The organism is Chryseobacterium gossypii (assembly GCF_041361455.1).
GTDB lineage: Bacteria > Bacteroidota > Bacteroidia > Flavobacteriales > Weeksellaceae > Chryseobacterium > Chryseobacterium gossypii.
Genome location: NZ_JBGCUR010000017.1, coordinates 1 through 57,671 on the forward strand (window position 1 = coordinate 1; position 57,671 = coordinate 57,671).

Here is a 57,671-nt window from a genome sequence, read left to right on the forward strand (position 1 = left end):
TTAGACTCAATAAAGCAGGATCTTAATGTAGCTTCCGTTACCGTAACAACAGGATTGAAGTTCAAAGTAATCTCAGCGGTATCAGAACATCCCTGAGGGGTAGTAACCAGCACGTATATCGTACCTGTAGAAGAAACGTAGTTCGTTGGGTTTGTAATCTCGTTGGTTCCCGCATTCAGATCAGCCATTGTAGGATAGTATTTCTTAGTGGCAGAAGGATCTGCAAAAACATTTGCTGCGGTAAGGTCGTAGGTGGCAACCCCGTCATTGTTATTATTACATGCGCTTAATGAAGCGTCATCTGCTGTAATGTTCCCTTGCTTAAACTTGAACGTTCCGGTTTGCTTACATTTGCTGATCGGGTTGTTCGGGTCGGCAGGGTCTGAATAACTGATGCTATAATAGTAAACAGTAGTTGTATTTACTGTTTGTGGTGCAGTAATAGGGTTATTACCTGTAAGGGCATCATTGGAGCTGGTATGATAGCTGACAACGAAATTAGGATTTCCGTTGATAATTCCGGCAGATAAGGAACTGAAATCAAAAACAGCCGGATCAGAGCATACAATTACCTCGTTTGGTTCTCCCGGATTAGCATTTGGAACCCCCGGAGGTATAAAAGGGTTTGGCTGCATGGCTGATGTAAAAGGAGATGATAGCGTAGCTGTTCCTCCCCAGGTAAGAACGAAACCATTCGCATTGGCTGAGAAGTTGTCTACAATCAGGTAATAAGTTTCTCCTGCTATTACATCTAAATATTTTACGAATCCGTCTCCACCAGCACCTTCTGAAAGGTCTGTGGCGGTCATATTCAGACCGGTCAAGATTCCGTTGGCTGTAGAAGCATAAGAGCATCGCAGAGGTGACCCCAGGTTGCCGCATTGTTTGTTAGGCCCGAATATCGCCCAGTCATAGTCAGCTTGGGCATTCGGGGTAATTAAAAAAGTAAGCGTACCACTGGTTGAGGCCGTGAAAGTGTACCATACAGAGAAATGTTCAGAAGAAAGGCATCCGCCTCCTAAAGGATTCTCCTGGATATTTCCAAATCCGCTGGGTGTATAGGAAATATCAGAATTTCCACAAACAGCGAGAGCGGAAGTACAGTCCGATTGCGCGTAAGATATCTGATAGAAGATCATCAGAAAAATGAGTAAAGCTTTTTTCATAAAGGGAAAATTTATCTAGCAAATATAAAAAATTATTAAATTTAAATTAATGTTTTTGTAATATATTTATATAAAGTTTATCTTACTTTTCAATTTCTCAATACTGCATATTTCGTAATTTAGGATTCGTACTTCCTACTATCAATGCCACGAGAACGGTCATACTTCCTCCGAATACCACAGAGCGTACCACGCCCAGTAATTTGGCCATGAGCCCGCTTTCAAACTGTCCCATTTCATTACTGGACATGATGAAAATGGAATTTACGCTCAGCACCCGGCCTCTTATATGGTCAGGAGTTTTCAGCTGAACAATGGTTCCGCGGATAACGACAGAAATGCCGTCCAGCATTCCGCTGAGAACAAGAAACATGAAGGAAAGCCGGTATAAATTTGATAAACCGAAACCTATAATACAAAGCCCAAAGCCGGTTACTACGGCCAGCAGGATTTTTCCCTGGTTTTTTCTTAAAGGGATCAATGACAGGATGGTAATGATGCACATGGAACCGATGTCAGATGCTGCATTCAACAGCCCGAAACCTTCTGCCCCCACCTTTAATATATCCGAAGCGTAAACCGGTATCATGGCCACAGCACCTCCGAAAAGCACGGCAAACATATCCAGGCACAGGGCACCCAGGATTTCCTTGGTTTTAAAAATATAGGCAATACCTTCACGCATACTTTCTGCTACATTAACGGTTTCCTTTTTATTTTCAGAATGTTGCTTGTTGAGTTGCCAGAAAAACAGAGAAGCAGTGAAGATCAGGGAAATAATGACAACAAGAGTCCATTTTATCCCAAAATATCCTATAAGAAAACCTCCGATGGCATGCCCGCATACAGAAGAGACCAGAAAGGTAGCCTGATTCAGGGTCACGGCATTAGGCAGATTTTCCATTTTGACAATCTTAGGAATCATGGATGGTACGATGGGCCCGATAAAAGCTCTTGCGATCCCTGTAAAGAAAATGACACCATAAATAAAATAAGTGATCTGATGCCCGGTAAAATGCATTTCCACATTAAGGAATGCGGGAATCAACAGTAAACCGATCAGAAACACATAGGCATAATTACAAATCAGAAGAAGCCTCTTTTTCTCATTCATATCTATAATATGCCCGGCATATAGAGCACAGCTTACCGCGGGAATTACTTCCGAAAGCCCGATAAGCCCGATTGAAAGAGGATCTCTTGTTAGCTGATACACCCACCAGCCCAATAAGGTGGCGAGCATTCTGAAAGCCAGAACAATAAAAAACCTTCCTGTAAGAAGATTTCTGAACTCAACATTTTGTAATGTTTTTAACGGGGTAAACGAAATCATGCACAAAAATAGCCCTAAATATTTATTCAGGGCTATGGATAGTATATTTTTTTAAATGATAAATCAAATAAGGCTGGAAAGACAGAATCTATTAATCCGCTCTTGTGGAACTTAATACCAGGGCTGCAACGCCGGCTGCACCAATAACTACGGCCCCCGCAGTTACTCTCGCTCTGGATCTGTCTTTTACTGCCGCCACATTGGACTTCGGAATAATCACTTCTGTACTGTCTTTTTTACCGGCTATTCCTATGATATTGTCACCATCTATATTACGGAACAACATTTTCTGTTTTTTAGATCCGTCTTTCAGGGTTACCACATACATTCTTCCGGCTTCCAGATTAGAATAATCGTTTTTTGAAATATCCTCACTATATTTTGTAGTCGCACAGGATGAAATTACAAATAAAGACGTCAATAAAGATGATTTTAAAAGTACAGATGCTTTCATTATTATTTTTTAATTTTTCAAATTTATAATTTTTTTTGAATATATGTTTTTGGAATTGAAAAAATATCACTAAAGTTTATAAATTTCCAATAAATCCGCAGTTTTTCTGTCGTTGGCCAACCTGGGGGTCTTATTTTGACCGCCAAGTTTTCCCTGGGATTTGGCGTATTCATGAAACGCGTTTTTCTTCAGTCTGGTGATATGAAGCTTCTGTAAGATATTCCCTGAGATAAGATCGTCATAATAAGAATTTCGCTTTCTGAGCTGCATATCAAGCTCATTCCGGAACAACTCCATGTTTCCGGGCTCCTTTTCAAACTCGATCAGCCATTCATGATAAGGAAGACCTTCCGTGGGATTAACCTGAGGGGCAAGGTGAAACTCTGTAATCTGTGCAGGAAATTTTTCCAGGGCAGCTTTCATCGCTTCTTCCACTTCAAACGCGATCACATGCTCCCCGAATGCAGATGTGAAATGTTTGGTTCTTCCGGTTACCAGAATCCTGTGCGGATTCTTATCAATAAACCTCACGACATCACCGATCGAATAGCCCCACAGACCGGAGTTTGTCGTTAATATCATGGCATAATCCTTATTAAGCTCAATTTCTTTTAAGGTTAATCTTCTTGCATTGGCCTTTCCGTATTCTTCCAAAGGAATGAACTCATAAAAGATCCCATGATTGGTCAGCAGCAGCAGTCCCTCTTTTGTATAATCCTCCTGAAATGCAAAAAACCCTTCAGAGGCAGGAAAGGTTTGGATAATATCTACTTTTCCCCCCAGCAGATCCTCCATTTTATCCCGGTAAGGCTCATAATTTACTCCTCCGGTAACGATGAGCTGAAGATGGGGAAAAATCTGCTTGATCCTTTTTCCATGTTTTTCGGTCAGCTTTTCAAAGTACATGATCAGCCAGGGCGGAATCCCCGAAATCAGGGTCATATTTTCCTTTTCAGTTTCTTCAACAATCTTATCCACTTTAGCTTCCCAGTCTTCCATTATGTTTGTTTCCCAGCTGGGAAGCCGGTTTTTCTGAAGATAATCCGGGATGTGATGGGCCACAATGCCGGAGAGCCGGCCTGTCTTTATTCCAAAGACCTCTTCCAGCTCAGGACTTCCCTGTAGAAAGATCATTTTCCCGGTAACAAAATCAGCATTGTTTTTTTTCGCAATATAATGGAATAAAGCGCTTTTTGCTCCTGCAATCTGAAAAGGCATGCCTTCTTTTGAAATGGGAATGTATTTGGATCCCGATGTGGTGCCGGAAGTTTTGGCAAAATATTCAGGGGTTTCCGGCCAGAGGATATGGGCCTGACCTTTTCTTATTCTCTCAATATAGGGCTTCAGATCTTCATAATCCGCTATGGGAACCTTTTCCTGAAAATCTTTTACAGAACGGATGCTCTCAAATTCATGCGCTCTCCCGAAAAGGGTTTTTTTAGCGGTATCTACTAAACTTAAAAGTAAATCCTCCTGGTTTTGCGGTGCATTTTTTTTGAATTCTTCGGCTTTCCGGACATGCTTTTTTGCCCAGATCAGTGCAATGTTTTTCTTGAGAAAATTTAACATGACCCAAATTTATAAATAACTAACCAAATAAAAGCATTCGGGGCACGGATACCATTAAAAAACCGATGGATATCCATCGGTCCTTCGAAATTTGATTATGAAAATAACAACTATATGTTTACTTTATTTGTTTTCCTTATACCTCTTATCAGGGGTGCCGTCCTTTTTCAGTTTTTTATTCTCTTTATATCTTTTGTCTGGCGTACCGTCTTTCTTCAGTTTTGCAGCAGGCTTGGCCGTTTTGGTATGTGAAGCTTTTACTGTTTTTACCGTCTGATGGGTATGGGTATTGGTTGCAGGTGTAGTTTGCTGAGCGGTAGCAAGTCCTAGTCCTAGTACTAATGACATTGCAGATAATAATTTTTTCATAATGATATTCAGTTTATTTACCTGTTCAAAGTTATACAAAAACCAAGCTGAAAAATTTAGTTTTTATAAACTTAACTAAAGTTTATTACAGCTTAAAAAAAGATTAAAGTTTATGAAGATTAAAAATAAAACCTGCCTCCGAAGGGGAAACAGGTTCTGACATATATGAATAGTTGGGTTAACGTGTACAGTTAGCAGTCCAGGTTCTGCCGTCTTTTATATATAAGATCTTCAGCTCATCATTATCAATTCTGATATAAGACGTTGCTGTGGAACCTACCATTACAAGCGTATGGTCTCCCTGCTGTTCAAACTCAATTCCGTTAAGGTCCGGAATACTGTTTGAGAATGCGAAATTATACTTTGTACCGCTTGCAATCTTTGTTACAAATACACTGCCGTCGTTTGTGCTGATATCACTGTCGTCGTCATGGTAAGAAACACTACCTCTGTAAGTTCCCGCGAAAAAATCATTGTTTGTAGGATCATCATCATCACTGCACGAAGAAAAAGAGGTGAAGGCAAAAAATACCAATAAGAACAGTCCTAAAATTTTAATTGCTTTTTTCATAATATTATTTCTTTAAGAGTTGATAAGTAAAAATTTCCAAACAGCATGCCAGGGCATAATTTTATAATTGTTTTAACTTTAAATTAGAAATTTTAGTAAAAAATTATGACTTATTGATATTGGTCGTTATTTTTTAACCATTTAACACTTTAAGAAAAAGGAAAAATATCCATATCTTTGTGAGTATCAAAACGATTCCGGAAATACCCGGGATCGCTTTCGTCGTTTATCCGATTAAAATTTATGCAATTAAAAACCATTAAGGAAAAATTCCTTCCCGATCTGCTTCAAAAAGAATTTGGGAAAGAGATCTTTATTCAGCTGGAAAACCATCAACATGTTTCAGTAAAAGGAACCGCCGGTTCTTCAATTTCCGTCTTTGTAGCCGAACTCTTCCTATCCCGGAGAAAGAATATTTTATACCTGGTTGATGACAAGGAGGATGCCCTTTATGCCAACACGGAAATGGAAGACCTCGTTGGAAAGGAAAAGGTTCTGTATTTCCCTGCTACTCACCTCGAACCTTACCAGGTGGAAAAGACCCAGAATGCAAATCTTGTACTAAGAACTGAAGTTCTGAACAAATTGAATTCGGAAAAATCTCCCAAAGTAATCGTGGCCTATGCGGGGGCCCTGTCCGAAAAAGTATTGAAGAAGGAAGACTTTAAAGCCATTTCCCATCATATCAGGGTAGGAGACCAGCTTGACTTTGATTTTGTGGATGAGCTGCTCAACCATTATAATTTCCAGCAGACGGATTTTGTTTCCGAGCCGGGTGAATTTTCCGTGAGAGGAGGTATTGTGGATGTTTTTTCCTATTCCAATGAAAAGCCTTATCGGATCACTTTCTTCGGGAATGAAGTGGAAAGTATTAAAACATTTGATATCGAAACCCAGCTTTCTCTGGATAAGATAAAGGAGTTCCAGCTCGTATCCAATATGAACTTTTCGGTGAATGGAAGCAAGGTTTCCCTGATGCAGCTTTTACCGAAAGACAGCTTTGTGGTGACCAGGAATGTTGTAGTAGGGCTTCAGAAGATAAGAACATTTTATGAAAAGTCTCTGGAAAAATACGGATCCTTAAATAAAGATATTGCACACAGAACTCCACAAGAATTATTCATATCGGACGAAGAATTTTTATTTGATTATAAAAAATTCAAAACCATTGATTTCAGCAGTGTGTCTTTGGAAGGACTCAGGGAAACAGCCGAGGTGAAAATAGAGCAGACCTCGCAGCCTTCCTTTCATAAGAATTTTGAGCTGCTGATCGAAGATCTGGAACAGAAACAGAGTGAGGGCTTTGATACCTGGATATCTTTTTCTACAGAGAAACAAAAGGAAAGGCTGCAATCTATTTTTGAAGAGCTTGAACATGAAGTGCCTTTTAAGAGTTTTAAATCCGAATTGCATGAAGGTTTTATAGATTATAACCATAAAATTCTCGTTTATACGGATCATCAGATTTTTGACCGTTACCAAAGGTATAAGGCTAAAAATACCTTTGCCAAATCTGAGCAGCTTACCCTGAAAGATCTCATGTCCCTGAAAATAGGGGATTATATTGCCCATATAGATCATGGGATCGGAAAATTTATGGGGCTGGTGAAGGTAAATAATGACGGGAAGATACAGGAATGCTTTAAACTGACCTATAAGAACGGGGATCTGCTGTACGTGAGCATTCATTCCCTTCATAAAATTTCAAAGTACAATGGTCCGGAAGGAAAAGAGATTGTTTTAAGCAAGCTGGGTTCACCGGCCTGGAAATCCTTGAAGCAGAAAACCAAGGCCAAGGTAAAGCAAATAGCTTTTGACCTTATTAAATTGTATGCCCAAAGAAAGACTGCCCAGGGCTTTGCCTATTCTCCCGATTCCTATCTGCAAAATGAGCTGGAAGCGAGTTTTATATATGAAGATACTCCCGATCAGGAAAAGGCGACCTTTGATGTGAAAAAAGATATGGAGGCTGCCACTGTGATGGACAGGCTGGTCTGCGGCGATGTTGGCTTCGGTAAAACGGAAGTCGCTATCCGTGCTGCTTTTAAAGCGGCGACCGATGGAAAGCAGGTGGCTGTTTTGGTTCCGACCACTATTCTGGCATTCCAGCATTACAGAAGCTTCAAAGAAAGGCTGAAAGATTTTCCGGTGAATGTTGCATATCTGAATAGGTTCAGGACCGCCAAACAAAAATCGGAAACGCTGGAAGATTTAAAAAACGGGAAAGTTGATATCATTATAGGAACACATCAGCTGGTAGGCAGCAGCGTGAAATTCAAAGATTTGGGCTTACTGATCATTGATGAGGAGCATAAGTTCGGGGTTTCCGTGAAGGATAAACTGAAAACCCTGAAAAGTAATGTGGATACGCTGACCTTAACGGCAACCCCTATCCCAAGGACACTTCAGTTTTCTTTAATGGCGGCAAGGGATTTATCGGTCATCAAAACTCCTCCACCCAACAGGCAGCCGGTGGATACCCAGATTATAGGGTTTAATGAAGAAATCCTCCGTGATGCCATTTCGTATGAGATTCAGAGAGACGGGCAGGTATACTTTATCAATAACAGAATAGAAAACCTGAAAGATATTGCCGGACTTATCCAGAGGCTGGTTCCTGATGCAAGAGTGATCACCGGCCACGGCCAGATGGAAGGTAAACAGCTTGAAAAGAATGTGCTTGACTTCATGGAAGGCAAATATGATGTTCTGGTATCTACAACAATTGTTGAAAGTGGGGTAGATGTGCCTAATGCGAATACTATTTTTATCAATGATGCCCACAGATTCGGAATGGCCGATCTCCATCAGATGAGAGGAAGGGTAGGGCGAAGTAACCGGAAGGCTTTTTGCTATTTGATCACTCCGCCTTATGATATGATGACCTCTGATGCCCGGAAGCGCCTGGAGGCCATTGAACAGTTCTCCGATCTGGGCAGCGGTTTTCAGATCGCCATGAAAGATCTGGAAATACGGGGTGCCGGAGATCTGCTGGGAGCGGAACAAAGCGGCTTTATCAATGAAATGGGCTTCGAAACCTACCAGAAACTGATGCAGGAGGCTCTTGAAGAGCTGAAAGATGATGAGGACTTCGGGAACTTATTTGAAAATGAAGAAGAAAGACAAAAACTTTTCAAATCAGCCAAAGAAGTGAATATTGATACCGATCTGGAACTTATGCTGCCGGATTCGTATATCTCCAATACCGAGGAAAGACTGCTGCTTTACCAGAAGATTGCCGAGATTGATAATGAAAAAGATCTTCAGAAATTTGAGAACGAGTTGATAGACCGTTTCGGAAAACTGCCAAAAGAAGCAGTTAATTTACTGAAAAGTGTATCATTAAAATGGCTTGCAGCAGATATTGGATTTGAAAAAATTGTAATGAAAAACGGGATATTTTTAGGGTATTTCCCAGGCAACCCGCAAGACAAATTTTATCAGACAGAAAAGTTCAGGAATATTATCAGCTATCTGACACAGAATCCTGCGGAAGCCCAGCTGAAAGAGAAAGTAGGCAAAGACGGAAATCACCTGATGATGAGAAAAGATAAGGTAAAGAATGTAGATGAGGTCAATATTTTGCTGAAATCAATGCTCCAGAACCATCAGGCCGTTCGCCGGGAGTAGAAATAATTCTACTTTTCCGTGTATTTATTTCTATAGCTTAACAAACTTATTTCTATAAGTTTATAAAGGGGAGATTCTAATTTTTATTTAAAAATTTTTCTATCTTTGCTGCCCCTTATTATGAAAAAAACTGTGTATTACTGCGCGGCTGGATTGGCATGTTCAATTCAGATCTACGCTCAGGTGGGTGTTGGGACGAGTACCCCCAATGCTGTTCTCGATGTGAACGGGAAAACCACCTTAAGAAAAGAACTTAGAGTAGGCGGTACTTCAACTCAGGCAGGCAATGCCGGGTTAAATGGCCAGGTTTTGGTTTCTCAGGGAGAAAATTTACCCCCTGTATGGAAATCGTTGAATGTTTCCTTTATGGAGGAAGGGCAGTACAAATTGATCAATTCGTATTTGTCATCGGATCAAACAGGTATTACAACTCTTTCTAACGGAGTTCCGGGTGACGGCATTTACAAGAACAATGTCGGAGATGATATCTCGGATACCGGTACCGGGAATTGGGTTAAAATTCCCGGCCTTGAAAATACCTTCACTATCAAGAACGGCAAAAACAGGCTCACCTATCAATTCCAGACGGGTGTTGAAATGAAAGCCCCGTCAGCCACAGCATCACAGAATGTAAGCTTCACATGTGGTGTTTTCAGGAATGGAAAGCTCGTGGCGGTGCGGCCTGATAAAGTTTCTTCTAACAACAATTCCGAAAAAGCAGGAATTCAGGACTATATTTTCACCTTGAATTATACGGAACAGGACGTTTCTGTAGGGGTACAAAAAATTGAAGTTGCATGCAGGAAAATTAATGCATCAAATTTAAATACCCAGTTTACTATCGGTCGTAATGTATCGGATACCAATACGGTGTCTAATGCATTCACTTTAGAATCTATGTTTAAAATAGATGTCATTGAACAGGTAATCTACACTACTAATTAAGAAATAATTCATGAAAAATATATTATCTGCCCTGTTTTTGTCAACAGGACTATCATTATCTGCACAGATAGGAATAAACACCGAGTCCCCCCAGTCTATTCTGGATGTGAACGGGGATATGAATCTCCGGGGAAAACTGGCTGTTTTAAATACTGCGAACAATAAGCTTTCCGAAGGGACGAATGACCAGATCCTGGTTTCCCAGGGAGAAGGCTATCCGCCGGCCTGGAAAACCCTTAGGATTCCTGAATATGAGCCGAATAAATTTTATCTGATTTTTAACAATTCTTTCTCTGATGAGACAGGAGTGAAGTTTACCGGTTCAGAAGAATCCAATATTACTTCCAGAGCATCAGCGTTTACCAGGAACAGCAGCTATAGCGGATTTATAAGATTTAAAAAGATCCCCGGGCTGTCTCAAACCTTAAATGTGTACAGTACGGAAAGCAAAGCCTATTTCCAGTTTGAAACGGTGGTTCATGCCAATCTTACAGCTGCAGGATCTACAGATTCTTCAATTGATTATGCCTGCGGGATTTTTGTGGATGATAAGCTGGTGAATCTGAGACAGGGAAATTTGAAAGCGAGCAGTGCCAACTATCCCTTTCTGACCCATAATCAGATAGGCCTTGTAGAAAACCTTTCCAAAGGACAACATACGGTGAGTGTAGCCTGCTCAAGATTAAAATCCTATAATGTAGGAAGCGGGGTTACCTTAGGGATAGGGATCAATGTTCAGACTAATATCGATTCTTTTATCAGCCGTTCTTCCCTTAAAGTAGATGTGTATGAAGTTCCGCAAGTGTTTAATCCTATAATTAACTAATCATGAATAAAATATTTTTAATGAGCTCTTTATTGCTTACCGCTTTATGTAGCGCTCAGGTTGGAATAAACACCGATACACCGGTTAATATGCTGGATGTTAACGGGGATTTGAATGTAAGAAAGGAATTAAGAACAGGAGGAACAGATCTTGTAAAAGGGTCGGCAGGCGAGGCTGGAACAATTTTCCATAATGACTCCGATCTGATGACCAACGACTGGAAAAATATAAAGGTTGCTGACGGATTGAGCAGTATGTCGTTGTTTTCAATGAACACCGTTGAGGATAAGGGCGGTGCCACTTTTAGCGGCTCAAACGGATCTACCTCTCCATATGCCGTTGACATGACATTAAATTCTTCATGGACGGTCCTTCCGGGAGCTGTCGATACATTCTCAATAACGAATGCAACGAATAAGGTTACTTTTACATTTCAGACCACTGCCCAGAAAACGGCAAACGGAAATTCCTCAATAAGCTTTGCCTGCGGTATTTTTGTAGACAACAGGCTTAAAGCAGTGCGGACGGATGTATTGTTAGGTGGTGACGGGACAAACAAAATCTTTAATCTTAATGCGACCTTAACCAATCTTACACCTAAAAATAATTACAGCGTTAAAGCCGCTTGTACAAAAAGAAATCTGAACTCAGGGACCCTGGGAATAGGCAAAGCCGTAAATACAACCTATCTGAATGCGGATATGTCCCAATCTGTTCTGAGTACCTCCGTACTGCAGCCGTATTGATTTTGATCATTAAATAATAACAAATAAAAAAACCTAAAAATAATTATTTTTAGGTTTTTTGTTTAATATTTAATAATTTATTGAAAAAATTTATTTATAAATGAAAATAAATTATATTTGGCGACATTAAAAAATCATCATCATGGGAAAAAGCCATTTATTGAAAATTCTGACGGTATTGCTTCTTGCATTTGTTGTGTCTTGTGATAATACTACTGAAGATCCTCCTAACCAAAATAAGAATAACAATAATGGGTCAGGGATTACAGGGCCAAGAATATTAAGTAAGGTTACCAATGGAAATGTAACCACGGAAGAATATATTACCAGTGCAGGAGTTCTTTCCCAGGCCATTTTAAGAGATTACGGAACCTCCAATACCACTACGGCAACGGTAACCTATACCAATGATAAAATAACAAAAATCAGATATCAGGACAACCTGACGCCGCACGTCCTGGATAACGAATATACCATCACTTATACCAACGGTAAAATGTCTGCCATTGCCATGCAGCAAAATGCCATTTCAACAACCAATTACAGTGATTTCACTGTCATTTATGATGCAGTAGGTGGCCTATACAGAATTGAGGAACGGAAGAAAATGGGCGGCAGCTCAAGCTATACCCATTATACCGAATACAGATTTACCTTTTCCGCAAGTAATGTGGTTAAAGTGGACCATACAACCATGCTGATGAGCGGGAACACGCCGGATCCCACCACAGCCAGCACCATTACCTATGCTTATGATAACTATGATGATAAGATCAACCCTTATACAACCCTGCCGAAAGAGTATTTTATCGTCACAGGAACATTGTTCCCGATTAATTTTAATATGATTTCCACCAACAACGCCGGAAAGATTACCATTCATAACCCGATGTCGCCGCCTGTTTCCATTCCTAAAGGATATCTGTATGATTCCCAGAACTATCCGGTATCAGATCAGGGGCAGACGATTAATTATATTTATAAACCTTTGTAAAGGAAATGCGGTTGTTAGTTTTATTATAATATGAATAAATATATGATTTTTATTCAAAAAAAAATTATATTTGTGGAAAAATAAATAATCCCCCAATCCCAATAAGGAATGAAACGACTTTTCTATTTTATTTTATTGTTAGCTGGTTTTTCTACGATACATTCTTGTAAAGATTTAGTAGATGAAGATGGAAATCCGCTGGTAGACCTGAATGATAATAGTGGTTTAAACGGGCCACGGGCTTTGTATAGAGAAATCACAGATGCAGATACGATAGCAGAATATCACTATAACGGATTGCTCTTGTCGAGAGTAATAACAAAAGCGGCCTCTACTACAGATGTACAGTACAGCGGTGATAAAGTAAGCAAAATCACCTTCAATGGTTTCCTGGATTCGGATAATGACGGCACTTTGGATGAAGACAGTACTTCCTATGTTCAGTTATTTACCTATGACAATACCGGAAGATTGGAAAAGATTTCTGAAAACCGCTCCGTTTTCAACAGAACTCCTGTGGTACCGCCGCTACCTCCTGGGCCATGGACCCTTTTAAGAAAATCGAAAACACTTTATAATCTGGCCTATAGTACCACTACCAACAAGCTGGATAAGATTACGATGCAGACAGGTGAAGATGATCCGGGTACCCCTTTTGAATATAAAAATTATTCTGAATCTACCTATGAATACCTGGGTGATAACGTTTCCAAAGTTTTAAGAAACTACGGCCCTATGGCCGGAGGCGTATTCGGGGCTCCTACCAGTAAATACAGCTATGAGTTCCTGAACTATGATACCCAGATCAATCCTTATTCCCTGTTGCCTACAGCCTATAAGATCTCTGTTCTGCTGTCTACGGAGATCAATGATTACAGAAGCTCAATATTGTCTCCTAATAATCCTAAGCGATATACTGTGACGGATCTTATGCAGCCGATCCCGGCACCGGTAATATTCAGTACGGATTACAATTATGATCCTCAAACCTATATGGTGAAAGGCTTTGGAGTAAACTATATTTATAAGCCTTTATAAGAGAAGATCCCATAAAAGATATCAACTCAATTCTTCGGAATTGAGTTTTTTTGTTTTTATCCCTTAAATTTGCAAAAAAGTTTCTCGGATGAAATATTTGATAGTAGGCCTTGGGAATAAAGGTTCGGAATATGAAAACACAAGGCATAATATAGGCTTTAAAGTGGCGGACAAAATTGCAGAAACTCTTGAAGTGCCTTTTAACACAACGAATTTTGGATGGATGGCAGATGGGAAATACAAAGGAAGAAGAGTACTGATTCTGAAACCTGACACTTATATGAATCTTTCGGGAAATGCGGTAAAATACTGGATGCAGAAAGAAAACATCCCATTGGAAAACGTATTGATCGTTACAGATGACTTGGCTTTGCCTTTCGGAACTTTGAGAATGAAAATGAAAGGATCTGATGCCGGCCATAACGGGCTCAAAAATATCAATGAAGTTTTACAGACCCAGAATTATGCAAGACTGCGTTTTGGAATTTCAGCCGACTTTCCCGAAGGCAGACAGGTAGATTATGTATTAGGGACCTGGAATGAAGAAGAATCTGATAAGCTCCCCGAGAGAATCGAGCAGTTTTCCAGGGCATGTCTGTCATTTGTTTTTGCAGGGATCAACAATACTATGTCTGCTTTTAACGGCAAATAATGATAAAATAAGACCATCGGAAACCGATGGTCTTTTTGATGTACTTTTAAAAATTAATTTCCAATCAATCTATCTAACTTACTAACATATTTTTACATAGCTCTTCTGTGCGTGATCAGAATATGGGAATCCTCATCCCGTTCGTAATCCTTATATGAGGTTTTGAATCCTAATAGCTCTACATTGATATCCTCCTCTTTTGCACGGATATTGGCAAAATCCTGTATCATTTCCAGGACGTCTGTAGCGATATAGGAGGTAGATCTTGCATCAATGACAACGGAAGAATTGGGCTTGATATTTTTCAAAGTCTTTTTTATGGCAGCCTTATTCAGGAACGAAACTTCCTCGGCAAGCTTGATATTGATGCCATCTGCGTCATGCAGCTTTTCCCTGCTCAGATAATAGGCCCGTTTCATATTTCCCTGGAGGATATAAAAAACGGAAATTGCCAGACCGATACCCACTCCTTTTAGCAGGTCGGTTGCAACTATAGCCACTACTGTAGCGATGAAAGGTATAAACTGGAATTTTCCCAGATGCCAGAAATGTTTAAATGTAGCGGGCTTGGCAAGCTTATACCCTACCAGGATCAATACGGCAGCCAGTGTAGCAAGCGGAATTAAGTTTAAGACCATCGGAATGGATAATACGCAAACCAGCAATAGAAAGCCGTGTATCATGGCTGAAAGCTTGGATGTTGCCCCTGCATTGGCATTAGCGGAGCTCCTTACCACAACGGAGGTCATCGGAAGACCACCGATGAATGAGCTGACCAGATTCCCGATTCCCTGTGCCTTAAGCTCCAGGTTCGTATCCGTAATCCTTCTTTGCTTATCCAATCTGTCAGATGCCTCGATACAGAGTAAGGTTTCGATGGAAGCTACAATGGCAATTGTGGCTCCTACAACCCAGACCTTAGGATTGGTAAATCCTGTGATGTCCGGCAGCGTGATTAAATTTTTAAAATCACTGACAGACTGCGGGACAGGTAATGAGACCAGATGCTGGGAACCAATAGCCAACGAGCTTCCTGTCATTTTGAAGATCTCATTTAAAACGATTCCTACCACTACGGCAACCAGAGCCCCGGGAAGCATCTTCATCCTTTTTAAGGCCGGGATTTTGTCCCATGCTAAAAGCAAGCCTATGGAAACTATGGTAATAATCACTGCTCCCGGATGGATGGCTCCGAATAGTTCGCTAAAGTAGTTGAAATTCAATCCATTGTCGAAAATAGATTCATGTCCTTCATAATCTTTATCAAATCCCATGGCATGAGGGATCTGTTTTAGAATGATAATAATACCTATTGCTGCAAGCATTCCTTCGATTACGTTATTTGGAAAATAATTGGAAATGCTTCCTGCTCTTATAAAACCCAGGATCAGCTGGATGATCCCGGCAATAATTCCGGCGCAGAGAAAAACCTCAAAAGCTCCCAGATCTGTAATGGCTGTTAAAACAATTGCCGTTAAACCTGCTGCCGGGCCGGATACCGAAATATTTGAATTACTGATGGATCCGACGACCAAACCACCTACTATACCCGCAATAATTCCGGATAACGGCGGTGCTCCCGATGCTAAGGCAATTCCTAAACATAAAGGAAGTGCTACTAAAAAGACAACGAGTCCTGAAGGGAAATTTTCTTTAATTCCTCCTAATAATGATGTTTTTTTCATAATGTTTTGAAAAATACTACGATATAACTGATTGCTTACTTGGAATAATCAATTATAAAAGATTGGAAATTTAATTTTAATGCACATCTGTCCATCCCTATCCGGTATGGATAAGGTTCAGCTGGATTAAAATTAAAATTCCGGAGGCGGAGAAAATATGGTGAGTAAAGGTGACAGATGAAAGGAATCATCGATCAGGTCGAAAGACTTGTCTTCTAATGAAGGTTCAGAAAACTTCAGATAGTCGAAAACATCCAAAGTTTTTGGAAGAGCCTTTTCGTAAACAATAAAAGATGAGGGATGAGAATGAGGTTCTTCTTCGTTTATTACTACATTGGTAACCTGTAATTTCCAGCCAAAAACCGCAGCAATACCTGGTAAAGCTGTAAAGTTCAGGAAAATCAGTAATGTAATAATACTCCAGAATTTCATTTTCTTCAGTTTTCAGAAAGTTTTTTATTTCTTTCTACTCATTACCCAGTCAGATTCCGTAAGGTTATAGATTTTCTGGATGTCTTTCAAAACTTTTTCGAAATCAATCTCCAAATCAATAATTTTTCCGGTTCTGAGGTCAAATACCCAGCCATGTACAATAGGATACTCTTCAAGAATGTATCTTTCCTGTACACATGCCATTTTGATCACGTTAATGCATTGCTCCTGAACGTTAAGTTCCACAAGCCTGTCATAACGTTTACCTTCATCTTCGATAGCGTCCAGTTCAGCTTGGTGCAAACGGTACACGTCACGGATGTTTCTCAGCCATGGATTCAATAATCCTAGATCCTGAGGCGTCATTGCCGCTTTCACGCCACCGCAGTTGTAGTGCCCACAAACAATAATGTGCTTTACCTTCAGATGTTCTACAGCATACTGGATTACCGCTGTTGAACTCATATCCAGGGTATTTACCACATTGGCGATGTTTCTGTGAACAAAAACTTCTCCCGGTTTGGCTCCCATCAATTCTTCTGCCGTAGCTCTGCTGTCTGAACATCCGATATACAGATAATCCGGATTCTGAGTTTTGGCCAATTCATGGAAAAAATCAGGGTTTTCTGAAACTTTTGACTCTACCCATTTTCTGTTGTTTTCGAAAATAACTTCGTACGATTGTGACATAAAATAAAATTTAATGGTTTGCAATTATTTATTCCGTTTAAATTATTTTCAAATTCAATAGATCAAATCAATAATCATGCAAAAATATAATTTTTGTAGAAAAAGCAATTACTTTTAACAAAGTTTAATATTAAAATATGCTTAAAATCATACTAATTCAATACCCTGAATTTAAAATCAGGATATAAAATTACAAACTATTATTGATAAATTGTTTTTTTGATGATTAATTTATTGAGATGAAAGCATCACAAGGATAATCAGACCTTATTGTTGATATATCCCTCGGTAGCTTTGACATTAGGATAGACCTTTGCAGGGTTTCCCACTACCACGGAATTTTCAGGGACATCAAAATTCACATACGAATTCGGTCCTATCAATACATTATTGCCAATGGTGATCGCCCCTACGATCACGGCATTTGTTCCGATCCATACTTCATCGCCGATCACAGGGCAGCCGGCATTTTTGCCGCGGTTTTGCTGTCCTATCGTAACTCCCTGGGCAATATTGCAGTTTTTGCCGATCCTGGCTTTGGGGTTGATCACAAGGCTGCCCCAGTGTCCCAGGTAAAAGCCTTCTCCGATTTCTGTCTCAGGATAGATCTGAAAACCGTATTTTATCTGATGGCGCCTCAAGACCAGTCTCCAGAATATTCCCGGTAAAGATTTTTTCTTAAATTTCTGGGTCTGCCTTAAAATATAGATAAAATGAAGATTCGGGTTGATACATTTCGCCCAGATCTCAAAAGTTGAAAGCCACTTTCCGCTTTCCCGGTAAAAATCTTTCTGAATAATGGAATATTTCTCTGCCATAAAAACAAATTTAAAGAAATTACAGTTTCAGGGAGATTAATTTAATTATAATTCGTCCAGGATATGGATGATTTTTCGCACAGAATTATCAAGGTTGAAAGGCATTTCGTAATTTTCAAGCCGGTCGGAGTAGCGTTTGAATGTTTCAGGCCGGGAAAGTGCCTGTTTCATTCCGGAATAGATACCTTCTTCCGAATTTTCCACAATCAGGCCCAGCTCTCCATGGTTAAGCATTTCATCCACACCCGAGACCTCGGTGGCGATGATCTTCTTTTTCAGGGTGATCGCTTCAAACAGTACTGTGGGAAAACCCTCATATCTGGAACTTAAGATATAAAAGTCAGCATTTCTGAAATAAGGATAAGGATTATCCGTAAATCCCAGCATTGTAGCGGTGGAGTCAACACCCAGCTCCGTCTTTAATTTTTTGATATTCTCAAAATCATATCCGTCTCCAACGATGAGGATCTTATGGGGGAAGCCCTCTTCCAGAAGCTGTTTGTGGACTTTCAGAAGCCTGTCAAAGCCCTTCTGTGGAAAAACTGTTCCAACGGAAATGAATGTGGGAACGGATCTGTCAAAAGTATAATTTACCACCGGTAGTTCCGCTTTAGTAAGAAACTCTTCCGTGTCCAGAGGGTTGTATATCTTTATGATTTTATGCTTTTCAGATTCGTTTCTGGCCAGGTGGTGGAAAAGCTTTTCTATTTTTTCAGAGATCACCATGATTTTATCAAAGCCAAAAAACTTACGAATTTCTGAATCTGTATAGCCTTTTACCTGTGACAGGTCATTATGGATCCATACGATTTTTTTTGAACTTTTCAGGGGAGAGCCTAAGATCTCATCCCGCATCCCGTGGATGGCAGCAAATTCTATATCGTATTTTTTATGCTTTAATTTTCTCTTATAGAGAAGGTTGGGGAATTTCTTCAGAACTTTCTGATAAATAACTCTTGCCGCTTTTCTCGGGATATCCTGCGGCCGGTTGGTGGTAATCATTTCGCCCTTGTTGAGGTACAATACATTGATCCAACCTGGAACTTCTGATAGATATTTCCCGGAATACAGGTTCAGGAGCAAATCAATTTCATACCGGTCTTCCGGCAGGTTTTTCAGCAAGGTGACCAAGACTTTTTCAGCGCCACCATGACGCAAAGAGCCGATGCGGATAAGGATCTTCTTTTTGGGCACTATCTTGCAGTTTTGAATTTTTCGGGGAGATTCAGCTTCAGCCACCGGTTGAGCTGCTTTCTGTCTTTTTCCAGATCAATAGGATAGTTCACCGTTGTCTTTTTCAGTACATCAGCATAATCTTCGATCTCACAGATATATTTTGCAGGATTTCCGGCATATACCGTATGTTCCGGCATAGATTCGGATAAAACAGAATTGGCACCCAGCACGCAATTATCACCGATTTCCACATCCTGTAATATTACGGAATTGCTGCCGATAGCACAGTTCTTACCTACTTTTATACGCCCGAAATTTCTTACCTCTTCGTAGCCTTCTAATTTTCTTATATTAATGGTTGCCCCCGAATGGGTTACAAAGGTCACTCCGGAGGCGATTCTGGTCCCGTCTCCTATTTCAACTAAAAAAGGTTCGGAGCCGAAGGAAACATGATTTCTTACCACTACATCTTTACCCAATTTCAATCCATTGCTTATGCAGACCCTGAGGTAAACGGAATGTTGAAAATCCTGAATGGTGGTTGAAATTTTATTTAAAATTTTATAAATCATCATAGTGAAGCAAAGTTAGAAATTTATTTTATAAATTTGCTCGTTCTAATATACAACGATAAACACAATGAAGGTCGAACAATTTTGCGAGCTGCTTAAGCAAGAGTTAAATGAAGGAGCTGCTGTAACTCCTGAAACCAATTTTAAGGAACTGGAAAGCTATGGCTCTTTATCTGCCGCTTTGGTGATGCAGCTGGTGGAAAATCAATTTGACGTTAAGCTGAATCCCCGAAGCTTTAGGAATGTGAATACGGTAAATGACCTTGTAGAAGCTATCGGTAAGGATAAGTTTGATTAATTTTTCAGTTCTTTACATAAAATAGTCTTCTGCACACAAGGATAGATTTTGTTTTCAGGAGTATCAATGTCGAAGGTCTTGTATTCCCTGAAACCGAATTTATCGTAATACCTGATGAGGTGCGGACTGCTTTCCAGAACATCCAGATAAAGCTGATCTTCATCCTTTACTTCTGCTGCCAGATGTTTTATTAATTGTTCCGCGATACCTTTACCCCGGAACCGGTCATCCACAAAAAGATATTCAAGGAAATACTTGTTCTCCGAAAAATTCCTGATATCGGGAAGGGCTTTTACGTTTTTAATGAAAGAGCTCAAATGTTCCCTTGTGAGATGAATGGGAAATAATTCACCTTTATTCTGGTAGTAGGCGGAATCGGTATAAATAAGTGCACAGCAGCCTGCAACTTTGCCGTCAAGCTCTGCTACAGTATAGCTGTTCAATGAGAATTCCGTATCAAAATTTTCTTTATCTGAGAAAAACTGCTCCAGATACCTGTAAGTGGTCTGCGGGTCAGTTTCAAACATATTGCTGAAGGTATCGGATGCTCCGGTATTTTCAATAGCCAGGATTCCTTTGATAATAAAAGGGATATCTGCTTCTGTAGCTTTTCTGATGATCATAAAAATGTTTTTTTTAATTCGTTTCTGTCAATTTTTCCGGAGGTGTTCGTCGGGAATTTTTCCAGTTTTATGATTTTTGAGGGGATACAGTATTCAGGTAAATGATTTTTTAGATGTGCGCTAATCATTTCCTCCTGAGCCTTCAGATCATTGATGAAAAGAACCAGGCTGTCGCTACCGTTCTTATCTTTATGGATTACGGCTATGCTTATGGCATTTTCCAGTTTCTGGTTGGCGAAGAATTCAATCTCAGCCAGTTCTACCCTGAAACCGTTTATCTTTGCCTGAAAATCTATTCTGTTTACATAGAAGTAGTCTCCGTCTTCATCTTTTAAGCACCAGTCACCTGTTCTGTAATATGTTTTTCCGTTTTTTTGAATGAAAGCTTCATGGGTTTTTTCTTCATTCTTCCAATAAGACCGGGCTAAGAGCTTCCCGGATAGTAAGAGCTCTCCTTCCCGGGCATTTTCATCCGCAAAACCCATATCGCTGTTTTCCATCGGTTTGCCGATGCTTATAATGCCCCTTTTTTCCTTGATCGGGCTGCCCACCTTATAAAAGGTGCAGAAAATGGTATTTTCGGTAGGCCCGTAAACATTATAAATGGATGCATTAGGAACAAAATCTTTCCAACCTTCAACCTGCTTTACCAATAAGGCTTCCCCGCAGAACAGGTTTAACCTTAAACTTTCGTTTTTGATGGCCGGGTCGAGATAAGGAATGATAAGGTTCAGAATGCTGGGAACCATAAGGGCTACTGTAATCTTGTCCGCCTCAAGGAGATCAAGAATTTGCAGGAATTTGGTTTCTTTTCTATGAAGACCAACAACTGTGGCTCCGTTTAGCCAGGGGATCAGGTAGCTCATTACAGACAAGTCGAAGGTAAGCTCAAACATCTGTAAAACCTGATCTTGCGGGGTCAGCTTTCCAAAAGTGGAATGAAACGATTCCGAGAAATAATAAAGATTTGAAAATTGTATGGGCACCCCTTTGGGATTTCCTGTGCTTCCGGAAGTAAAAAGAATATAGGCATTGTTTTCCAGGGATGACTCCCTGGGCGGAGTACTTTCTGCTGTCAACTCTTTTTGAGTGTCAATAATATCCACCCCGAAATTTTCCCGGGGAGCTACGGAGCTCAGAATGGTATCTATATCAGCCTGCCTGATTACATTTAAATTTTTAGTTAAAGGAAAATCCGGATGGATGGGAACATAGGTTTTTCCTTCAAACCAGACCGCAAGAATGGAAGCATACATATAAGCATCATCCGATAAATAAATTCCTATATTTTGGGAAGCTACATTGTGCAGCTGTTGCCTGATCTGAGAAGACAGGCCAAGGATATCTCCGTAGGAATAGTTCTGATCTTCAATGCTGAGACATGTGTTCGTTCCGTGTTGCGAAAACGACTGGTATAAATTTTCAATAAAATGATTCATTTGTGATGATTTGCGCAATACTTTAAAAAAATATGTTATTGATAGCAGGTCTATTTTTTTAAGACCGTTCCGATAATTTCTTCTACAGCATCAAAAATCTTCTTGTTATCAAAACGATCTTCAATATTTTTTAGATTTTCCTGAATATTTTCAACCAGACTTTTATCAGTTAAAAATTCTTTAATCCCATTGTATAAACCTTCCTGAGAATATTCTGTGAGAAATCCGGTGCTTTTATGGTCTATCATCTCGGGAACCCCTCCAACGCGGGTCGCCACAATCGGTTTCTGAAGGATCAGGGTTTCTGCAATGATCAGGGGCCAGCCTTCACTTTCCGAGGGCATGATGTAAAAATCGGCGTTTTTAACATATGGATAAGGATTTATCTGGGTACCCAGAAGCTTGAAGGATTCCTGAACTCCTAATTCTTCTATGCGTTTTGACAGCAATGTATAATCTTCTCCATCGCCGATGACGATAATATTGTGAGCCAGCCCGTCATCTATAAGCTTTTTGTGAGCCTCTAGGAGCGTCCTGTACCCTTTTCTGAAATGCAGTCTTCCCACAGAAACAAACGTAGGTCCATGGCCAAAATCAGGCACGAAGGCCTCTGATTTTCTCTTTATTTCCTCGATGGGAATGGCATTTAAGACCACTTGCCCTGGTGGAAATTTGATGTCGGGATATTTCTCGTCAAGGACATCTTTGGATTGCTGTGAGCCGTAAATGATATAGTCAAACTGCTGCATGCTTTTAAAAATATCTTCACGGTAAGGATCAAACCCGGGTAAGGTAAGGTCCGAATGGAGCCATGCAATTTTTTTTGAATTTTTATTGGTAGAATTAAGCACCGTCTTATAAACGGCATAGGTAGTGGCTATTTCCACATCATAATGATCATTCAGCAGCCTGTCCGCAATTGTTGGATCTTTTTCAGCTTTTTTGAGCTTTAATTTTCTTTTGGCCAGCTGGATCTTCTGAAGCAGGGGATTCCGGGACAGGTCTTCTTTCCCTTCTGTAAGGTAAACCTTTCGCACATGTCCGGGAAATTCATTACGGAGCTCCCCCTGATTGATATTTAGACAAACCGTCATCTCAAACTTATTCCGGTCAAGATGATTAAGCATGCTTAGTAATACCTTTTCCACACCGCCCATTTCCATAGAGCGATGCCTGAAGAGAACCTTTATTTTTTTTTTATCTGACATCATGAAGGGATTTAGCAAGAGTCATCATTAACCGTTTTGTAAAAAACCGAGTATTTTAGCCTTCAGCCTGTAAGGTAGCCTGGTCTGATAATCGATGAGATTAAAAATTTCATCGGGATTCTGAAGATCTTCGGGAACCTTTTTGCCTTTTATACGGTGGATATTCCTCCTTTTTAAGGCATTGAAAATTACTCTGGCGAATGATGCCTTTGCCTTGCCTTTGGAAGCGAACTGGGAAATTCCCTGTGAATGCTGTCGGTATTTGTACATTCTCACAGGTAAGTATTTGGCGTTTCCGTGTTCGAGCAATTTCAGATAAAGATCCTGATCTACCGCGCTTGACAGAGTGGGATCAATGCCTTCTGTCTTTAAATACGCACTTTTTTTAAAGGTGAAAAAGGCGTTTAGCTGAATGGGGGAGTTGAAAAAATTCTTCTCATTGTAGATTTGCTTGATTTTCCCGAAATCACTCATAAAGTTCATGTTCTCATCGTAAAATGTGAGCTTGGAATATGTGGCGATGTGCCTGCTTTTCTGAAGATATGCCACGGAGTCCTTTAAGGCATTGGGATATATCGCATCATCGGGATCCAGGAAAGCACAGTAAGTTCCCGTGGCATGTTCCATACATTTTCTTTTTGTATAGCCGCAGCCCTGGTTTTTCTGATTGACAAAAAGCCTGAACCGGGAATCTCCCTTGATCAGATCCTGAATAATCTCTACTGAATCATCTGTGGAACCGTCATCTACAATAACTACTTCCCAGTCCTGATATTCCTGGGCGATGATCGAATCATAACAATCTCTGAAATATCGTCCGTTATTATAGTTGGCAATCAGAATGGTGAACTTCATGCAATTTGTGTGTTAATAAATTTAGACAAAGATAATTATTCTGAAAAGATTACAGAAAAATCTTTATTTTTGTCTCATTAAAATTGACACAGTGAGTGAAATATCAAGAGTTCTCAAAACATTTGTAGCTTATCTTAAAAGACCTGATCTTTACCCTGAACTGGGCAGAAAAATAATAAAAAACACGGTTAACAGAAAAAATGCCTTCAAAGGAAAAGAAAAGACGAACTTCTGGGCGGCTTCCAGAGCAATTTCCCAAAAAGAGGCTGTAAACCGGCTCTTCGGTGTTGATATTGATCCTTTTAAAAGAATATATTCTGAAGTTCTTGAAACGGCGGCACAGAAAGAAAGAGAATGTCCTGTAAAAATGGGAGGTCCCGGTGCATTGGAATTAATTTTCTATGCCTGCGAATTTACCAATGCCAGCAATGTTGTGGAAACGGGAGTGGCCTATGGATGGTCTTCCCTGGCAGCCCTTTTGTCTTTAGAAAAAAGGCAGGGGACTTTGTACAGTTCGGATATGCCTTATCTGGCTCAGGATGGAGACCAGTACGTAGGATGCGTCATTCCTGAGAATCTGAAAAAGTTCTGGAAACTGTTCCGCTTTGCAGACAGAGAATCCTTACCTAAAATTTTTGCAGACAATGCGGTTTTTGATGTAGTGCATTATGATTCTGATAAAAGCTATAACGGGAGATTCTGGGCGTATGAAGAGCTTTACAAACATTTGAGGGCAGGAGGCGTTTTCATTAGTGATGATATCGGTGATAATTCTGCGTATCAGGATTTCTGTGAAAAAAACAATATTGAAACCATTGTCGTAGAATTTGAAGGGAAATATGTAGGCGTTTTTGTAAAATAAAAACAATTAGGCGTATTTTTGGCGCGTGAAAATAAGTCAGATTACATTTACGCGCTTCCTTGCGGCCATCGCAATCGTTATATCCCATTTCAACAAAGATTTATTTTTATACAGGATACCATATATTTCCAATATTTTTCTGAAAGCTAATGTGGGAGTGAGCTACTTCTTTATGCTTTCAGGCTTTATAATGATTATAGCTTATCATAAGAAAGAGAGAATAAATTATTCAGAATTTTACAGAAACCGGTTTGCCAGAATCTATCCCTTGTATATAGTGGGGCTGTTGCTGTATCTTATCACAAGGTATGCAGACTTCAGCCTATATAAGCTTATTTTGTATTTGCTGGGCATCCAAAGCTGGATTCCGGGTAAAGCATTGGTTTTAAACTTTCCCGGATGGTCTATTTCTGTGGAATTTCTTTTTTACCTGCTCTTTCCATTGTTGTATAATTATCTTTATTCAAAGCAGAACAGAAGCATTTGGGTGGCTACGGTCCTGATCTGGATCATTACACAGGTGTTTTCAAACCTGTATGTACATTCTTCATTGTATGAAGGACCCCATACGGAAAGCCACGAATTGGGATTCTACTTTCCTCTTATGCACATTAATGAATTTCTGGTGGGAAATCTGGCGGGACTGTTCTTTGTAAAAAAGATAAGAAAAAAGAATTATGATATTCCGGTTGTGGTCTTTTTTCTCGCTGTGTTGCTGTCGCTGATATTCATCCCGCTGAACTTCCATAACGGCTTGATGGCTGTTTTCTTTATTCCGCTGATCTATCTGGTCTCCTGTAACAATGGTTTTCTGACAAAGCTGTTTTCACTGAAGCCTATGGAGTATCTGGGAGAAGTAAGTTATGCCATATATATCACCCATATTCCGGTACTGTATATTTTAAGGAAAATATTGAAGTCAGGAAAATATAATCTCAACAGTGATGAGATCTTTTATCTCTACATTCCTTTTCTGATATTGGTCTCAATACTTTTCTACCAGCTCATAGAAAAGCCTTTGAGGCATTATCTTAAATCGAGGTAAATTTCCAAAGGTAGCGGGCTGGTCCGTGTTAAAAGATATCCTGTCTGAAATTGATATTATATAGCCCCGAAAGGATACTTGGGGAATCTGTAACCAGATACTTTGCGATCATCCCCCATTTTCTGATTTTTGGAGCATTGGCAATTTCAAAACTGCGATGCATCCTGCTGATATGGATTTTGATATCCTGTGGGATATTTTTTTCATTTTGTGCCCAGAGATTTACTTCCCTCCAAAACAAGACCCTTGTGGAAGCCGGTTTTATTTTTCCCGTATCTACCTTGGTGATCCTGTTGTCCTCATGTACTCCTCTTGCAGCTATCGGCTGGTCCAGGATTCCGGGATAAAGGTTCAGATAATAGGACAGGCGGAAAAGAAATTCGGTATCCTGATGAAGCCTAAGATGTATCTTAAAAAAAGATTTCATTTTCTTCAAAGCCTCTGTACGGATGGTTAATGTGTCGAGGCTGAAGAGTCCGAAGCTTCCTCTCATGCTGATGAGTCCGGGAAAAACATCTTCGGGAGCATACTTCTTATAAACCGTGGTTAAACGGTCACCGAAAACTTTATAAAACTGCTGTTTGGCTTTCTCTGAATAGTAATGTACGCCAAGTGCACCATAGACACCCTCTACATTAGCATCCTTGAATAGCTCTTTTTCTGCATCGAAGCGGTTAGGAAGATAGTAATCGTCAGCATCCAGAAATGCAATAAAATCTCCTGTAGCTTTTTCCAGCCCCAGATTTCTTGTAGCTCCCGCTCCGTGATTACCTTTATCCGGATGCTGGAATAGCTTTACCCTGTCATATTGTGCGGCCAGTTCCTGGCAAACCTGCAAAGCATTATCCGGTGAACGGTCTTCCACTAAAATAATTTCATAAACTTCATCGAACTGTAAAGCGGATTTTACAGCCTGTGTTACATATTTTTCAGCATTGTAAACAGGAATAATTACTGAAATTTTCATTATATTGTATTTTGATTAGTTTCAATGGAACGATTACGAAGATCTGAAGTTGATATTATAAAGCCCCGACCGGATGCTCGGGTAATCTTGGAACAGATACCTTATAATCATTTTCCATTTCCTGAAGGTAGAAGCGTTGGCAATCTCAAAGCTGCGATGCATTCTCTTAATGTGAAGCTTGATATCTTCCGGGATCTCTTTCTCTTCCTGGGCCCAGTTATGGATCTCTTTCCAAAGCAAGACCCTTGTGGATGCAGCCTTTATTTTCCTGCCCACCTTGGTGATCCTGTTATCTTCATGTACACCTCTCATAGCAACAGCTTTATCTAAAATACCGGCATAAAGGTCCAGATAATAGGATAAACGGAAAAGGAATTCCGTGTCTTCATGGAATTTTAACTGCGGATTGAATAAAGATCCCATTTTTTGGTTTAAAGATGTTTTCCGTATGGTTAAGGCATCGATACTGAAAAGCCCGAAACTTCCCTTCATATTGATTTGGCCGGGGAATACATCTTCAGGAGGGTGTTTCCTGTAAACTGTTGTCAGACGGTCGCCGAAAACGTTGTAAAACTGCTCTCTGGCTTTTTCTGAATAGTAGTCTACCCCGAGCGCTCCATAAACGCCATCCACCGCAGGGTTTTTGAAAAGCTCTTTTTCTGCATCAAAACGATTAGTGAGATAATAATCGTCCGCATCTAAAAATGCAATAAAATCTCCGGTAGATTCTTTTATCCCTAAATTTCTGCTTGCCCCTGCCCCGTGATTATTTTTGTCGGGATACTGAAACAATTTTACTCTTCCGTACTTGTCAGCCAGTTCCTGGCAAACCTGCAAAGCATTATCCGGTGACTTGTCTTCCACCAAGATAACTTCGTATACTTCCTCAAATTGCAAAGCTGATTCTACGGCCTTTGTTACATATTTTTCAGCATTATAAACAGGAATTACTACGGAAATTTTCATTTTTTATTGTTAAGATATGTGAAACGGTATTGCGTTTTCAATATCCTTGAATTTTTCACTGCTGCTAAAAAAAGATTACTATATTTCTTCCATCCAGTTTTTAAAGATAAATCAAAAGATTTATAATTCAAAAAAATTTTGTTTTTATACTCATCAGACAAATGATTGGACCGCGCCCATTCATACAGGGACCGCCAATAGAGAAACTGTCTCTGATTATATTGATGGGAATACCTTACGATTTTAGTAATCCTGTTATCATCATGTATGCCTCTCATAGCCACCGGATCTTTTATATTCCCCGATTTCAGGTAACAATGGTAGGCCAGTTTAAGATTAAAATCCGAATCCTGATGGACGCGCAGGATCTCATTAAACCTCAGGTTATTCCTGTCGATAGAAGCTTTGCGTATGGTGAGTCCGTTCAGATGAAAGAAAGTCCCGAAAGTTTTGGGCATCAGCCCCAGCAAGCCCCTGAATACATCAATTCCCTCGGCGGGATAATTAACGGTGGTAAGTGTACTGTTATTAAACTTGGACTGAAATTCCTTTTTGCCTTTTTCTGTCAGATATTCGATGCCGGTAGCATTAAAAACGCCCTCCACTTTCGGATCCCGGAAAAGCTCCTTTTCCGCATCAAAGCGGTTGGGAAGGTAATAATCATCTGCATCCAGGAAGGTTATAAAGGGATACGTTGCTTTATCCAGCCCCAGATTCCGGGATGCTGCGGCGCCATGGTTCTCTTCATCCGGGTGGCGGAATAACTTTATTCTGGAATAGCTGTCTGCCAATTTGCGGCAGACCTGCAGTGAGTTGTCTTTTGATTGATCTTCAATCAATATGATTTCTTTAACTTCTTCAAACTGCAGGGCTGATTCTACTGACTTTTCTAAAAATCCAGCAGCATTATATACGGGGATGATTACAGAAATTTCAAGCATTATAGTACAGATTGGTTATTATGGGCCCAAAGGGCCAGCTGTAAAAGATTCCAGTGTTTATGGTCCTTATTTAAAAACTTTTGTACCGCGTCAAAATCAATATAGCTGAAGACCTTCTGGTTTCGGTCTTTAAGCAGGTCATTGGAAAGGCTGATGAGGTTTTCTTCTTCGAACCAGTTTTGTACGCCCAGTCCGAAGCCTTGTTTATGCCTGTTTCTTATGATTTCGGTCCAGTAGGATCCCATTGTTTCCCGGAGGATGATCTTATCATTTTCGTTATTCAGTTTCAGGTTTTCCGGAAGCTGAATACAGAATTCGGCAAAATCCAGATCTAAGAACGGTGTTCTCACTTCTAATGAGTTGGCCATAGCCATTCGGTCGGATTTAACCATCATATTGGCCGGGACGTAATTTTCAAGGTCCACTCTCATGATATCATTCAAAGAATCCGGATCGGGTTTGAATGTGTATTCCTGGAGATATTCCGTTGGAACGCCAAGCAGTCTGCGTTCTTCCTTATCAAATGCATTTCTGACGAAATTGAGATGAAAATCCAAAATGTCAGGATGCTTTAGGTTCTTCCGAGTAAGAAAAGATGTTTTTCTGAAATTCTGATACAGCTTTAATCCGAAGCGGGCAATAATATTCTTATAGCTGAAATGATTTCTTAACTTGTTTTCAACATTATAGAAATCGTAGCCACCGAATAATTCATCTCCTACATCTCCTGATAATACCACGGTAAGGTTTTTCCTGGCATTTTGGCAAATTTCGTAATGGGGAAGATAGGAGGTATCCGCAAATGGTTCGTCCAGGAACCGGGAAACCTTTAAAAGAGAGGTGGCCAGATCTTTTTTCTTTTCATGAACTTCAATATGGTTGGTATTATACTTCAAAGCAATCTCTTTGGCATATTTAAGTTCATTGTCTTTATGATCATACCCGAAACTAATGGTGGTCTGATGAGGCAGGAATTCGCTTACCAGAGCTACAACAGAAGAAGAGTCCAGTCCGCCGCTCAAAAAGCTGCCCACTTCCACATCAGCGATAAGCTGTTTTTTGATGGCATTTTTTAAAAGATAGATAAATTCTTCTTTCGCTTCAGCCAGGCTGATGGTCCTGTCTTTGGAAGGCAGGCTGTAATACCTGGAAACCCCGACTTCTCCGTCTTTCCATACCAGCTGATGGGCAGGAGGAAGTGTGAATATATTGCTGTAAATACTCTGATAGCTGCTTACATACCCATATTGCAAATAATGGGAAAGAGCTTCCTGACTGATTTCGGGCTGTATCAGTCCTGAAGCCAGGATGGCTTTAATTTCTGAGGCGAAAATGAACTCATTATTACTCCCGAAAGCATAATAGAAAGGTTTTTCACCAAACCGGTCTCTTGCGCAAAAAAGCTGTTGCTTCTCTTCATCCCAGATTGCAAATGCAAACATCCCCGGAAGGTCATGGATCAGTTTTTCCTGCTTTCTCTGGTACATGGCGAGGATCACTTCAGTATCAGATTCACCATGATAAGGGTATTCAGGATATTGTTTTTTTATTTCCTGGTAGCCGTAGATCTCTCCGTTCAGTACGATACATTCTTTCCCGGTGCTGGAAAACATAGGCTGTTTTCCGTTCTCAGAAAGGTCGATAATGGATAATCTCCGGTGGCCGAGGGCCGCGTTTTCATAAAACTCCAGATGGGCGGAATCGGGGCCACGATGCGCAATGGCATCAGTCATTTTCCTGATGTGTTCCTGATAATTTCTTGCATTTTTGGTAATTATTCCGGCAATTCCACACATATTAACTGTAATTTGGTATGAATGAGAGAGGTTTATTTTTATTTGTGCTTATTATAGGCATGAGCATTTGTGTTTGTAAGGCAAATTTACAATTCAAAATTTAAACATTCAGAAAGGTGGGAGCAGCTTGTTTTACTTTATTCCGGAGCTCAGTCAGAAGCTTTTCCTCGCCGGAAATTTTTTTCAGTTTTCTGGAAAGCTCCTTATACTTGCTGAAGTTCCCCGAAATTATATTTTTTATTATGCTTTGTTTCAATGCTTTTTTTTCCAATTGCAGGGCATTGGGTAAGGCAGGATTCATGATATTGGTCTCTACCCGCAGATCTTCATATTTTTTGTAGTCTACCTTGTCATATGATTGTATACCGTCATGCACTACCTTACTGCCCGGTACGAGCAGGGTTTTCTTGTTATGAAAATGAATTCGGTTGGCATATTCCACATCTTCCCCATAATGAAAAAAATAAGGGTTGAATCCTCCTACGGTTTCTATGGTTTTTCTGGGAAGGAGCCAGTGCGCAGCATTGATAAATTTCACTTCATAATAAGGATTCAGCGTTTGAAAGTACAGGTCTGAGATCATCCTTGTCTTTTCTGCATTGATGGCAATGTATTTATCTAAGAATATATCCAATTTCTTTTCACTGCCGTCAATATGCATCGGGCTTATGATCCCGATTTCGTCCTTGTTATGGTGGTTATTGTAAATGTCAATCAACTTTCCGATACTTTCGGGATAAAGCCAAGCATCCTGGTTCATCAGATAAAAAAAATCCGCCCCGGATTTGTGAGCTTTCTCAATACCGATGTTATTGGCTTTCCCGAACCCCAGGTTTTTTTCAGACTGTATAAAGTCTACTTCGGGAAAATATTTTTTTATATATTCCTGGGTGCCGTCTGTAGAACCATTATCAATTACAATACACTGTAGGGGAACAGAGGAATTTCTCAGGCTGGTAAAGCATCTTTCCGCCCATTTCATAGCGTTGTAAGTGGCAATAATTACGTATATTTTAGGCATTTGTGTTGTTATATATATTTTTCAGCTAAAGTTTTCAGATAATCATCAGGCGTTATTCCGGAGAAAAAGCGGTCTGTATTCTCATCAAAAGGGATTTTGTAAAAGTCTCCTTCATCAACTTCTTCATAAAGGGCGGTCTTCTGCAATTTATTTTGAATGGCTTCTATAATTTCCTTTAAATCATAATAATAAGGATAGGCGAAATTAATGGTTTCATTTTTTGTAGCCGCGCAATGGGAGGCGAGAAATCTGGAAATATCATCAATATCCAGAAGCAGCCTTCTGGCATGGCGATGCAGCACAAACTTGTTGTTGCCGGCAATCCGGTTTTTAAGGAAATTGAATAGTGTATTAGGATTGCCTCCTTTCCCCACGATGTTTCCTATCCTTAAAATAAGGTAGTTATCCGAATTGTTTTTGATATAATTTTCGATCTCCAGTTTATGAATCACATAGCGGCTGTTCTGTTTTGACTGGTCATTTACACTCAGCGTAGAAAAATATACCAGTTGACACCCGCTGTTGTTCCGGAGCGCATCCTTTAAAAGGATGAGTTCTCTTTCAAATTCGGAATCTCTTGTTTCGAGGGAATTGGAAACTCCTGACGCAAAAAATAATAGATCTTTTGAGTCAATTTCTTTCAGTGAGTTAGCAATAAGCCCGTTTCCTATAATCATAAATCTTTAATATTTGACGAAATTACCACTAAATATAATAAATATTATAAGTAGCAATGATCATTATACATTTGTGTTTAATTTTTTGTTTATACCTGAAGCATATCTTATGTAATTAAAATATCTCTTCAGAATCAGGATATTTTGTTTAAAAGAGAGATACTTAAAGGGGTAAAACTTAAGAGTGAAAAGAATATTCTTTCTGTTGACCGGATAATATTCGAAATATTTATACAAAAATCCCAAAAAGATATTTTTTTCTGTTTCGTTATCGATCTCCTTTTGAAAGTCGGAACCCAGTTTTTGTCTGATTCCGATGTTCGTATCCAGCCATGTTTTATCAAGGTTTCCTTTTGAGAAGTGCTCTATGAGAATATCATCAACAACATAATTCTGCAGTTTTTTTGAAATTCTCAGGCTTAGGTCCAGGTCATAGCCATGGAAGCCTTTCAGCTCTTCATCGAATTTGTATGGAATAAAATTATTCTTTCTGATAGCCATAAAAACTCCGTCTACGGCATAAACGGGATTCATCCTGCTTTTTGTCCGTCTGATGAGATACGAGCTTTCATTTTCTTTATTCCCCTGTAAAATATTGACGGAATTGTATTTTTCTGAAACTGTCCAGCTGGATGGGGCAACAGGCACATAAGAGGAGCCGGCCAACCCGATAATTCCTGCATCCGGCCGGTCTAAATGAGCCATAAGCTTTTCTCCCCAATCCTGAGTATGAAACAGTATGTCCTCATGGGAAAAAAGGAGGTAATCATACTGAGCCTTTTCTGCTCCCTGATTGTATGCTTCACAAATTCCCATCAGCCCGGGGTTATTGATCCTGATGATTTCATACGGAACACCAATGGTTTCTGCAATGTTCTTTTCAAGAGCAGCAAAATAACGGGGCAGGTATGAGGAAATTATTATGGAAATCATTTTCTAAACTAAATCATCAATTAATTTAAAGATCCGGGCGGCCAGTTTTTTATCAGAATATTCTGCTTCCAGCTTTTGATGGATATTTTCTCCGTATTTTTCCCTGAGATCTGCATTTTCCATCAGCCTGATGGTTTCAGACGCCATGCTGTCCAGATCCAGATAAGGAATGAGTACGCCATGGCCATTTTCCAGAAACTCCACCGCACCACCACTTTTTTCAAAGGCGACGATAGGCTTTTTAAGTTTGGCCGCAGTGAGCATTACCAATGGGAAAGGATCTTCCCGGGACATCAGGAGAAATATGTCAAACAAATTGATATAATCATTAGGAGTCTTATTATGGTCGATAAAAATAATATCATTTTCCACACCCAGCTTTTCCGCATCCAGCTTCGCACACCTTACAGCCGGGCTCTTTGATGTACCGCCCAGGTTGATAAACTTGAAGTGGATATTTGTTTTCTGCCTGATCTTCTGCACGAGCATAGGCACCATATCAGTACCCTTCCGCAGTTCCTGTGAGCTGGCAATACCAATAATGAGTTCATCCTTTTCAATATTCAGTGTCTCTCTCAGGCTGGCCTTATCTTTCTGTATTTTAAGCTCCGTATCTACAAAAGAATGCACAACCTGTATTTTATCCGGATCGGCATGGTATTTAGCGATGAGGTTCTCGGCTACGGCTTTGGATCCGGCAATGATCCGGGTAATATTGGAGATATTCTCCAGAACAAATTCTTTAGGATAGGTGCTTTCTATTCCAAAACTTAGCTCATGAATGGCCACAATGGTCGGGATATTCTTTTTATAGAAAGGGAGGGTCCAGATCAGGGATTCCATGGTATTTCCGTAGACCAGATCATAGGAATTCAAAAGCAGGCTGCCTGTGATTTTATCTATTTTATTCTGCAGGGTAGGGGTTTCTTTCTTTCTGAAAATAAGAGACTGTACTCTTTTCAGGTTTCTCTTTACGAAAGAAAAAGATTGCAGATGATAATGGGCAACAATGATATTATTTGAAATTTTTGCAAAATCTTCATACAGCTCTCCTCCGCGTATCAGTAAAACATCTATGGAATAATTGCTCCGTTCCTGCTTCAGTCTTTTTAATAGATCCAGGACAAGAATGGGAGCACCGGACAAAGATGCTTCATGAGAAATAAATAATATTTTTTTCTGATCCATTTTAGAGGGATTGAGAGATTAAATTTTGATTGTTTTTCATTATGGTGTTTTCAGGAACAGATTTATGGATTACACAGCCCGCTCCGATAATAGAGTTATCACCGATGGTAACTCCTTTTAAAATAACGACATTGCTGCCTATCCAGCAATTTTTGCCGATTTTTATCGGTTTTGTAGTGTATTTTTCTTTTTCTACATGATAGGTAGCTCCTTTTACGATCAGGTGATTATGGTCATATAACCTTACTCCTTCTCCGAATATGGTATCATCTCCGATCTCAATTTCATCCAGGCAATTAACGGAGCAATAATTGTTGAAGAAAACCCCCTTGCCTATACGGAGCTTCGCACCGGGAAATACAAGGATATTGCAATAGGCTCTCATAAGAACGTTTTCACCGATCGCGATATTTCCGTACCGGCTGTTATCTCCTTTGAAAGCAGTGGCATCTTTTGGGGTAAAAGAAGAATGTATATTGATATTAGGATCAGACATGAAAATCTTCCATTTTTCTTGCTTTTTTTTCTTCTCATTATTTTCCACCAAAGCAATTATTTTTGTAGCAATATTGTTTTTAAGTTTTGCAAGCATAGAAAATTATTTGGTTTTTTACAGTTTGAATTTCTTCATGGTCTTGAGCTTTAATATCTTAAAAAGATAACCGAAGCTCATTATGCTTTCCAGGTATTTATGGTCTTTCAGCTTCAGATCCAGCACTTTTTTTTCTTCCAGTGGCTTTATGAGCGCATTTTTAAAGTCATCATACTGTTTTTTTAAATGGCCGTGCACCACCCGGTTATTTTTGAAATGTAATAGCAAAAACTTCAGACAGAACATCGTGTTTACAATCTGGTCTACTTTGTTCTGTGTACTCCACATCCCGCTACCCACTCTATATACAGCCATCTCCTCAGGAAAATATTTTATCAGCCCAAAAGATGCATTCAGCATGTGCAGGGGATAATCGCCTATCGGGGAATATTTCAGCCATTCCGGTAAAGTATCCATATGTTTCCTGAACACAACGGAAACAGTAATGATAAAGTTTTCTTTTGAAAGATCCTCTATGGTGTAGGTTTCTTCACTGTCAGGATTAGGATACGTAAACTTTTCTGTTCTTGTGGTTAATTCCTTTATTTTATGAAAGATCAGGCTGTAATCGGGATTGTTTTCCAGAAAATCCACCTGTTTTTGTAGTTTCAACGGATCCGTCCAGTAATCATCCCCCTCACAAATGGCAATATACCTGCCTTTTGCCTGAGAAATCGCCCAGGTAAAATTAGGAATGGCACCCAGGTTCTCCTCATGTCTGATGTATTTTATCCAGTGTCCGTTCGGGTGATTTTCCATGATATTTTTCACTACGTTTTCCGTATTGTCCGGGGAGCAGTCATCGGAAATGATCAGTTCTATATCAGAATTGAAAATCTGGGATAAAACCCCATTGATGCTTTCTTCTATATATTTTTCATGACCATAGGTGATCATTACAACACTTACCAGGGGATTCATCATTTACGTATTTTTATAATTTTCGAAGGCACTCCCACTGCAGTACAGTTGTCCGGAATATCTTTCGTTACAATGGTACCCGCTCCTATGATTACATGATTGCCGATAGTCACGTCCGGCAGAATAACAGCACCTGAACCCAATTGGCAGAAGTCACCAATCTTCGCTCTTCCCAGGATTTTCACATCAGGCGATATTTCTGTAAAATCCCCGATCATCACATCATGAGTAATTATGGAATTGTAATAGACTATTGGAGCACGCCCGATTTTCACATCATTAGAGATCTTAACCCCATCTAAAATATTGGCTCCGTCTCCAATCTCTATACCATAAGACCCGATATCGGCCTTTGAGCTGATGGTAGAGGTCAGTTTCCCGCCTATATTCATGAACTTATCGGCTAATTTTTTTCTTAGTGCCGGGTTCCCGATTCCAAGTGTGAATCTTTCATCAACTGTTTTAAAATAATGCTCTGCTTCTGTAAGGCTTTTCAGGATGGGGAATTTTTCAAATAGCAAGCCGCTTATATCTTTATTTACGTCATCATAGAAAGAAAGATTTGCCAGCTCATTATTCCGGTGGCAAATTTCCAATACCTCTTTTGCAAAACCTTTGGCTCCTATGATCAGCATGACTAGTTATTTTGAATTCTTAGCATCAACCGGGCAATCAGTTCCACTTCCTCAAAAGTAAGGTCATAATAAAAAGGGAGACATAAGGCCCTTTTGGCGATATCTTCTGTGACCGGAAGCTCAAGTTTGGGAAGGTAGGGTAATGCAGAAGCCAGACTTGGATAAAAATACCTTCTTGTAAAGATCTCTTGTTTATCCATTTCAGCTTTCAGCTTCAGAAGAAGTTCTTCGCTTTCCAAAACAATGGGGTAGTAGGCAAAGTTCTCCGTAGCTTTTTTATGCCATAAGGGTTTTACCGCTTTCAGGTTTTTCAGCTTTTTATCATAAAGGGCGGCAAGGGCTTTCCTTTTTTCATGTATTTGGCTGATGTATTTTAAATTTACCAATCCCATTGCGGCATGAAATTCAGAGTTTTTACCATTAATGCCCAGTTCAGAAAAAGAATCGAATCCGGAGATTCCAAAATTTCTGATATAAGCCATTTTTTTCAGCAGCTCAGGCTTTTTTGTAACAATAAGCCCTCCTTCAACGGTATGGTAAAGCTTTGTGGCATGAAGGGAGCAGGTAGAAATATCTCCGTATTCGAAGATAGATTTTCCATTGACCTCCACCCCAAAGGCATGGGCCGCATCATATATGACCTTCAGATGATGTTTTTTTGCGATCGCTTCTATGGCTTCCACATCACAGGGGTTTCCATATACATGTGTTGCCAGGATGGCGCTGGTCTTATCTGTGATAGCGCTTTCAATTTTGGCAGGGTCTATGCAAAGGCTCTGTGGATCTATGTCTACGAAAACGGGCGTACAGCCCTCCCATACAATAGTGCTGGTGGTTGCAATGAAGGAAAAGGGAGTGGTAATGATCTCACCGGAGATCTCCAAAGCTTTGATAGCCATCTGTATGGCTACAGTACCATTCGTGACAAAAAGTAAATGTTCGAGCTTCAGATGATCTTTAAGCTCCATTTCCAGCTGGCTGGCCAGAGGCCCCATATTGGTGAGCCAGTTTCTTTTCCAGATACCGTCTAAGTATTTTTCATAATCCTCCCTGGGAGGAAGAAAAGGTTGCGTTACAGGAATCATAATCTGTTATTGTATTGACCAGTTAAACTGAGGACGGATGAACCCTGGTTCTCGTCCCATATATACGCCGATTTCCCTGTTTCCGTCGACAACGGAGAACGAGGCAATGTCATTTTCCACCAGTACGGCCTGCTTTTTATCTTCTACCAGGAAAAAGCTCAGATAATAATTTCCCGATTGAAAAAAGCTTTTTGGGAAAATACATTTTAAAGAGTTAAATCCTTTATTAAACTTAATTTCCTGGCTTGAACTGCTGAATGAAAATAAAGCCTCCCCGTAATCATTTTTCAAATGATAGGTGATATGATACCGTTCCGGCTGATCTGTGTCTAAAATAAAATTTGTGGTTAATTCTATTTCTTCATTTTCATCCAGTGGTTCATCAATAGTCTTATTGCTGTTTCTGAATGTAATTTCTTCCAGTTTAAAGAAATCATTTTTTACGTTTTCATAAATAAAATGATTGGTATTGGAAGTTTTATTATTGCCCAGGTACCTTAATACCGTATCATCGATATTTCCCTGGTAAGCCACTTTCCCGGTTTCCAGCAATATGCCCTTGGTACATAGAGTTTTGATCGCCGCCATATTGTGGCTTACGAAAAGGATCGTTCTGCCTTCCCCTTTCGTAACATCCCCCATTTTTCCAAGGCATTTTTTTTGGAAGTCAGCATCACCCACAGCCAAAACTTCATCCACAATCAGTATTTCCGATTCCAGGTGGGCGGCAACTGCAAAGGCAAGACGAACATACATCCCGGATGAATATCTTTTTACAGGGGTATCTATATACCTTTCCACTCCTGAAAAATCCACTATTTCATCGAACTTACGTTTTATTTCCTTACGGGTCATCCCTAAGATAGCTCCATTAAGAAAAACGTTTTCACGTCCGGTCATTTCAGGATGGAATCCTGTTCCTACTTCCAGCAGGGAAGCGATTCTTCCACGGGTGTATATTTTTCCTGTTGTCGGTTTGGTAACTTTGCTCAGAAGTTTAAGAAGAGTGGATTTCCCGGCACCGTTTCTTCCGATTATTCCTACGGCATCACCCTGCCCGATTTCGAAATTGATATCCCGGAGTGACCATACATATTCAGAGTTCCCTTTAGTGGCTCTGTCGTTGGTATCACCAATCTTTAAATAAGGGTCTTCTTTTCCCCTTATAGTATGCCAGAACCTGTTCAGGTCATGGGAAAGTGTTCCGGTTCCCACCTGCCCCAGACGATATTGTTTTGATATGTTTTCTGCTTTTAAAGCTAGCATGTTTTCTGATTTTACATTATTTTACTATACCGTATCCATAAAGGTCTTCTCAACTTTATTGAAGACAACGATTCCTATTGCCAGGAGAATCAGGATAATTACGGAGCTTATCCCCAGCATCAGGGGAGAAAACTCTCCAACTCCCAGCCATGCGTATTTAAAGCATTCAAAAATACCGGTCAGGGGATTGTAGAATGCAACTTTTTTTAACGGGCCCGGAAGGGAGGAGATCGGGTATACCACGGGAGTAGCGTACATATACAGGCTTACTCCAAAACCCAGTAACATATTGAGGTCCTTATATTTTGTAGTAAGCGATGAAAATATCATTCCCATTCCCAATGCAAACAGGGCCATAAGAAGAATGAGAAACGGCGTTGCCAATATCCACCAGTTGGGATGAGCTTCTCCTTTCGAATAATAATATGCCCACCCGATGAGAAACAGCAGCAGCTGAACGGCAAAACGCATCAGATTAGAAATTACAATGGAGATGGGAGTCACCAGCCTGGGGAAATAAACTTTTCCGAAAATGTTGGCGTTTCCCGCAAAGGTGTAAGAAGTGCCGAGCAATGAGCTTGAAAAATAATTCCAGAGCGTTACCCCGGCCAGATAAAACAATAGAGGGGGTGCCCCATCTGTGGGTAGTCTGGCAATTCTTCCGAAAATAACCAGGTATACGATAGTAGTCAGAATAGGATTTATGAAAAACCAGACAGGTCCTAAAATCGTTTGTTTAAAACTTGATACAAAATCTCTTTTTACAAACATGTAAATAAGATCCTTGTATCTCCAGACTTCTTTTAATCTTAAATCGAATAAAGAATGACTGGCCTCAATGGTTTCTGTCCACTTTTGTTGTGGTTCATTCATCTGTGTAAGTTTATGCAAAATTATAATAATTAATTAACTCGAATACTTTTAGCCTATGAATAATTTACCTTATAAAGCTGAAAATAATAACGAATATATTGATATTTGTAATTATGAACAAAAACTATTGACCATTGAGCCAATAGTTTTAATAATTAATTAAAGCTTGTATTATTATTTGTTCACTAATTGTTTCAAATACTCTCCATATCCGCTTTTCCCGTATTTAGTTGCGGTTTCGAGTAATTTTTCTTCGTCGATGAACTTATTTCTGAAGGCGATCTCTTCTATGCATCCGATTTTAAAACCTTGTCGTTTTTCAATTACTCTTACAAATTCCGAAGCGTCGTTAAGGGAATCGAAGGTTCCCGTATCCAGCCATGCAGTTCCTCTGTCAAGGACGCCTACCTCAAGTTTCCCCTTTTTCAGGTAAACGTTGTTCACATCAGTGATCTCCAGCTCACCTCTTGCAGAGGGCATGATATTTTTGGCGATTTCCACTACTTCGTTATCGTAGAAATACAGTCCGGGTACCGCATAATTTGATTTTGGTTTTGCCGGCTTTTCCTCGATGGAAACAGCTTTGAAATCCTGGTCAAATTCTACAACACCATACCTCTCGGGATCTGAGACATGATAGGCAAAAACTACGCCTCCGTCAGGATTTGTTTTGTCTTTCAATAAGGTGCCCATCTCTGAGCCATAAAAAATATTATCACCTAAAACCAATGCCGCAGGGTCATTGCCGATAAACCGGTCTCCCAGAATAAAAGCCTGGGCTAAACCATCCGGGCTTGGCTGCACTACGTATTCTATATTACAACCGATCTGTGAGCCATTTCCCAGCAGTTTTATAAAGCCTGGCTGATCATGAGGGGTAGTGATAATCAGAATGTCTTTGATTCCTGCCAGTAAAAGGGTAGAAAGAGGGTAATAAATCATGGGTTTGTCATAAACCGGCATCAGCTGCTTACTTACAGCAATTGTCAGTGGATAAAGCCTTGTTCCTGAGCCGCCGGCCAGAATGATACCTTTCATCTATTTGTTTATTTGTGGTTTGTTAATTGTATTGTTTTTCGTAATATTTCTGGTAGTCTCCACTGGTGACATGCTCCAGCCATTCCTTATTCTCAAGATACCAGTCAATTGTTTTTCCCAGTCCTTCCTCAAAAGTGACGGAGGGCTTCCAGCCGAGATCCTTGTTAAGCTTAGTGGCATCGATGGCGTACCGTTTATCATGCCCGGGTCTGTCTTTTACGAAAGTAATCAGCTTTTCAGAATACCCTTCAGGTCTTCCCAGTTTGGCATCCATCTGCCTGATCAGTTCTTTTACCAGATCAATATTCTGCCATTCATTAAAACCTCCGATATTATAAGTTTCTCCTGTTTTTGCTTCCTTAAAGATCTGGTGAATAGCCCTTGCGTGATCAATCACAAATAGCCAGTCTCTTGTATATTTACCATCCCCATAGATTGGTAAAGGTTTTTCATTGATAATGTTTGAGATACAAAGAGGGATAAGCTTTTCCGGAAAATGATTGGGGCCGTAGTTGTTGGAACAATTGGAAACAATAAAAGGCAGCCCATATGTATTCCCGTAAGCTCTCACGAGGTGGTCGGAAGCTGCTTTAGACGCTGAATAAGGGGATTGAGGATCATAAGGCGTGGTTTCCAGAAAAAATCCCGTTTCGCCCAGACTTCCGTATACTTCATCCGTGGACACATGATAGAACAGGTTCTGTCTTTTTCCGTCCGGAAATCTACCGTGGGTGTGATCCGGGTTCAGTGTCCAGAACTCTTTACAAAGATTAAGAAGATTAGCCGTACCGTTCACGTTGGTATTGATAAAGGCCATAGGGTCTGTAATGCTTCTGTCCACATGGCTTTCAGCGGCCAGATGAACAATGGCGTCCGGACGATATTTTTCAAATATATTTCTTAATTCTTCAGGTTTGGTAATATCTGCTTTTTCGAAAACATAATTGGGTTCATTTTCAATATCCTTTAAGTTTTCTAGATTTCCGGCGTAGGTAAGGGCATCAAGGTTAATGATGGTTGTGTCCGGATTGTTTTTTACAAACTCTCTTACAACATGGGATCCTATAAAGCCGGCTCCACCGGTAATAATTATGTTTTTCATCTATTTATTTTGAATGGTTCTTCTTCCGATACTTTTATAATAAAATCCGTTTTTTTCGGGAATTTCCAATGGGAACATGTTTCTTCCGTCAAAGATCACTTTATTGTTCATTTTTTTCGCCATCAGTTCAAAATTCGGGTTTTTAAACTCCGGCCATTCTGTGGCAATAAATAAGGCATCTGCATTTTCTAATGCTTCATACATGCTTTTTGCGTACTTAATCTTATCACTAAGAAGTTTCTGAACATTACTTTCAGCAACGGCGTCATATGCGACAATTGTTGCGCCTTTTTTCAACAACAGATCAATATTGTCCAATGATGAAGCTTCGCGGATATCGTCAGTGTTGGCTTTAAAGGCCAGACCCCACATCGCGATGGTTTTTCCGCTTAAATCTCCCCCGAAATATTTTTCGATTTCAGATACCAGAATAACTTTTTGAGCGGTATTTACATTTTCAGTTGCCTGTAGGATCTGAAAGTTGAAGTCTTCCTGTTTTCCTGATTTTATCAGAGCTTTCACATCTTTTGGGAAACAGCTTCCTCCATATCCGATCCCCGGAAATAAAAATCTGTGTCCGATTCTGTCGTCACTTCCCATTCCTAATCTTACTTTGTCAACATCGGCCCCTACCCTTTCGCAATAGTTGGCGATTTCGTTCATGAACGTGATTTTTACTGCTAGAAAAGAGTTAGCTGCATATTTTGTGAGTTCAGAAGATTTCTCATCCATGAAAATAATGGGAATCCCGGTATTGGTAAATGGCTGATAGATGGTTGCCATAATATTTTTTGCTTTTTCGGAGCTAGCCCCTACCACCACTCTTGAAGGATTCATGGAATCTTCCACGGCAAAGCCTTCTCTGAGAAATTCCGGGTTAGAAACCACATCGAAGGGGATATTTGTTTTTGAGGCGATTACTTCTCTTACCTTATCCGCTGTACCTACCGGAACCGTACTTTTATTTACAATGACTTTATAATCGGTCATGATTTCTCCGATATTCTCGGCTACGTTCAGTACATAGGAAAGATCTGCCGAGCCGTCTTCTCCCGGGGGAGTGGGCAGGGCGAGGTATACCACTTCGCTTTTATCCAGAGCTTCTTTTAAATCGGTAGTGAAAAACAGTCTTTCTGCCTGAATGTTTCTTAGGAACATTTCTTCAAGGTTCGGCTCATAAATGGGAACGATGCCGTTTTTCATACCTTCTACTTTTTTCTCATCAATATCAACACAGTATACTGAATTGCCAAGTTCTGCCAGGGTAGTTCCGGTAACTAATCCTACATAACCCGTTCCTACAATCGTTATATTCAAAATGTTTGTTTTAAAAATTCAATGACAAAAATAATAAAAATACTTTCATACCGCTTTTAAAATTCATATAAACAAAATTTAACTTATTTATCTGATAATAAGATATTTTGCTATTTCAGAAAAAAAATGTATATTTGCAATGGATTTACGGAAAAAAATGGGAAGGCCTTCGGAAGAAAGCCTTTTTTCGTACTGGTAAATCAAGATTAATATTTATGGAGTTTAGAAAAAGAATCGAAGAGTTATTAAATGAATTCCTTGCGACCAGAGAAGATCTGTTTCTTATTGATTTAAAGGTTTCTACAGGGGATAACGTTACAGTGATTTTAGACGGTGATAATGGTGTTTCCCTGCAGGACTGCCTTGATGCAAGCCGGGCAATAGAGTTCAATATGGATCGTGAAGAGCATGATTTCAGCTTACAGGTAATGTCTGCCGGATTGAGTGAGCCTCTATCCATTCCAAGACAATACAGGAAAAATATAGGAAGAGAAATAGAAGTTTTGCTTAACGATTCTTCCAGGATTGAGGGTGAGCTGTCAAAAGTGGATGACGAAAAGATAAGTCTTATTTTACGCTACAGAAAGCCCAAAGAAATTGGAAAGGGCAAAGTGGATGTGGAGGAAGAGAAAGAAATTCCTTACTCTGAGATTAAAAAAGCATTGGTAATAATTAAATTTTAAAAGAAAAAAAGATAAATGGATAATATAGCGTTGATTGAATCCTTTGGTGATTTTAAAGACGAAAAAGGGATCAGCAAGATTGATCTTATGGCAATTATTGAAGACTCACTGAAAACTCTTCTGAGAAAAAGATTTGATTCAGATGATCATTTCGATGTGATTGTAAATCCTGATAAAGGAGATTTTCAGATATTTTTAAATAAAACGATTGTAGAGGATGAAATGTCGGAAGATGATGATCTTGAAATTGAGATCTCTGAAGCAAAAAAAATAGACCCTACATTTGAAGTAGGAGAAGAATATACGATGGAAATTCCTGTTGCCCAGCTGGGAAGAAGAAATATCCTTACTTTGAAACAGATTTTGGCAACCAAACTGCAGGAACATAACAACGCCATGCTGTATGAGCAGTTTAAAGACAGGATCGGGGAAATTGTTGTCGGGGAAATTCACCATATCCGTCACAAGCACGTGATATTGCTGGATGATGAAGGGAATGAGTTTATTTTACCAAAAGAAAACCAGATCCCGTCCGATTTCTTTAAAAAAGGTGAGAATATCAGAGCTATTGTAGAGACCGTAGACTTTAAAGGTTCTAAGCCTCAAATTATTATTTCCAGAACTGCACCTAAATTCCTTGAGAAATTATTAGAGCTGGAAATTCCTGAAATTCAGGATGGAACTATCATTCTTAAAAAAGTGGTAAGAATTCCCGGAGAAAAGGCAAAAATTGCAGTGGATGCTTACGATGACAGAATTGATCCGGTAGGAGCATGTGTGGGGGTGAAAGGTTCAAGAATTCACGGAGTCGTAAGAGAGTTGAGAAATGAGAACATCGATGTGATTCAGTGGTCTAAAAACCCTGAGATTCTGGTGAAGAGAGCTTTAGGAAATGTTACTATCAACAAAATTGATATCAATGAGGAAGAAAACTATGCGTTGGTGTATACCCCTGTTGAAGAAATTTCCAAGGTGATCGGAAAACAAGGCCAGAATATAAGACTTGCTTCTTGGTTGACAGGTTATGAAATTGATGTACACAGAGAGTCCAGCGAAGATGATGACGTCGAATTGAAAGAATTTAACGATGACATTGAAGAATGGATTTTGGATGAATTTAAGAAGGTAGGTCTTACTACTGCGAAATCGGTGTTAGATAAAGATACTGAGAGCCTCCTGAATATGGTTGATCTTGAAGAAGAAACTATTGAAGAAGTGAAGCGTATTCTGAGAGAAGAATTTGAAGATTAAGATTTTTTAAATAAATTTTAATAAACAGTAAAAAAGAATACTTTAATTTTAAGAATTAAAAAATAGTAAAAATAATAGATGCCAAAAATTAGATTAAATAAAGCGGTTAAGGAATTCAACATTTCGATGTCCAGGTTAGTAGAATTTTTACAATCCAAGGGCTTTGAGGTTGAAAGTAATCCTAACGCTCAATTAGAAGAAGCGGCATATTCTGCATTGGAGGCTGAGTTTGCCAAGGATGGCGAACAGCGCAAAGCTTCCCATGAGGTGGTGATCACTAAAGTTCCGGAAGAAAAGCTGGAAATTGAAGAAAAGAAAACCCCTGAAGTAATAAGAGCTAAAGCTAATATAAAGCCAGAAACTAAGATTTTAGGTAAAATAAACCTTGAACCTAAGAAAGCGGAAGAAGAAACATCTTCCGTACCCGATCCTGTAGCCGAAGAGAAAAAAGAAACTGAGCCTGCTTCAGAAGCTAAGGCAAATGCTGAAAAACAGGAATTTAAAGTTCTGGATAAAATAGACTTGTCTCAAATAGAATCTAGAAACAGACCCATAAAAAAAGAAAAACCAAAAGCAGCAGAGGAGAAAGCTGAGGAAAAACCGGCAGAACCTGTAAAGGATACTCCGAAGCCTGTTTCAGAGGTTGTTTCAAAACCTGCTGAAGTTAAAGCTGAGCCTCAGAAGACAGAAGAAGAGACTCAGGAACCTCAAAAAATTGAAACGGTTTACCAGAAACTTGATGGTCCTAAGATTGTAGGAGAGAAAATTGATTTGAGCCAGTTTGCGGATAAATCAAAAAATTCCGGGGCTAAAAAGAAAAGAAAAAGAATTGAAAAACCTGGAACTAATCAGCAGAATACCGGGAATAATCAACAACCTGGAAACAATACCCAACAGGGAGGAGGAAACAGACCTCATGGCGGAAACCAGGGGAATCGTCCTCAAGGCCAGGGGAATCGCCCGAATCAGGGTGGTCAGGGAAACCGTAATCAAGGTGGCCAGGGAGGCGGATTCAAGAAAGGTCAGAACAACAGACCGGGACAAAGAGTTATGCCTGTTGAGCTAACAGATGAGCAAGTTAAAAATCAAATTAAGGAAACCCTTGAAAAGCTTACCAATAAAGGAGGCAAATCTAAGTCAGCAAAACACAGAAAAGATAAAAGAACGTTCAGAAGAGAACAGGATGAGCGCCAGCAGGAGCTTGAAGCTCAGGACAGAACTCTGAAAGTTACGGAATTTATTACAGTAGGTGAACTGGCGAGTCTGATGAACGTTTCTCCAACAGAAGTGATCTCTGCATGCTTCTCCTTAGGCGTAATGGTTACAATGAACCAAAGATTGGAAGCTGACACCCTGCTGTTGGTAGCTGACGAGTTTGGTTATAAAATTGAGTTCTCTGATGCTGATCTTGAAGAATCAGATGCAGAAGATGAAATTGACAGTGAAGAAGACCTTGTACCGAGAGCTCCGATTGTAACGGTGATGGGACACGTAGACCATGGTAAGACCTCATTGCTTGACTATATCAGAAAAACCAACGTGATTGCAGGAGAGTCAGGAGGTATTACCCAGCATATAGGTGCCTACAACGTGAAATTGGAGAATGGACAGAGAATTACATTCCTGGATACACCGGGTCACGAGGCATTTACAGCGATGAGAGCGAGAGGTGCCCAGATCACGGATATCGCAATTATTGTAATAGCAGCTGATGATGATGTAATGCCGCAGACCAAAGAAGCTATTTCCCATGCACAAGCTGCCGGTGTACCTATGATTATAGCGATCAATAAGGTAGACAAACCGAATGCTAATCCGGATAATATCCGTCAACAGCTTTCCGGAATGAATATCCTGGTTGAAGAATGGGGAGGAAATGTTCAGTCGCAGGAGATCTCTGCTAAATTCGGGAATAACGTTGATCTTTTATTGGAAAAAGTATTGCTTCAGGCAGAGCTATTGGAGCTGAAAGCTAATCCTAACAGAAATGCACAGGGAGTAGTGATTGAAGCATCATTAGATAAAGGCAGAGGCTATGTTTCTACATTATTGGTACAAACAGGAACCCTGAGAGTTGGAGATTATGTGCTGGCAGGTAAGAACCATGGTAAGGTAAAGGCTATGCTTGATGAAAGAGGGCGTAACCTTAAAGAAGCTGGACCTTCGATCCCTGTTACTATTCTTGGATTGGACGGAGCTCCAACAGCCGGAGATAAGTTCAAGGTTTATGAAGATGAGAGCGAAGCCAAATCTATTGCCAACAAGAGAGAGCAGCTTCAGAGAGAACTCTCTATCAGAACGAAAAAACATACAACACTTGAAGAGCTTGGTAGAAGAATCGCTTTAGGTGATTTCAAAGAACTTAACATTATATTGAAAGGTGACGTTGATGGTTCTGTTGAAGCGCTGTCAGACCAGTTGCAAAGACTATCTACTGAGGAAATCAATGTGAATATTCTTCATAAGGGAGTAGGGCAGATCACAGAATCTGATGTTAACCTTGCCACAGCCTCTGATGCCATAATCATCGGCTTCAATGTAAGGGCAGGTGCAAATGCCAAGGATCTGGCAGAAAGAGAAGAGATAGAGATCAGGACTTATTCTGTGATTTATGCTGCAATTGAAGAAGTTAAAGAAGCAATGGAAGGAATGCTTTCTCCTGAAATTAAAGAGCAGGTTATTGGTAATGTTGAGATCAGGGAAATATTCAAGATTTCTAAGGTCGGAACTATTGCCGGATGTATGGTTCTTTCAGGAAAAGTTACCCGAAATTCAAAGGTGAGGGTATTGCGAGATGGAATTGTTAAATTTGATGGTGAATTGGAGAGTTTGAAGCGCTTCAAAGATGATGTTAAGGAAGTAACCAAAGGGTATGAATGTGGCTTGAATTTAAAAGGCTACAATGATATTGAAGTAGGTGATATTCTGGAGGTTTATGAAGAGGTAGCCGTGAAGAAAAAATTGAAATAACTCCACTTTTTTGTTAATAAAAAATCCACTTTAACTAAAGTGGATTTTTTTATTTATTGACAGCGTTGTAATTTATAATAATTCTAAATAATAATTTCTAATTTAATAATAATGTGTTAATATTTTTCTTAAATGATAAAATTTTACATTTTCTAAAATAATACCCATCTATTATTATCAAGTTTTATATATTTTAAGTAAAAAATAAATCATAATTCCGTGAATTATAGTAAAATATACACTTAAAAACTTGCAAGTGTTAATATTTATTAACATATTTGCCCATTAAATATATTAAAATTTGTTAATATGAATGTTAAATTACGTGTATTGACAGCTGGAGTACTGTTTTTTACAGGCCAGGCTGTGCTAGCTCAAAAAAAACCGGCTGACACTACAAAGGAAGCTAATATTGAAGAGGTTGTTGTTTTAGGGTATAGCAAAAAGAGTACAAAAGCAAAATCTACTGCAGCATCAGTTACTGTAGATTCAAAGGCTCTTGAAAATCGTCCGAATGTTTCTTTTATTAATTCACTTCAGGGAAATGCGCCAGGGATAAGCATTAACTCTACTTCGGGCTCTCCTGGTTCTGGTAAAATTGATGTTATGGTTCGTGGTCTCTCCTCGATCAATGCATCTACAGATCCACTTTATGTAATTGATGGGTTAATTACTTCTGCAACTCAGTTTAGAAACTTAAACACTGAAGATATTGAAAGCATCAGTATCCTGAAAGATGCGCAGGCTACCTCTATCTATGGTAACAGAGGTGCTAACGGGGTTGTTGTTATCAATACAAAAAATGCAAGATATAATAGCGGCCTACGAGTAACGTATGATGTACTGACTTCTTTTTCTGTATTGCCTAAAACAAAATATAACATGTTAGGGGCTAAAGAATTATTGAACTTAGAAAATCAGTACGGCGTTGGTCAGGGAGGGCAGATGACTCCGGAAGAAATCGCTGCTTGGAATGTAGATACTGATTGGAACAAGCAATTTTTCCAGACATCTATGTTACAACAGCATACTTTAGGTATCACTTCAGGAGGTAAAAATATTAATAATTATACCTCTTTAGGATATTTAAATACGGATGGTACTTTTAGGTCTACTGATTTCCAGAGATTTACTTTGAGAAATAACTTGAATGGTAAATCTGATAACGGAAGATTGACTTTCAGTATGCAAACAGCAGTTGGATATTCTAAGCGTCACCAGTTAGACCAGGAAACAAATGCTGGTATTGATAACAATATTGTACAAAACCCTCTTTTCGGTTCTTTATTAACACCTTCATACCTGGAACCATATCCATTCATAAACGGACAGGATATGTTCAATCAGATTGGTGGAGCCGGAACAAATTATCCAGGATGGATTCTTTCCGATATTATCAGAGGAGGTATTGTAAACTTATATACTGAAACATCAGTCCTTGCCAATGCTAACGTAAACTATAAAATTACAGATTGGTTATCAGTAGGAAACAGGTCAGGTATTGACTACAAAGAGACTGACCGTACTTTTGCCCGTGATCCGAGAGGTTATCTTTCTATCGCTGCAAAACCTTCAGGAGCTCAGTTTGGAGGGCTTGAGTCTATCTCAAATACCAAAGATTTAACATTTAACTCTGTTACTAATATTACTTTTGATAAGAAATTTGGTGATCACTCAGTTACCGTTGCTGGATATTTAGACTATGTAAAAGCACATTACCTAGCTTCTGCACGTCAGCAAAATGGTTTAGATCCATTTAACTGGGCGTTTGGTGCCGGAACAGGTTATATTCCTTTTAATCCTGCTACTCCTTCACTTTATCTTCCTAGCGTTTCTGCTGCTAAATATAATGCAGGAACATTGGCAGTTATAGGTACTTTAGAATATGACTATGCTGGCAAGTACGGTGTAAGTGCTACAGTAAGACGGGATGGATCTTATAGATTCCCTAAAGAAAACAGATGGGAGACATTCTGGTCTGTAGGTGGTCGTTGGAACATTGATAAAGAAGACTTCCTTGCCGGATCTAACGTTGTAAAAATGTTGAAGTTAAGAGGTTCTTATGGTACTACCGGTAACCAGAACTTAATTCAACCTGCAAACAATGGTAACCCGCTATTTGCTGGAACAAATATTTATGACGACTTAATCGGAAGTGGTACCGGATATATGAATACCGTAGGTTATGCTACAATAATAGGTAACCCTAATGTAAAATGGGAAAAAGTATCACAAGCTAATATCGGGGTTGATTTCGGATTATTCAATAACTTTGTAGAAGGTACTTTCGATATTTATAAAAAGAAAACCGAAAGACTATTCAACTCAATTACACTATCTGCAGCTACCGGTCAATACTCTATTAACGGGAACAATGGAGAACTTGAAAATAAAGGTATTGAAGGATCATTACGTTTCAATATCCTGAAGAACCAAGATTATAACCTATCCATTTTTGCTAATGGTGCTTATAATAAAAATGAGATCCTTGAGTTTGAAGGAGCTGACCTTTCTGGAGATAATATCAATGCTGCCGGAGGACCAATCGGTCAATGGAATTTATACCATTATGTAGGAGTAAACCCGGAAACAGGAGAACAACAGTTCCTGGATGCTAATGGTAATATTACCGAAGCTCCAACCGCTAACGATAAGGTGTTAACAGGAAAATCATACATTCCTAAGTTTACAGGAGGTTTCGGTTTAAATGCTGATTACAAAGGATGGTTTGCTGATGTACTATTCAGCTATCAGTCTGGAGGATGGATGTATGATAATGTTTATTCCTGGTTAATGGATCCAAGTTCATTAGGTGCAGGATTTAACTTCTCAGGAGACATCTTGAATTCCTGGACTCCGGAGAATCCAAATACAAACGTTCCGGCAATTACGGCCAATAATATTGGATTGGAAGGGTCATCTGACAGATACCTGTTTAAGACAGACTTTATCCGTTTGAAAAATGTGACTTTTGGTTACAACTTCAGAAAAGATATGCTAAGAGGTCTTCCAATCAGTTCAATCAAAGTTTTCGTACAAGCAGAAAACCTGGTAACTTGGACAAAATGGAAAGGATATGATCCAGAACCATTATTTGCATATTCATTGGGCGTATATCCAAACCCTAAAGTTGTTTCTGTTGGATTTAATGTACAATTTTAATAATAGTTGAATAATGAAAAAAATAATTTTAAATATATCTTTAGTAGGATCTGTATTGCTTTCTCTAGGAGCTTTACAGAGTTGCAACGATGCGCTTGAAACGAACCCACAGCCAGGGATGATTCAGGATGACGGGACACCTTTTGAAAATACAGATGCATTATATGGTTATCTGATGGGGAGTGTATATGGTACATTGGAACCATCAACAGCAATGTATCTTTCGGCTGTTATTTCTGATGAAGTAAAGCCTGGATCAGGTAGTGGTGGGCAGGAATTTAGTTTACACCGTTTCTTCCTGAATTCACAGGATGCTCAGGCAACTGCAATTTGGCAGAATAACTATGCAGTTATTAACCACGTAAACCGTTTGGTAAGAGGTGCTGAAGCAATAACGCCGGTGAGTACAGCTGATGGGGCAAGATTAAACAATATTGTTGCTCAGGCAAGAGCATTGAGAGCTTATGCCTATCTTCAGCTGGAATCTTTGTATTCCGAAAATATGGCTGATCCTAATGCTTTAGGTGTTATTTTACTTAAAGATGTTCCGGATCTAAATGCTAAACTTCCAAGAGTTAAAAATTCTGAAATATATAGCTTTATTGAAGAAGATTTAACTTATGCAAAGAGTGTTTTAACATCTGAAAGTACTAACCAATATTTTGTAGGAAAGAGCGCTGTAAATGCTATAGCAGCTAGATATTTCTTATATAAAGGTGATTATGCTCAAGCAAAAGCTAATGCTCAAGCGGTAATTAATGCGGCTGCAGGTAATTTCCCGTTAACACCAGCTACTCCATATACAGTAAATGATGCTAATGGAAATCCTCTACCTGTTGATGGGACAGCTTGGAGAAATCAATTCTATGCTGTAGGCGCATCTTTCAATCCTTATCGTAGCATGTGGGTAGATGCAAGCAGAGGAGAGTCTATTTTTTCATTAGGCCGAATTGCTGCTGCCGGTAATGGTGCTGCTGTGGGATCTTACTGGAATACTAACAACTCCAGTATTTCAGGATCACCAATGTGGTTTTGGGGACGTAACCTTTACAATTTATTGCTAGCAGGATATAACAATGGCACAGGAGGAGATATCAGATATTTAACTTATAGAGATCCTTCTTCTATTCCAAATGCAAACTATGCGGCTTTATATCCAAATAATTTAGCACAAACAAGAACATCAGACCGTCTTGTTGTAGATAAATACCCAGGTAAACAAGGTAGCAACACAAGAAATGACCTTAAGTTACTAAGACTTTCGGAAATGTATTTTATTCTTGCTGAATGTGCGATCAATGACAATCAACTTTCTACTGCCGCAGGCTACATCAAAAATGTAAGAGATGCTAGAAATTATTTAGGCCCAACCACTTTGCCAACATATGCAAATCAGCAGGCTGCTTGGGCTGATGTTCTAAAAGAAAGACGTATTGAACTAGCTCTTGAAGGACATCGTTATATTGATCTTAAGCGTCTTGCTACAAAAGCAGGTGTTACTATGGATAGAAATAATACAGATGATATTGTATTAACATCTAACTTGGATAACGGTGATTACAGATATACACTACCAATTCCATTATCTGAAATTTCTGCTAATCCAAATATTCAGCAAAACACAGGTTACTAGTAAATCTAATTGCTTTAAATATAAACCCTGCCTTCAAGCAGGGTTTTTTATTTCCTTTTATTTCTTATTTTTGCTTTACAAAATTTAAGAATGAAATACATATTTCTTATAATATTCTTCCTCGGGATTGTTACTAAAGGCCAGGTAGTTAACAAAACAGACTCTAATAAACTGGAGACAAAACAAGAAGATACTTTAGTGATTGATTCCGGAACAAAAGATTCACTGAAAATATTTAAGCCTACCATCAATGATTATCAGTATCAAACACAGTTTTCTGAAAAAAAGATATTTGATACGGTAATGACCTTTGATAAAACCTATGCCTTTTCTCAGTATAATAACAGGGATAATTTCGGGAGGATACAATTTGCCAATATAGGATCGGGATTTAATCCGTTATCTTTTGAAGTAAATCCGGAGCAGGATCTGTCATTGCTGCCAACCAATAAATCATACGGTATTTTAGGAATCAATGATATTCATTATTATGATGTAAAGACACCTACGGCTACTTTTATTTATCATAACGCCATGAGAAACGGGGCTTCTTTAAGATCCACCTATACCCAAAATATTGGTAAAAGATTCAACTTTGCGTTGGAATATATGGGGCTACGCTCTCAGGGACTTTATAGAAACTCTCTGGCTTCTAATAATAACACCTTGTTTTCCGGACATTACATTTCCAAAAGCGGGAACTATGAATTATTTGCACATTATTTACATCAGAATGTAAACAATCAGGAGAATGGAGGAATCCTGGATGATGATCTTTTTCAAAGTGGTGACAGTAATTCCAGAAACAGACAAAATCTTCAGGTAAATCTGGCTTCTACAAGTTCACAGTTCTCCTACAGAAGATATTATCTGAGCCATCAGTTCACTCCGTTTAATTCCGGAAAATTTCCTTTCAGAATAAGACATGCTATTTTTCATCAGGGAAATAAATATTTCTACCACCAGAATGCCTTAGAGCCTTATTGGTACAATACACCGGCTGAAATAGTTCCCGATTTCCCGTTTTCAACAAAAAAATATTCAAATAATCTTAGTAATACCCTGAGTCTCGTTTTTGATAATGAAAAGTTTAAGCTGGATGCCGGAATCCGTTATCAGATACTTAAATTCGGGATGACAGAAATTACCCTGCCTAGCCTGAATATTCCCGGTGAAATTAAAGAAAACAGATTAGGAGCTGTTGGGAACCTCCAGATAAAGCTTTGGGATAAGGTTCAGCTGAACTCATTTCTCGAAGTTTCAAATGGCAGCGAGTTTGGAAGCTATTTAAAGACAACAAACCATTTGAAATTTGAGCCCATCAAAGATTATTTTGTAGACGCCAGGATAAATTTCCAAAGTATTTATCCTACATTTAACTATCTGCTGAATACTTCTGTTTATAATAATTTCAACTATTATCTTCAGGATGCCAAAAATCAGTCTGTTACTGAAATCGGAGGAAGTATAAATCTAAAATGGTTTAAAACAGAACTTTTTGCCAATTATTTCAGAATAGATAATTATACTTATTTTGACCAATTGGCGAAGCCCCGACAGAGTGAAAGCTCATTAAATATTTCTCAGATAGGAGGGGATGCCACATTCAATTATGGGAATTTTCATCTGAATACCAGATTACAGTTCCAAAATGCCCTGACCAATAAAGATCTTCTTCCAATGCCAGGCTTTATCGGGCGGGCGAACTTATTCTACCAGGCGAAAGCGTTCAAAAAGGCAGCTGAAATCCAGGCAGGAATAAAAGTATATTACTTCTCTAAATTTGCGTCAAGAGATTACTTCCCCATACTTAATGAATATATTTTGCCTGGCTCCAATTCATTTTCGATCGGAGGGCAGCCTATTGCCGATGTTTACTTTAATATGAAAGTAAAAAAAATGTTCTTCTTTATCGAAGGACAGCAGATAGGAACACTTATTTCAAATAATAAAGCTTATGCATTTCCACATTATCCGGTATATGATTTCAGGTTAAATATCGGAATTGTGTGGTATTTGTTCAACTAAAATTTAACAGGGTTGAAAACAATTAATAAAATATCATTCAACGATATAGAAAGTATACCCCAATTGGTAAAGGATTTTCTGAATCATAAAATTGAGGGGTTTGAAGAAAGCACCTTTTCTTTCGATAATTTTAAAAAACAGATCCATGCGAAAAAGGAAGCCTTTACTCTTGAGCAAAGGACAATACTGACTGATGTTTTGCAAGAACAGCTTTCAGATATCAGCCTTTCTTCAAAGCAAAAACAAAATATGGATCTTTTAAAGCTTCCGTCTACATTTACCATTACCACCGGTCATCAGCTGAATTTATTTTCAGGGCCTGTTTTTTTTGTATATAAAATTTTACAGACTATAAAGACATGTATATACCTGAAGGAGAAATTCCCTGATTTTAATTTTGTCCCGGTATACTGGATGGCCTCTGAAGATCATGATTTTGCTGAGATCAATCATTTTAAAACGGAAAATAATTATTATGAAATCAGTGGAAAACCGGGTGGGGCGGTAGGCAGGATTAAGATCAGTGATACTTTTTTTATCTCTGAATTTGAAAAAGAGTTTAAGGATTCAATATTCGGGACAGAGCTGATCTTAATGCTGAAGGAAGCCTATAAGAATGGATATACTCTTACACAGGCGATTAAAATATTAGTGAACAGGCTTTTCTCGGACCTGGGATTGTTAATTCTGGACGGCGATTCAAAAGAACTTAAAAAACAGGTCAGAGATATTTTCCGGGATGAGCTTCTGAATTTCGGCCTGCAGAAAATATCGGAAGAAAAAATAAACTCCCTCACTGAGAAATATGGGAAGGTTCAGGTAAACCCTCGCGAGATCAACCTGTTTTACCTTTCGGAGACAAGAGACAGAATAGAGTTTGACGGAAAAGCGTACGTCATTATTGATAAAGATATCCGGTTCACAAAAGAAGAAATATTGGCTGAACTGGAAAGCTATCCGGAAAGATTCAGCCCGAATGCTCTCATGAGACCGGTTTTTCAGGAAAAGGTACTGCCAAACCTTGCCTATATCGGTGGAAATGCGGAGATTATGTATTGGCTGGAACTAAAAGACTATTTTTCTAAAATTGATATTCCTTTTCCGATTCTGATCCCAAGAAATTCCATGCTTTTTCTGAAAGAAAAAACGTTAGGCAAGATGGAGAAACTGGGATTAAAGGTAGAAGATTTTTTCCATAATTTTGCGGTCATTACCAATCATAAGATCCTTAAGGATAATCCTGTCCTGAAAGTATTGGAGGAAAAAGAAAGCCTGTTGGTTAACAACTTTTCAGAACTGAAATCTATCGCTGAAACTACAGAAAGGTCTTTTGGTAACCTGGTAAAGGCTGAAGAGGTAAGGCAGCTGAAGTCATTCAGAAAAATGAAAAAGCGGCTGCTGCGCGCAGAAAAAATAAAACAAAGTGAATTGCTGGAAAGACTTGAGAATTTGTTCTTAGATGTACACCCTTCTAAAACGTGGCAGGAAAGAGTTTATAACTTTAGCGTATTCTTTGCAGATTATGGATACTCATGGCTTGAAAATTGTTTGGAAGAAATGGTGGTTCAAGAATCGAAATTAATAATTGTTGCCATTTAATTTTAAAGGAGTATTTTTGTAGAATTATAATTATCAACTATGATAAAGAGGTTTTTTATTCTATCCAGTTTATGTATGGTTTTGGGTGTATCTGCTCAGAAATCGCATACCGTTGTAAAAGGGGATACCCCTTACAATATTGCTAAAAGATACGGCATTACTGTAGATGAATTGCTGAAACTAAACCCAAAGTTTAAAGACGGTAAACTGGCTATTGGAGATGTTCTGACTGTAAAATCAGACAAAACTCCGGCTTCCAAAGCTACCGTTAACGGGAAAGCAAAACCTGGTTCTGCACAGCTGGGTAAAATTGTATTGCAGCCCAAACAAACCATTTATGGTATTACCAGGCAATACCGTATTTCTGAAACTGATCTCAGAAAACTAAATCCGGATCTGGACTCTCATATGAAAATCGGGGATGAAATTACATTACCCCTTGAAAGCATAAAAAAATATGGTGGCGACCAGCAACAGGCAGCGTCCATTACAAGGCCTGCTGAAACAACAGTTGAGCCTGCGGCAACATTGGCTGAAGGCGAGTACATCATTCAGGCAAAAGACAATTATTACAGAATTTCAAAGCAGTTTGGGATTACACAGCAGGAGCTTTTTGCCCTGAATCCGGGATTGGAAGAAAGAGGCTTAAAGCCGGGTGAAAAAATTAAAGTAAAATCTGATACCCTGGCTTCTGAAGAGACGTCCGGTAGTAAGATTAAAATGGATCAGGATAATACCAGATCTGTTTCCCATACCCCATCCGGAAACGTTTCTTCTGCCGATGATTACGTTACTTATACGGTTCAGCAGGGAGATACTGTATTCTCCATCATTAATAAATTTGGAGTCACTATTGATGAGTTGATCGCTTTAAACCCTGAACTGTCCAACGGATTAAAAGCGGGAATGGTTTTAAAAATCAAAAAACTTGATCCTGCCTATGTCAAGAAAAGCGGTGATGCGCTAAGTGTAGTACTGATGCTTCCTTTTGGGTATAGTACTAATGAAACCCAGTACAGAAATATGGCTAT

Annotated in this window: 51 protein-coding genes (1 of these 51 running past the window's edge); 18 read left to right on the forward strand and 33 right to left on the reverse strand. The window is 39.3% G+C overall.

Annotation, left to right across the window (positions count from 1 at the left end; translation table 11 throughout):
• The 6 genes from ABMQ40_RS10420 to ABMQ40_RS10445 all read right to left on the reverse strand — a co-directional run.
• The coding region (locus ABMQ40_RS10420; RefSeq protein WP_503128621.1) for an FIDD domain-containing protein at nucleotides 1-1,166 on the reverse strand (1,166 nt) is incomplete at its 3' end.
• A gap of 97 nt (nucleotides 1,167-1,263) precedes the next feature.
• Nucleotides 1,264-2,499 (reverse strand): MFS transporter, encoded by a 1,236-nt coding sequence (locus ABMQ40_RS10425; protein WP_370899288.1) that lies wholly within the window; start codon nucleotides 2,497-2,499, stop codon nucleotides 1,264-1,266.
• A gap of 91 nt (nucleotides 2,500-2,590) precedes the next feature.
• Entirely contained in the window at nucleotides 2,591-2,953 is a 363-nt protein-coding gene (locus tag ABMQ40_RS10430) for a hypothetical protein (protein WP_370899290.1), read from the reverse strand.
• Between the two features lie 69 nt (nucleotides 2,954-3,022).
• Entirely contained in the window at nucleotides 3,023-4,522 is a 1,500-nt protein-coding gene (locus tag ABMQ40_RS10435) for a GH3 auxin-responsive promoter family protein (protein WP_370899292.1), read from the reverse strand.
• A 123-nt stretch (nucleotides 4,523-4,645) separates the two neighbouring features.
• Nucleotides 4,646-4,891 (reverse strand): hypothetical protein, encoded by a 246-nt coding sequence (locus tag ABMQ40_RS10440; protein WP_370899294.1) that lies wholly within the window; start codon nucleotides 4,889-4,891, stop codon nucleotides 4,646-4,648.
• A 178-nt stretch (nucleotides 4,892-5,069) separates the two neighbouring features.
• Nucleotides 5,070-5,462, reverse strand: a complete 393-nt coding sequence (locus tag ABMQ40_RS10445; RefSeq protein WP_370899296.1) for a hypothetical protein — start codon at nucleotides 5,460-5,462, stop codon at nucleotides 5,070-5,072.
• A gap of 243 nt (nucleotides 5,463-5,705) precedes the next feature.
• Here ABMQ40_RS10445 and mfd point away from each other — a divergent pair, with 243 nt between their 5' ends.
• The 7 genes from mfd (at nucleotide 5,706) to pth (ending at nucleotide 14,293) form a co-directional block, all read left to right on the forward strand.
• Nucleotides 5,706-9,092: a transcription-repair coupling factor gene (gene mfd / locus ABMQ40_RS10450; RefSeq protein ID WP_370899298.1), complete on the forward strand. Its 3,387-nt coding sequence runs from the start codon at nucleotides 5,706-5,708 to the stop codon at nucleotides 9,090-9,092.
• 120 nt (nucleotides 9,093-9,212) lie between these two features.
• The gene (locus ABMQ40_RS10455; protein ID WP_370899300.1) at nucleotides 9,213-10,037 is read left to right on the forward strand and encodes a hypothetical protein; all 825 of its coding nucleotides are present in this window, start codon (nucleotides 9,213-9,215) and stop codon (nucleotides 10,035-10,037) included.
• 10 nt (nucleotides 10,038-10,047) lie between these two features.
• Nucleotides 10,048-10,863 carry a hypothetical protein gene (locus ABMQ40_RS10460; RefSeq protein ID WP_370899302.1) on the forward strand — a complete coding sequence of 272 codons (816 nt, stop codon included), beginning with the start codon at nucleotides 10,048-10,050 and terminating at the stop codon, nucleotides 10,861-10,863.
• Nucleotides 10,864-10,865: 2 nt separating this feature from the next.
• Complete coding sequence (locus tag ABMQ40_RS10465; protein ID WP_370899304.1) at nucleotides 10,866-11,609, forward strand: hypothetical protein; 744 nt, start codon at nucleotides 10,866-10,868, stop codon at nucleotides 11,607-11,609.
• Nucleotides 11,610-11,751: 142 nt separating this feature from the next.
• Nucleotides 11,752-12,603 (forward strand): hypothetical protein, encoded by an 852-nt coding sequence (locus ABMQ40_RS10470; protein WP_370899306.1) that lies wholly within the window; start codon nucleotides 11,752-11,754, stop codon nucleotides 12,601-12,603.
• Between the two features lie 108 nt (nucleotides 12,604-12,711).
• Complete coding sequence (locus ABMQ40_RS10475; RefSeq protein WP_370899308.1) at nucleotides 12,712-13,641, forward strand: hypothetical protein; 930 nt, start codon at nucleotides 12,712-12,714, stop codon at nucleotides 13,639-13,641.
• A gap of 88 nt (nucleotides 13,642-13,729) precedes the next feature.
• The gene (pth, locus tag ABMQ40_RS10480; protein ID WP_370899310.1) at nucleotides 13,730-14,293 is read left to right on the forward strand and encodes an aminoacyl-tRNA hydrolase; all 564 of its coding nucleotides are present in this window, start codon (nucleotides 13,730-13,732) and stop codon (nucleotides 14,291-14,293) included.
• 92 nt (nucleotides 14,294-14,385) lie between these two features.
• On the opposite strand, the gene ABMQ40_RS10485 is transcribed toward pth, so the two are convergent.
• The 6 genes from ABMQ40_RS10485 to ABMQ40_RS10510 all read right to left on the reverse strand — a co-directional run bounded on the left by ABMQ40_RS10485 (nucleotide 14,386) and on the right by ABMQ40_RS10510 (nucleotide 19,669).
• The gene (locus tag ABMQ40_RS10485) at nucleotides 14,386-15,978 is read right to left on the reverse strand and encodes a SulP family inorganic anion transporter (RefSeq protein WP_370899312.1); all 1,593 of its coding nucleotides are present in this window, start codon (nucleotides 15,976-15,978) and stop codon (nucleotides 14,386-14,388) included.
• Between the two features lie 132 nt (nucleotides 15,979-16,110).
• Nucleotides 16,111-16,410 (reverse strand): hypothetical protein, encoded by a 300-nt coding sequence (locus tag ABMQ40_RS10490; protein WP_370899314.1) that lies wholly within the window; start codon nucleotides 16,408-16,410, stop codon nucleotides 16,111-16,113.
• 24 nt (nucleotides 16,411-16,434) lie between these two features.
• The gene (locus tag ABMQ40_RS10495) at nucleotides 16,435-17,100 is read right to left on the reverse strand and encodes a carbonic anhydrase (RefSeq protein ID WP_370899316.1); all 666 of its coding nucleotides are present in this window, start codon (nucleotides 17,098-17,100) and stop codon (nucleotides 16,435-16,437) included.
• Nucleotides 17,101-17,360: 260 nt separating this feature from the next.
• A complete protein-coding gene (locus ABMQ40_RS10500) occupies nucleotides 17,361-17,918 on the reverse strand; it encodes a serine acetyltransferase (protein WP_370899318.1) in 558 nt (185 codons plus the stop codon).
• Between the two features lie 45 nt (nucleotides 17,919-17,963).
• The gene (locus ABMQ40_RS10505; RefSeq protein ID WP_370899320.1) at nucleotides 17,964-19,112 is read right to left on the reverse strand and encodes a glycosyltransferase; all 1,149 of its coding nucleotides are present in this window, start codon (nucleotides 19,110-19,112) and stop codon (nucleotides 17,964-17,966) included.
• Nucleotides 19,112-19,669, reverse strand: coding sequence for an acyltransferase (locus tag ABMQ40_RS10510; RefSeq protein ID WP_370899322.1), 558 nt, complete (start codon nucleotides 19,667-19,669; stop codon nucleotides 19,112-19,114). Before ABMQ40_RS10510 ends, ABMQ40_RS10505 begins: the two co-directional genes overlap by 1 nt.
• A 64-nt stretch (nucleotides 19,670-19,733) precedes the next feature.
• Between ABMQ40_RS10510 and ABMQ40_RS10515 the strand changes: the two genes are divergently transcribed.
• The gene (locus ABMQ40_RS10515) at nucleotides 19,734-19,964 is read left to right on the forward strand and encodes an acyl carrier protein (RefSeq protein WP_370899324.1); all 231 of its coding nucleotides are present in this window, start codon (nucleotides 19,734-19,736) and stop codon (nucleotides 19,962-19,964) included.
• Here the strand turns inward: ABMQ40_RS10515 and ABMQ40_RS10520 are convergent.
• The 4 genes from ABMQ40_RS10520 to ABMQ40_RS10535 are packed head-to-tail and all read right to left on the reverse strand — an operon-like array spanning nucleotide 19,961 to nucleotide 24,089.
• On the reverse strand, nucleotides 19,961-20,587 hold the full coding sequence (locus ABMQ40_RS10520) for a GNAT family N-acetyltransferase (RefSeq protein WP_370899326.1): 627 nt from the start codon (nucleotides 20,585-20,587) through the stop codon (nucleotides 19,961-19,963). The two genes, ABMQ40_RS10515 and ABMQ40_RS10520, sit on opposite strands and share 4 nt — an antisense overlap.
• Nucleotides 20,584-22,026: an AMP-binding protein gene (locus tag ABMQ40_RS10525; RefSeq protein ID WP_370899328.1), complete on the reverse strand. Its 1,443-nt coding sequence runs from the start codon at nucleotides 22,024-22,026 to the stop codon at nucleotides 20,584-20,586. Before ABMQ40_RS10525 ends, ABMQ40_RS10520 begins: the two co-directional genes overlap by 4 nt.
• 50 nt (nucleotides 22,027-22,076) lie before the next feature.
• Entirely contained in the window at nucleotides 22,077-23,234 is a 1,158-nt protein-coding gene (locus ABMQ40_RS10530; RefSeq protein ID WP_370899330.1) for a glycosyltransferase, read from the reverse strand.
• Nucleotides 23,235-23,261: 27 nt separating this feature from the next.
• On the reverse strand, nucleotides 23,262-24,089 hold the full coding sequence (locus ABMQ40_RS10535; protein ID WP_370899332.1) for a glycosyltransferase family 2 protein: 828 nt from the start codon (nucleotides 24,087-24,089) through the stop codon (nucleotides 23,262-23,264).
• A 91-nt stretch (nucleotides 24,090-24,180) separates the two neighbouring features.
• Here ABMQ40_RS10535 and ABMQ40_RS10540 point away from each other — a divergent pair, with 91 nt between their 5' ends.
• Nucleotides 24,181-24,951 carry a class I SAM-dependent methyltransferase gene (locus tag ABMQ40_RS10540; RefSeq protein ID WP_370899334.1) on the forward strand — a complete coding sequence of 257 codons (771 nt, stop codon included), beginning with the start codon at nucleotides 24,181-24,183 and terminating at the stop codon, nucleotides 24,949-24,951.
• Nucleotides 24,952-24,976: 25 nt separating this feature from the next.
• Nucleotides 24,977-25,996, forward strand: coding sequence for an acyltransferase family protein (locus ABMQ40_RS10545; protein WP_370899336.1), 1,020 nt, complete (start codon nucleotides 24,977-24,979; stop codon nucleotides 25,994-25,996).
• A 28-nt stretch (nucleotides 25,997-26,024) separates the two neighbouring features.
• On the opposite strand, the gene ABMQ40_RS10550 is transcribed toward ABMQ40_RS10545, so the two are convergent.
• The 17 genes from ABMQ40_RS10550 to ABMQ40_RS10630 form a co-directional block, all read right to left on the reverse strand.
• A complete protein-coding gene (locus ABMQ40_RS10550) occupies nucleotides 26,025-26,963 on the reverse strand; it encodes a glycosyltransferase family 2 protein (protein WP_370899338.1) in 939 nt (312 codons plus the stop codon).
• A 33-nt stretch (nucleotides 26,964-26,996) separates the two neighbouring features.
• Nucleotides 26,997-27,929 carry a glycosyltransferase family 2 protein gene (locus tag ABMQ40_RS10555; protein WP_370899340.1) on the reverse strand — a complete coding sequence of 311 codons (933 nt, stop codon included), beginning with the start codon at nucleotides 27,927-27,929 and terminating at the stop codon, nucleotides 26,997-26,999.
• Nucleotides 27,926-28,870, reverse strand: a complete 945-nt coding sequence (locus ABMQ40_RS10560; RefSeq protein WP_370899342.1) for a glycosyltransferase family 2 protein — start codon at nucleotides 28,868-28,870, stop codon at nucleotides 27,926-27,928. The genes ABMQ40_RS10555 and ABMQ40_RS10560 overlap by 4 nt, the downstream gene beginning before the upstream one ends.
• Nucleotides 28,870-30,666 (reverse strand): asparagine synthase (glutamine-hydrolyzing), encoded by a 1,797-nt coding sequence (gene asnB, locus ABMQ40_RS10565; protein ID WP_370899344.1) that lies wholly within the window; start codon nucleotides 30,664-30,666, stop codon nucleotides 28,870-28,872. The genes ABMQ40_RS10560 and asnB overlap by 1 nt, the downstream gene beginning before the upstream one ends.
• Before the next feature lie 100 nt (nucleotides 30,667-30,766).
• Nucleotides 30,767-31,687: a glycosyltransferase family 2 protein gene (locus ABMQ40_RS10570; RefSeq protein ID WP_370899346.1), complete on the reverse strand. Its 921-nt coding sequence runs from the start codon at nucleotides 31,685-31,687 to the stop codon at nucleotides 30,767-30,769.
• 8 nt (nucleotides 31,688-31,695) lie between these two features.
• Nucleotides 31,696-32,364 carry an NAD-dependent epimerase/dehydratase family protein gene (locus tag ABMQ40_RS10575; protein ID WP_370899348.1) on the reverse strand — a complete coding sequence of 223 codons (669 nt, stop codon included), beginning with the start codon at nucleotides 32,362-32,364 and terminating at the stop codon, nucleotides 31,696-31,698.
• Nucleotides 32,365-32,427: 63 nt separating this feature from the next.
• Nucleotides 32,428-33,297: a glycosyltransferase gene (locus ABMQ40_RS10580; protein ID WP_370899350.1), complete on the reverse strand. Its 870-nt coding sequence runs from the start codon at nucleotides 33,295-33,297 to the stop codon at nucleotides 32,428-32,430.
• A gap of 3 nt (nucleotides 33,298-33,300) precedes the next feature.
• Nucleotides 33,301-34,485, reverse strand: coding sequence for a glycosyltransferase family 4 protein (locus tag ABMQ40_RS10585; protein WP_370899352.1), 1,185 nt, complete (start codon nucleotides 34,483-34,485; stop codon nucleotides 33,301-33,303).
• A gap of 1 nt (nucleotide 34,486) precedes the next feature.
• The gene (locus ABMQ40_RS10590) at nucleotides 34,487-35,077 is read right to left on the reverse strand and encodes an acyltransferase (protein ID WP_370899354.1); all 591 of its coding nucleotides are present in this window, start codon (nucleotides 35,075-35,077) and stop codon (nucleotides 34,487-34,489) included.
• A gap of 18 nt (nucleotides 35,078-35,095) precedes the next feature.
• Nucleotides 35,096-36,001 carry a glycosyltransferase family 2 protein gene (locus ABMQ40_RS10595; protein WP_370899356.1) on the reverse strand — a complete coding sequence of 302 codons (906 nt, stop codon included), beginning with the start codon at nucleotides 35,999-36,001 and terminating at the stop codon, nucleotides 35,096-35,098.
• Nucleotides 35,998-36,633 carry an acetyltransferase gene (locus tag ABMQ40_RS10600; RefSeq protein ID WP_370899358.1) on the reverse strand — a complete coding sequence of 212 codons (636 nt, stop codon included), beginning with the start codon at nucleotides 36,631-36,633 and terminating at the stop codon, nucleotides 35,998-36,000. The genes ABMQ40_RS10595 and ABMQ40_RS10600 overlap by 4 nt, the downstream gene beginning before the upstream one ends.
• A gap of 2 nt (nucleotides 36,634-36,635) precedes the next feature.
• Nucleotides 36,636-37,718 (reverse strand): DegT/DnrJ/EryC1/StrS family aminotransferase, encoded by a 1,083-nt coding sequence (locus ABMQ40_RS10605; RefSeq protein ID WP_370899360.1) that lies wholly within the window; start codon nucleotides 37,716-37,718, stop codon nucleotides 36,636-36,638.
• A gap of 6 nt (nucleotides 37,719-37,724) precedes the next feature.
• Nucleotides 37,725-38,984, reverse strand: a complete 1,260-nt coding sequence (locus tag ABMQ40_RS10610; protein WP_370899362.1) for an ABC transporter ATP-binding protein — start codon at nucleotides 38,982-38,984, stop codon at nucleotides 37,725-37,727.
• A gap of 24 nt (nucleotides 38,985-39,008) precedes the next feature.
• Nucleotides 39,009-39,857, reverse strand: a complete 849-nt coding sequence (locus tag ABMQ40_RS10615; RefSeq protein ID WP_370899364.1) for an ABC transporter permease — start codon at nucleotides 39,855-39,857, stop codon at nucleotides 39,009-39,011.
• A gap of 174 nt (nucleotides 39,858-40,031) precedes the next feature.
• Entirely contained in the window at nucleotides 40,032-40,895 is an 864-nt protein-coding gene (gene rfbA / locus ABMQ40_RS10620) for a glucose-1-phosphate thymidylyltransferase RfbA (protein ID WP_370899366.1), read from the reverse strand.
• A 22-nt stretch (nucleotides 40,896-40,917) separates the two neighbouring features.
• Nucleotides 40,918-41,997, reverse strand: a complete 1,080-nt coding sequence (gene rfbB / locus ABMQ40_RS10625; RefSeq protein ID WP_370899368.1) for a dTDP-glucose 4,6-dehydratase — start codon at nucleotides 41,995-41,997, stop codon at nucleotides 40,918-40,920.
• Entirely contained in the window at nucleotides 41,998-43,314 is a 1,317-nt protein-coding gene (locus ABMQ40_RS10630) for a UDP-glucose dehydrogenase family protein (RefSeq protein ID WP_370899370.1), read from the reverse strand.
• A gap of 215 nt (nucleotides 43,315-43,529) precedes the next feature.
• Here ABMQ40_RS10630 and rimP point away from each other — a divergent pair, with 215 nt between their 5' ends.
• From rimP to ABMQ40_RS10670, 8 genes are all read left to right on the forward strand, one after another.
• On the forward strand, nucleotides 43,530-43,997 hold the full coding sequence (rimP, locus tag ABMQ40_RS10635) for a ribosome assembly cofactor RimP (protein ID WP_370899372.1): 468 nt from the start codon (nucleotides 43,530-43,532) through the stop codon (nucleotides 43,995-43,997).
• A 15-nt stretch (nucleotides 43,998-44,012) separates the two neighbouring features.
• On the forward strand, nucleotides 44,013-45,248 hold the full coding sequence (gene nusA, locus ABMQ40_RS10640) for a transcription termination factor NusA (protein WP_370899374.1): 1,236 nt from the start codon (nucleotides 44,013-44,015) through the stop codon (nucleotides 45,246-45,248).
• A gap of 78 nt (nucleotides 45,249-45,326) precedes the next feature.
• A complete protein-coding gene (gene infB, locus ABMQ40_RS10645) occupies nucleotides 45,327-48,218 on the forward strand; it encodes a translation initiation factor IF-2 (protein ID WP_370899376.1) in 2,892 nt (963 codons plus the stop codon).
• A gap of 309 nt (nucleotides 48,219-48,527) precedes the next feature.
• Nucleotides 48,528-51,380: a SusC/RagA family TonB-linked outer membrane protein gene (locus ABMQ40_RS10650; RefSeq protein ID WP_370899378.1), complete on the forward strand. Its 2,853-nt coding sequence runs from the start codon at nucleotides 48,528-48,530 to the stop codon at nucleotides 51,378-51,380.
• A 13-nt stretch (nucleotides 51,381-51,393) separates the two neighbouring features.
• Entirely contained in the window at nucleotides 51,394-53,013 is a 1,620-nt protein-coding gene (locus ABMQ40_RS10655; protein WP_370899380.1) for a RagB/SusD family nutrient uptake outer membrane protein, read from the forward strand.
• A gap of 90 nt (nucleotides 53,014-53,103) precedes the next feature.
• Nucleotides 53,104-55,041, forward strand: coding sequence for a putative porin (locus ABMQ40_RS10660; RefSeq protein WP_370899382.1), 1,938 nt, complete (start codon nucleotides 53,104-53,106; stop codon nucleotides 55,039-55,041).
• A gap of 12 nt (nucleotides 55,042-55,053) precedes the next feature.
• A complete protein-coding gene (gene bshC, locus ABMQ40_RS10665) occupies nucleotides 55,054-56,640 on the forward strand; it encodes a bacillithiol biosynthesis cysteine-adding enzyme BshC (RefSeq protein WP_370899384.1) in 1,587 nt (528 codons plus the stop codon).
• 39 nt (nucleotides 56,641-56,679) lie between these two features.
• Nucleotides 56,680-57,671, forward strand: partial view of a LysM peptidoglycan-binding domain-containing protein gene (locus ABMQ40_RS10670; protein WP_370899386.1) — the 5' portion only. It continues 928 nt past the right edge of the window; the window shows 992 of its 1,920 coding nt (coding positions 1-992); it begins with the start codon at nucleotides 56,680-56,682; the stop codon falls past the right edge of the window.

Excerpts from the sequence above, each read along its gene's own strand:
- ABMQ40_RS10425 (WP_370899288.1), bottom strand. The coding sequence starts at position 2,499 with ATGATTTCGTTTACCCCGTTAAAAACATTACAAAATGTTGAGTTCAGA.
- ABMQ40_RS10430 (WP_370899290.1), bottom strand. The coding sequence starts at position 2,953 with ATGAAAGCATCTGTACTTTTAAAATCATCTTTATTGACGTCTTTATTT.
- ABMQ40_RS10435 (WP_370899292.1), bottom strand. The coding sequence starts at position 4,522 with ATGTTAAATTTTCTCAAGAAAAACATTGCACTGATCTGGGCAAAAAAG.
- ABMQ40_RS10440 (WP_370899294.1), bottom strand. The coding sequence starts at position 4,891 with ATGAAAAAATTATTATCTGCAATGTCATTAGTACTAGGACTAGGACTT.
- ABMQ40_RS10445 (WP_370899296.1), bottom strand. The coding sequence starts at position 5,462 with ATGAAAAAAGCAATTAAAATTTTAGGACTGTTCTTATTGGTATTTTTT.
- mfd (WP_370899298.1), top strand. The coding sequence starts at position 5,706 with ATGCAATTAAAAACCATTAAGGAAAAATTCCTTCCCGATCTGCTTCAA.
- ABMQ40_RS10455 (WP_370899300.1), top strand. The coding sequence starts at position 9,213 with ATGAAAAAAACTGTGTATTACTGCGCGGCTGGATTGGCATGTTCAATT.
- ABMQ40_RS10460 (WP_370899302.1), top strand. The coding sequence starts at position 10,048 with ATGAAAAATATATTATCTGCCCTGTTTTTGTCAACAGGACTATCATTA.
- ABMQ40_RS10465 (WP_370899304.1), top strand. The coding sequence starts at position 10,866 with ATGAATAAAATATTTTTAATGAGCTCTTTATTGCTTACCGCTTTATGT.
- ABMQ40_RS10470 (WP_370899306.1), top strand. The coding sequence starts at position 11,752 with ATGGGAAAAAGCCATTTATTGAAAATTCTGACGGTATTGCTTCTTGCA.
- ABMQ40_RS10475 (WP_370899308.1), top strand. The coding sequence starts at position 12,712 with ATGAAACGACTTTTCTATTTTATTTTATTGTTAGCTGGTTTTTCTACG.
- pth (WP_370899310.1), top strand. The coding sequence starts at position 13,730 with ATGAAATATTTGATAGTAGGCCTTGGGAATAAAGGTTCGGAATATGAA.
- ABMQ40_RS10485 (WP_370899312.1), bottom strand. The coding sequence starts at position 15,978 with ATGAAAAAAACATCATTATTAGGAGGAATTAAAGAAAATTTCCCTTCA.
- ABMQ40_RS10490 (WP_370899314.1), bottom strand. The coding sequence starts at position 16,410 with ATGAAATTCTGGAGTATTATTACATTACTGATTTTCCTGAACTTTACA.
- ABMQ40_RS10495 (WP_370899316.1), bottom strand. The coding sequence starts at position 17,100 with ATGTCACAATCGTACGAAGTTATTTTCGAAAACAACAGAAAATGGGTA.
- ABMQ40_RS10500 (WP_370899318.1), bottom strand. The coding sequence starts at position 17,918 with ATGGCAGAGAAATATTCCATTATTCAGAAAGATTTTTACCGGGAAAGC.
- ABMQ40_RS10510 (WP_370899322.1), bottom strand. The coding sequence starts at position 19,669 with ATGATGATTTATAAAATTTTAAATAAAATTTCAACCACCATTCAGGAT.
- ABMQ40_RS10515 (WP_370899324.1), top strand. The coding sequence starts at position 19,734 with ATGAAGGTCGAACAATTTTGCGAGCTGCTTAAGCAAGAGTTAAATGAA.
- ABMQ40_RS10520 (WP_370899326.1), bottom strand. The coding sequence starts at position 20,587 with ATGATCATCAGAAAAGCTACAGAAGCAGATATCCCTTTTATTATCAAA.
- ABMQ40_RS10525 (WP_370899328.1), bottom strand. The coding sequence starts at position 22,026 with ATGAATCATTTTATTGAAAATTTATACCAGTCGTTTTCGCAACACGGA.
- ABMQ40_RS10530 (WP_370899330.1), bottom strand. The coding sequence starts at position 23,234 with ATGTCAGATAAAAAAAAAATAAAGGTTCTCTTCAGGCATCGCTCTATG.
- ABMQ40_RS10535 (WP_370899332.1), bottom strand. The coding sequence starts at position 24,089 with ATGAAGTTCACCATTCTGATTGCCAACTATAATAACGGACGATATTTC.
- ABMQ40_RS10550 (WP_370899338.1), bottom strand. The coding sequence starts at position 26,963 with ATGAAAATTTCAGTAATTATTCCTGTTTACAATGCTGAAAAATATGTA.
- ABMQ40_RS10555 (WP_370899340.1), bottom strand. The coding sequence starts at position 27,929 with ATGAAAATTTCCGTAGTAATTCCTGTTTATAATGCTGAAAAATATGTA.
- ABMQ40_RS10560 (WP_370899342.1), bottom strand. The coding sequence starts at position 28,870 with ATGCTTGAAATTTCTGTAATCATCCCCGTATATAATGCTGCTGGATTT.
- asnB (WP_370899344.1), bottom strand. The coding sequence starts at position 30,666 with ATGTGTGGAATTGCCGGAATAATTACCAAAAATGCAAGAAATTATCAG.
- ABMQ40_RS10570 (WP_370899346.1), bottom strand. The coding sequence starts at position 31,687 with ATGCCTAAAATATACGTAATTATTGCCACTTACAACGCTATGAAATGG.
- ABMQ40_RS10575 (WP_370899348.1), bottom strand. The coding sequence starts at position 32,364 with ATGATTATAGGAAACGGGCTTATTGCTAACTCACTGAAAGAAATTGAC.
- ABMQ40_RS10580 (WP_370899350.1), bottom strand. The coding sequence starts at position 33,297 with ATGATTTCCATAATAATTTCCTCATACCTGCCCCGTTATTTTGCTGCT.
- ABMQ40_RS10585 (WP_370899352.1), bottom strand. The coding sequence starts at position 34,485 with ATGGATCAGAAAAAAATATTATTTATTTCTCATGAAGCATCTTTGTCC.
- ABMQ40_RS10590 (WP_370899354.1), bottom strand. The coding sequence starts at position 35,077 with ATGCTTGCAAAACTTAAAAACAATATTGCTACAAAAATAATTGCTTTG.
- ABMQ40_RS10595 (WP_370899356.1), bottom strand. The coding sequence starts at position 36,001 with ATGATGAATCCCCTGGTAAGTGTTGTAATGATCACCTATGGTCATGAA.
- ABMQ40_RS10600 (WP_370899358.1), bottom strand. The coding sequence starts at position 36,633 with ATGCTGATCATAGGAGCCAAAGGTTTTGCAAAAGAGGTATTGGAAATT.
- ABMQ40_RS10605 (WP_370899360.1), bottom strand. The coding sequence starts at position 37,718 with ATGATTCCTGTAACGCAACCTTTTCTTCCTCCCAGGGAGGATTATGAA.
- ABMQ40_RS10610 (WP_370899362.1), bottom strand. The coding sequence starts at position 38,984 with ATGCTAGCTTTAAAAGCAGAAAACATATCAAAACAATATCGTCTGGGG.
- ABMQ40_RS10615 (WP_370899364.1), bottom strand. The coding sequence starts at position 39,857 with ATGAATGAACCACAACAAAAGTGGACAGAAACCATTGAGGCCAGTCAT.
- rfbA (WP_370899366.1), bottom strand. The coding sequence starts at position 40,895 with ATGAAAGGTATCATTCTGGCCGGCGGCTCAGGAACAAGGCTTTATCCA.
- rfbB (WP_370899368.1), bottom strand. The coding sequence starts at position 41,997 with ATGAAAAACATAATTATTACCGGTGGAGCCGGCTTTATAGGATCCCAT.
- rimP (WP_370899372.1), top strand. The coding sequence starts at position 43,530 with ATGGAGTTTAGAAAAAGAATCGAAGAGTTATTAAATGAATTCCTTGCG.
- nusA (WP_370899374.1), top strand. The coding sequence starts at position 44,013 with ATGGATAATATAGCGTTGATTGAATCCTTTGGTGATTTTAAAGACGAA.
- infB (WP_370899376.1), top strand. The coding sequence starts at position 45,327 with ATGCCAAAAATTAGATTAAATAAAGCGGTTAAGGAATTCAACATTTCG.
- ABMQ40_RS10650 (WP_370899378.1), top strand. The coding sequence starts at position 48,528 with ATGAATGTTAAATTACGTGTATTGACAGCTGGAGTACTGTTTTTTACA.
- ABMQ40_RS10655 (WP_370899380.1), top strand. The coding sequence starts at position 51,394 with ATGAAAAAAATAATTTTAAATATATCTTTAGTAGGATCTGTATTGCTT.
- ABMQ40_RS10660 (WP_370899382.1), top strand. The coding sequence starts at position 53,104 with ATGAAATACATATTTCTTATAATATTCTTCCTCGGGATTGTTACTAAA.